At 65.9% G+C, this 57,671-nt stretch carries 52 protein-coding genes (1 of these 52 running past the window's edge); 35 read left to right on the top strand and 17 right to left on the bottom strand.

The annotated features are described in order from the left end of the window. From QO034_RS15915 to QO034_RS15930, 4 genes are all read right to left on the bottom strand, one after another. A partial coding sequence (locus tag QO034_RS15915; RefSeq protein WP_284486590.1) for a formate--tetrahydrofolate ligase occupies positions 1–163 on the bottom strand: 163 nt, incomplete at its 3' end. Between the two features lie 164 nt (positions 164–327). Beyond that, complete coding sequence (locus QO034_RS15920) at positions 328–978, bottom strand: NnrU family protein (RefSeq protein WP_284486517.1); 651 nt, start codon at positions 976–978, stop codon at positions 328–330. A 1-nt stretch (position 979) separates the two neighbouring features. Further along, the gene (locus tag QO034_RS15925) at positions 980–2,170 is read right to left on the bottom strand and encodes an NnrS family protein (RefSeq protein WP_284486518.1); all 1,191 of its coding nucleotides are present in this window, start codon (positions 2,168–2,170) and stop codon (positions 980–982) included. Further along, positions 2,167–2,859, bottom strand: a complete 693-nt coding sequence (locus tag QO034_RS15930; protein WP_284486519.1) for a 5-formyltetrahydrofolate cyclo-ligase — start codon at positions 2,857–2,859, stop codon at positions 2,167–2,169. The genes QO034_RS15925 and QO034_RS15930 overlap by 4 nt, the downstream gene beginning before the upstream one ends. A 276-nt stretch (positions 2,860–3,135) precedes the next feature. On the opposite strand from QO034_RS15930, the gene QO034_RS15935 reads away from it, so the two are divergent. After that, positions 3,136–3,402, top strand: coding sequence for a DUF6522 family protein (locus QO034_RS15935; protein ID WP_284486520.1), 267 nt, complete (start codon positions 3,136–3,138; stop codon positions 3,400–3,402). Between the two features lie 9 nt (positions 3,403–3,411). Here QO034_RS15935 and QO034_RS15940 read toward each other — a convergent pair whose 3' ends face one another. Then, positions 3,412–3,897: a MarR family winged helix-turn-helix transcriptional regulator gene (locus QO034_RS15940; RefSeq protein WP_284486591.1), complete on the bottom strand. Its 486-nt coding sequence runs from the start codon at positions 3,895–3,897 to the stop codon at positions 3,412–3,414. Positions 3,898–4,123: 226 nt separating this feature from the next. Between QO034_RS15940 and ectA the strand changes: the two genes are divergently transcribed. Genes ectA through QO034_RS15960 form a run of 4 tightly spaced genes read left to right on the top strand, consistent with a single transcriptional unit; the run spans position 4,124 to position 7,890 of the window. Next, positions 4,124–4,654 (top strand): diaminobutyrate acetyltransferase, encoded by a 531-nt coding sequence (ectA, locus tag QO034_RS15945; protein WP_284486521.1) that lies wholly within the window; start codon positions 4,124–4,126, stop codon positions 4,652–4,654. A 53-nt stretch (positions 4,655–4,707) separates the two neighbouring features. Beyond that, positions 4,708–5,997 (top strand): diaminobutyrate--2-oxoglutarate transaminase, encoded by a 1,290-nt coding sequence (gene ectB, locus QO034_RS15950; protein ID WP_284486522.1) that lies wholly within the window; start codon positions 4,708–4,710, stop codon positions 5,995–5,997. A 5-nt stretch (positions 5,998–6,002) separates the two neighbouring features. Then, positions 6,003–6,395: an ectoine synthase gene (locus QO034_RS15955; protein WP_284486523.1), complete on the top strand. Its 393-nt coding sequence runs from the start codon at positions 6,003–6,005 to the stop codon at positions 6,393–6,395. Between the two features lie 46 nt (positions 6,396–6,441). Beyond that, complete coding sequence (locus tag QO034_RS15960; protein ID WP_284486524.1) at positions 6,442–7,890, top strand: aspartate kinase; 1,449 nt, start codon at positions 6,442–6,444, stop codon at positions 7,888–7,890. Between the two features lie 65 nt (positions 7,891–7,955). Here the strand turns inward: QO034_RS15960 and QO034_RS15965 are convergent, their stop codons facing one another. The 8 genes from QO034_RS15965 to QO034_RS16000 all read right to left on the bottom strand — a co-directional run bounded on the left by QO034_RS15965 (position 7,956) and on the right by QO034_RS16000 (position 15,866). Next, positions 7,956–9,050: a DUF1513 domain-containing protein gene (locus QO034_RS15965; protein WP_284486525.1), complete on the bottom strand. Its 1,095-nt coding sequence runs from the start codon at positions 9,048–9,050 to the stop codon at positions 7,956–7,958. Position 9,051: 1 nt separating this feature from the next. Further along, a complete protein-coding gene (locus tag QO034_RS15970; RefSeq protein ID WP_284486526.1) occupies positions 9,052–10,035 on the bottom strand; it encodes an imelysin family protein in 984 nt (327 codons plus the stop codon). Beyond that, entirely contained in the window at positions 10,032–11,603 is a 1,572-nt protein-coding gene (locus QO034_RS15975) for a di-heme oxidoreductase family protein (protein WP_284486527.1), read from the bottom strand. The genes QO034_RS15970 and QO034_RS15975 overlap by 4 nt, the downstream gene beginning before the upstream one ends. A 19-nt stretch (positions 11,604–11,622) precedes the next feature. Beyond that, on the bottom strand, positions 11,623–12,108 hold the full coding sequence (gene bfr, locus QO034_RS15980; RefSeq protein WP_284486528.1) for a bacterioferritin: 486 nt from the start codon (positions 12,106–12,108) through the stop codon (positions 11,623–11,625). Next, positions 12,083–12,349 (bottom strand): (2Fe-2S)-binding protein, encoded by a 267-nt coding sequence (locus QO034_RS15985; RefSeq protein WP_284486529.1) that lies wholly within the window; start codon positions 12,347–12,349, stop codon positions 12,083–12,085. The genes bfr and QO034_RS15985 overlap by 26 nt, the downstream gene beginning before the upstream one ends. Before the next feature lie 37 nt (positions 12,350–12,386). Then, positions 12,387–13,646, bottom strand: a complete 1,260-nt coding sequence (locus QO034_RS15990) for an imelysin family protein (protein WP_284486530.1) — start codon at positions 13,644–13,646, stop codon at positions 12,387–12,389. 142 nt (positions 13,647–13,788) lie between these two features. Then, positions 13,789–15,153, bottom strand: coding sequence for an ATP-binding protein (locus QO034_RS15995; protein WP_284486531.1), 1,365 nt, complete (start codon positions 15,151–15,153; stop codon positions 13,789–13,791). Then, positions 15,150–15,866 (bottom strand): response regulator, encoded by a 717-nt coding sequence (locus QO034_RS16000; protein ID WP_284486532.1) that lies wholly within the window; start codon positions 15,864–15,866, stop codon positions 15,150–15,152. Before QO034_RS16000 ends, QO034_RS15995 begins: the two co-directional genes overlap by 4 nt. Before the next feature lie 239 nt (positions 15,867–16,105). Between QO034_RS16000 and QO034_RS16005 the strand changes: the two genes are divergently transcribed. The 5 genes from QO034_RS16005 to QO034_RS16025 all read left to right on the top strand — a co-directional run bounded on the left by QO034_RS16005 (position 16,106) and on the right by QO034_RS16025 (position 19,770). Next, complete coding sequence (locus QO034_RS16005; protein WP_284486533.1) at positions 16,106–16,621, top strand: EF-hand domain-containing protein; 516 nt, start codon at positions 16,106–16,108, stop codon at positions 16,619–16,621. Between the two features lie 89 nt (positions 16,622–16,710). After that, complete coding sequence (locus tag QO034_RS16010) at positions 16,711–17,307, top strand: protein-methionine-sulfoxide reductase heme-binding subunit MsrQ (RefSeq protein ID WP_284486534.1); 597 nt, start codon at positions 16,711–16,713, stop codon at positions 17,305–17,307. Between the two features lie 51 nt (positions 17,308–17,358). After that, entirely contained in the window at positions 17,359–18,255 is an 897-nt protein-coding gene (gene yghX / locus QO034_RS16015) for a YghX family hydrolase (RefSeq protein ID WP_284486535.1), read from the top strand. Between the two features lie 306 nt (positions 18,256–18,561). Next, positions 18,562–19,020 carry a type II 3-dehydroquinate dehydratase gene (locus tag QO034_RS16020; protein WP_284486536.1) on the top strand — a complete coding sequence of 153 codons (459 nt, stop codon included), beginning with the start codon at positions 18,562–18,564 and terminating at the stop codon, positions 19,018–19,020. Positions 19,021–19,062: 42 nt separating this feature from the next. Then, complete coding sequence (locus QO034_RS16025) at positions 19,063–19,770, top strand: hypothetical protein (protein ID WP_284486537.1); 708 nt, start codon at positions 19,063–19,065, stop codon at positions 19,768–19,770. Positions 19,771–19,774: 4 nt separating this feature from the next. Here the strand turns inward: QO034_RS16025 and QO034_RS16030 are convergent, their stop codons facing one another. Beyond that, positions 19,775–20,221 (bottom strand): winged helix-turn-helix transcriptional regulator, encoded by a 447-nt coding sequence (locus QO034_RS16030; RefSeq protein ID WP_284486538.1) that lies wholly within the window; start codon positions 20,219–20,221, stop codon positions 19,775–19,777. 119 nt (positions 20,222–20,340) lie between these two features. On the opposite strand from QO034_RS16030, the gene QO034_RS16035 reads away from it, so the two are divergent. The 3 genes from QO034_RS16035 (at position 20,341) to QO034_RS16045 (ending at position 23,689) form a co-directional block, all read left to right on the top strand. Continuing rightward, positions 20,341–20,853 (top strand): PaaI family thioesterase, encoded by a 513-nt coding sequence (locus QO034_RS16035; RefSeq protein ID WP_284486539.1) that lies wholly within the window; start codon positions 20,341–20,343, stop codon positions 20,851–20,853. A gap of 3 nt (positions 20,854–20,856) precedes the next feature. Continuing rightward, positions 20,857–22,245, top strand: a complete 1,389-nt coding sequence (locus QO034_RS16040) for an MATE family efflux transporter (protein WP_284486540.1) — start codon at positions 20,857–20,859, stop codon at positions 22,243–22,245. 118 nt (positions 22,246–22,363) lie between these two features. Then, entirely contained in the window at positions 22,364–23,689 is a 1,326-nt protein-coding gene (locus tag QO034_RS16045) for an ArgE/DapE family deacylase (RefSeq protein WP_284486541.1), read from the top strand. A 10-nt stretch (positions 23,690–23,699) separates the two neighbouring features. Here QO034_RS16045 and QO034_RS16050 read toward each other — a convergent pair whose 3' ends face one another. Next, positions 23,700–26,024: a penicillin acylase family protein gene (locus QO034_RS16050; RefSeq protein ID WP_284486542.1), complete on the bottom strand. Its 2,325-nt coding sequence runs from the start codon at positions 26,022–26,024 to the stop codon at positions 23,700–23,702. A 15-nt stretch (positions 26,025–26,039) separates the two neighbouring features. Next, positions 26,040–26,852, bottom strand: coding sequence for an IclR family transcriptional regulator (locus tag QO034_RS16055; RefSeq protein WP_284486543.1), 813 nt, complete (start codon positions 26,850–26,852; stop codon positions 26,040–26,042). A gap of 167 nt (positions 26,853–27,019) precedes the next feature. On the opposite strand from QO034_RS16055, the gene QO034_RS16060 reads away from it, so the two are divergent. The 7 genes from QO034_RS16060 to QO034_RS16090 all read left to right on the top strand — a co-directional run bounded on the left by QO034_RS16060 (position 27,020) and on the right by QO034_RS16090 (position 36,179). Continuing rightward, positions 27,020–28,579: a M81 family metallopeptidase gene (locus tag QO034_RS16060; protein WP_284486544.1), complete on the top strand. Its 1,560-nt coding sequence runs from the start codon at positions 27,020–27,022 to the stop codon at positions 28,577–28,579. Between the two features lie 63 nt (positions 28,580–28,642). Then, positions 28,643–30,256, top strand: coding sequence for an ABC transporter substrate-binding protein (locus QO034_RS16065; RefSeq protein WP_284486545.1), 1,614 nt, complete (start codon positions 28,643–28,645; stop codon positions 30,254–30,256). A 120-nt stretch (positions 30,257–30,376) separates the two neighbouring features. Then, positions 30,377–31,321 (top strand): ABC transporter permease, encoded by a 945-nt coding sequence (locus tag QO034_RS16070; RefSeq protein ID WP_284486546.1) that lies wholly within the window; start codon positions 30,377–30,379, stop codon positions 31,319–31,321. Beyond that, on the top strand, positions 31,318–32,208 hold the full coding sequence (locus QO034_RS16075) for an ABC transporter permease (RefSeq protein WP_284486547.1): 891 nt from the start codon (positions 31,318–31,320) through the stop codon (positions 32,206–32,208). The genes QO034_RS16070 and QO034_RS16075 overlap by 4 nt, the downstream gene beginning before the upstream one ends. Beyond that, the gene (locus QO034_RS16080) at positions 32,205–33,836 is read left to right on the top strand and encodes an ABC transporter ATP-binding protein (RefSeq protein ID WP_284486548.1); all 1,632 of its coding nucleotides are present in this window, start codon (positions 32,205–32,207) and stop codon (positions 33,834–33,836) included. Before QO034_RS16075 ends, QO034_RS16080 begins: the two co-directional genes overlap by 4 nt. Positions 33,837–33,871: 35 nt before the next feature. Beyond that, positions 33,872–35,035 (top strand): M20 aminoacylase family protein, encoded by a 1,164-nt coding sequence (locus tag QO034_RS16085; RefSeq protein WP_284486549.1) that lies wholly within the window; start codon positions 33,872–33,874, stop codon positions 35,033–35,035. Positions 35,036–35,045: 10 nt separating this feature from the next. Then, positions 35,046–36,179 (top strand): M20/M25/M40 family metallo-hydrolase, encoded by a 1,134-nt coding sequence (locus tag QO034_RS16090; RefSeq protein ID WP_284486550.1) that lies wholly within the window; start codon positions 35,046–35,048, stop codon positions 36,177–36,179. Positions 36,180–36,239: 60 nt separating this feature from the next. Here the strand turns inward: QO034_RS16090 and cysK are convergent, their stop codons facing one another. After that, positions 36,240–37,322, bottom strand: a complete 1,083-nt coding sequence (cysK, locus tag QO034_RS16095) for a cysteine synthase A (protein WP_284486551.1) — start codon at positions 37,320–37,322, stop codon at positions 36,240–36,242. Positions 37,323–37,560: 238 nt separating this feature from the next. On the opposite strand from cysK, the gene QO034_RS16100 reads away from it, so the two are divergent. From QO034_RS16100 to QO034_RS16170, 15 genes are all read left to right on the top strand, one after another. After that, a complete protein-coding gene (locus QO034_RS16100) occupies positions 37,561–38,286 on the top strand; it encodes a GntR family transcriptional regulator (RefSeq protein ID WP_284486552.1) in 726 nt (241 codons plus the stop codon). 27 nt (positions 38,287–38,313) lie between these two features. Beyond that, positions 38,314–39,723, top strand: a complete 1,410-nt coding sequence (gene ligM / locus QO034_RS16105; protein ID WP_284486553.1) for a vanillate/3-O-methylgallate O-demethylase — start codon at positions 38,314–38,316, stop codon at positions 39,721–39,723. A gap of 116 nt (positions 39,724–39,839) precedes the next feature. Next, positions 39,840–40,817 (top strand): TRAP transporter substrate-binding protein, encoded by a 978-nt coding sequence (locus tag QO034_RS16110; protein WP_284486554.1) that lies wholly within the window; start codon positions 39,840–39,842, stop codon positions 40,815–40,817. Then, positions 40,818–41,327, top strand: a complete 510-nt coding sequence (locus QO034_RS16115) for a TRAP transporter small permease (protein WP_284486555.1) — start codon at positions 40,818–40,820, stop codon at positions 41,325–41,327. Then, positions 41,324–42,628 carry a TRAP transporter large permease gene (locus QO034_RS16120; RefSeq protein ID WP_284486556.1) on the top strand — a complete coding sequence of 435 codons (1,305 nt, stop codon included), beginning with the start codon at positions 41,324–41,326 and terminating at the stop codon, positions 42,626–42,628. The genes QO034_RS16115 and QO034_RS16120 overlap by 4 nt, the downstream gene beginning before the upstream one ends. Positions 42,629–42,972: 344 nt before the next feature. Continuing rightward, a complete protein-coding gene (locus tag QO034_RS16125) occupies positions 42,973–47,532 on the top strand; it encodes an immune inhibitor A domain-containing protein (RefSeq protein WP_284486557.1) in 4,560 nt (1,519 codons plus the stop codon). Between the two features lie 185 nt (positions 47,533–47,717). Continuing rightward, the gene (locus QO034_RS16130; protein WP_284486558.1) at positions 47,718–48,983 is read left to right on the top strand and encodes an ABC transporter substrate-binding protein; all 1,266 of its coding nucleotides are present in this window, start codon (positions 47,718–47,720) and stop codon (positions 48,981–48,983) included. A 101-nt stretch (positions 48,984–49,084) separates the two neighbouring features. After that, a complete protein-coding gene (locus QO034_RS16135) occupies positions 49,085–50,125 on the top strand; it encodes an iron-containing alcohol dehydrogenase (RefSeq protein WP_284486559.1) in 1,041 nt (346 codons plus the stop codon). A 119-nt stretch (positions 50,126–50,244) separates the two neighbouring features. Then, positions 50,245–51,075: an AraC family transcriptional regulator gene (locus QO034_RS16140; protein ID WP_284486560.1), complete on the top strand. Its 831-nt coding sequence runs from the start codon at positions 50,245–50,247 to the stop codon at positions 51,073–51,075. Between the two features lie 134 nt (positions 51,076–51,209). Continuing rightward, positions 51,210–52,220, top strand: a complete 1,011-nt coding sequence (locus QO034_RS16145) for a branched-chain amino acid ABC transporter permease (RefSeq protein ID WP_284486561.1) — start codon at positions 51,210–51,212, stop codon at positions 52,218–52,220. A 3-nt stretch (positions 52,221–52,223) separates the two neighbouring features. Then, positions 52,224–53,273, top strand: a complete 1,050-nt coding sequence (locus QO034_RS16150; protein WP_284486562.1) for a branched-chain amino acid ABC transporter permease — start codon at positions 52,224–52,226, stop codon at positions 53,271–53,273. Further along, positions 53,270–54,067: an ABC transporter ATP-binding protein gene (locus QO034_RS16155; RefSeq protein WP_284486563.1), complete on the top strand. Its 798-nt coding sequence runs from the start codon at positions 53,270–53,272 to the stop codon at positions 54,065–54,067. The genes QO034_RS16150 and QO034_RS16155 overlap by 4 nt, the downstream gene beginning before the upstream one ends. After that, complete coding sequence (locus QO034_RS16160; protein ID WP_284486564.1) at positions 54,060–56,255, top strand: ABC transporter permease; 2,196 nt, start codon at positions 54,060–54,062, stop codon at positions 56,253–56,255. Before QO034_RS16155 ends, QO034_RS16160 begins: the two co-directional genes overlap by 8 nt. Next, the gene (locus QO034_RS16165; protein ID WP_284486565.1) at positions 56,252–57,079 is read left to right on the top strand and encodes a phosphoenolpyruvate hydrolase family protein; all 828 of its coding nucleotides are present in this window, start codon (positions 56,252–56,254) and stop codon (positions 57,077–57,079) included. The genes QO034_RS16160 and QO034_RS16165 overlap by 4 nt, the downstream gene beginning before the upstream one ends. 24 nt (positions 57,080–57,103) lie before the next feature. Next, on the top strand, positions 57,104–57,671 hold the start of the coding sequence (locus tag QO034_RS16170; RefSeq protein WP_284486566.1) for a flotillin family protein. It continues 2,342 nt past the right edge of the window; the window shows 568 of its 2,910 coding nt (coding positions 1–568); it begins with the start codon at positions 57,104–57,106; its stop codon lies off the right edge, out of view.

Genomic DNA, 57,671 nt, shown 5'->3' on the forward strand with positions numbered 1-57,671 from the left:
CCGGGTTGGACGCCGCCCGCGCGATGAAATCCGCCGAAACCTTCGCCTTGTCATGCCCGTAAGGCACCAGATCCGCGTCCGATATCCCAAGCTTCGCCCCGATCGCCTGGATCGGCTCCTTGACCGCTTCACGCGCGATCTCAATATCCGTCTTGAATGCCATGATATAGGTTCCCTCTTGTCTGACATGTCCCATGCCCGGATTTTACGCGGAGCGTCGGGACAACCGTGGCTGTCTTTGAGGATCGCGAGTCACGCCCTCACCTGTTTTTCCTAGGAGTAAAGTATATTTCCTAAAGATCAAGGGTGAAATGCAGGGTCATTGTTTCACCAGACTGCGGGCACACCGATCACGAAAGGATGCAGGGCCACCAGAAGACCCGCGAGGAGAAGTCCCGCCAGCCCGCGCCTGAGGGAGAACGGTCCGGCCAGCCCGCGTCGCGGCAGCAGCGCGCGCCAGGTGTCCCTGCCCATTGTCCCCTGGCGGCGCCGGTCGATGAGACGCATCCCCAGCAGCGCGAAACAGGCGAAGCCGCCGAACATCAGCACATGCGCCAGATCGCCGTTGGGAACCAGGTGGCCCAGAGCCCAAAGCGCCAGCGCCGCCAGAACCGGATGCCGGGTCAGCCCGACGATCCCCGGATTGTCCGGATCGAACCTGTCGTCATGCGCGCCGCCGAAGGAGAACGGGTTGGGCCGGGCCAGCGCCAGAGCGAGAACGAGGCAGGCCAGGATCATCGCCGCGAGGGTCACATGGTTCTGCCAGCCCGCGCGCGGCCAAAGTTCGACGAAGGGCGCGCGCTGCGCGGCGCCGATCAGCCAGATCAGGATCGCGAGGGACAGCACGGAATAGGCGATACCGAATCCCGCGGCGCCGAGCCGCGCCACCAGCCAGGGCTTGACCGGCGGGCGCACGGGAATCGCGTGACTCAGCAGAAAGACCGTCCAGGCGGCGGCGTATTCACCCCATCCGCCCATGTCAGCGCCCCGGCCGTGGCCGGGTCAGGATCGGCCAGTAGATCAGCGCAAACCCGCCGAAGGCCACGATCCAGGCGCCCGCGGCCAGATGCAGCAGCCAGCCCTGCGCCGGAAACAGACCGGCGGCGAAACGGGCCAGAACCGACAGGATCAGGGCCAGATACAGCGTGGCGATTGCGCCGGTGGCCTGCAGCGGACGCCCGGCGTGGCCGAGGCTGGCGCGGGTCATGACCGCAAGCGTCATCAGCCCGACAGCTCCGGCCATCCAGACATGCTGCGCGGCCAGCGAGATCGTCGGCAGAAGAATCCCCGCCGCGACGGCTAGAAATCCCAGGGGGACGAAGGCGTATCCGGCATGCAGCACCCAGACCAGCGCTTCGGAGCGGGTCTGCGTGCCCGCCCAACGGGACAGCCGCCAGGACTGTGCGGCAGCGGCCAGGGCGCAGGCTGCGGCGGTCGCGGCATGATCCGGTCCCGTGACCCAGAGACCGAGCGCCAGCAGTGTCAGAAGCAGCACCGCCGCGTCGGCCTTTCCGGCGGCGGCGGGCAGGCCGTGGTGCGGGCGCTTCATCAGCCAGTTGCGGGTGAAGGCGGGCACGATGCGTCCGCCGATCAGGGCGATCAGCAGCACCGCCACCGCCAGGCCGAGCCGCAGGCCCGCCCCGACCGCCGGATAGCCGCCGCGCGCCGCGTCGAGGTGAAACAGCGCATTGGCCAGGGTCATTCCCAGGACCAGCGCCACGATCATCAGGTTCTTCCAGTTGCGCCCGGCGACGATCTCGCGCAGCAGCAGCGCCATCAGAGCAACGAAGAACGCCAGATCCGCGCCCATGACCAGGGTCCAGGGCAGGGTGGCGGAAACCGCCACGGCCAGCCGTCCCAGCAGCCAGAGTCCGGCCAGTCCCGCCAGCGGCGCTCCGGTCAGCGGCGCGCGCCCGGTCCAGTTCGGCACGGCGGTCAGGAGAAAGCCGGCGAGCACCGCGCCGAGATAGCCGAAGAGGAAGGCATGCGCATGCCAGGACACCGGGTCCAGGGCGGTCGGAAGGATATCGCGGCCGGTCAGCATCAGCACCCAGATCGCCATCGCCAGCGCCGCCCAGATCGCCCCCATCAGAAAGAAAGGGCGGAATCCGAGGCTGAGAAAGGCCGCGACCGGCCTTGGTCCGGTTTGGTTCCGCGCGGTCGCCATCATTTCGTCTCTGGTCGGTGAATCCCGGTTTCGGTGACGATCAGCTGCATCGGAACATCATGCGGCTGCGGATAGATCGTCGCAATGCGCGCGCTCTCCAGCCCGACGCCGATGGCGAGCGGGCGTGGCGACATGGCCGCGAGCGTCCGGTCGAAATACCCGCCGCCATACCCCAGCCGATAGCCGGCCGGGTCCCAGCCGACGACCGGGGACAGGGTGATATCGGGCAGGATGTCCGGGCCTTCGGCAGGCACCGGGATGTTCCAGACTTCGCGCACCATCGGGGTGTCTGGCGTCCAGGCGCGAAAGGTCAGCGGGCTGTCCTTGCGGGCCACCCGCGGCAGGGCCGCCCTGGCCCCGCGCGCCGCAAGCCCTGCCAGCCAGAACCGTAGGTCGAGCTCTGACTTGATCGGCCACCAGGCCGAGATCGTGACTCCGTCGAGGCCGCCCAGCCGCTCGGCCAGCGCGGCATCGAGATGCGCCGCGACCGCTTGTGCCGCGGCCTTGCGTGTCGCGACCGGCAGCGCGGACCGGTCGGACAGAAGCCGCAGCCGTTCCGCCTTGCGCCAGCGCGCCACATCCCGCGCCTGTTCGGGATCGACGGCCAGCGGATCGAAATAGGCCGGATCGATCTCGCGCGCCAGGCAGGCGGGCGAGGCCAGATCCCGCGGGTTTGGGCGATCACCGTTCATCGGGCGCGGCCTGATTCCCGGTGTGCCGGGGCGAGACGGAAAGGGCGGGAGACAGCATGGCAGAAGAATCCGGTTCGGGGCTTGCGCGAAAGATAAACCTGGGTAATAGGTATTGTAAATACCAATTGAGCGGGAGAGCGGGATTGCACCTCACGTCCTGCACCGGTTTCGGCCGGCGCGGCGGTCCACGCGCTCTGGAAAAAGGAGACGTTTCATGGATTTCCGGCTTCACCTCCGTGCCGCCCTCGGCGCGACCCGTTTGCGGGGCTAGGCGGCATGGAAACGGTCACTGTCACACCCGGCGGATTCGAGGTCGATGCGTCCATGCTGGCATCCGCCTTCGGACTGGACGAAGCGTCCGTGCGCGACAAGATGCGCGCGGGCGAGATCACCAGCCTGTGCGAGACAGGCATCGATTCGGATGCGGGCCGGTTCCGGCTGACGTTTCGCCATGGGACGCGCACCTTTCGGTTGACGGTGGATGATGCGGGCCGGGTGATCTCGCGGGCCCGGTTCGACGGGCGGTCGCCGGCGCGGGAATGACGCCCGGCGTCAGGATCTGGTCGCCGGGCGCGCGATATCGCCGAGGTCGAGCACGGGGGAGGCGTCGAGAGCTTCGGCCCCAAGCATGGCGGCCACCCGTTCCAGCGAGGCGACCAGCATGGACTGCTCCCAATCGGACAGGGCTTCGAACCGGCGGGCAAACTGCTGTTGCAGGGCGTCCGGCGCGGCGGCGACCGCGTCCCGTCCCTGACCGGTCATCACGATATGGGTCTGGCGGCGGTCGGTATCCGACTTCTGCCGCGACACCATGCCCTGTCCGACCAGCTTGTCCACCAGCGAGGTGACGGTCGCCTGCGAAATGCCCATCTGCCGCGAGATATCCTTGGCGGTGCAGTCCGCGCGTTCGGACACCACCTGCAACACGCGGAACTGCACCGCCGTCAGGCCGGCGGCCTGGGCCAGTTCCCGGCCGTAGATTTCCGTGGCGCGCAGAATCCTGCGCAATGCGATCAGGCAGGAATCGATGCGGTCCATGACGGTCTTTCGTTGCGTCGACGCCATGATGACATCACCTTTCCGCGCCGGCAAGCCGGCCGAACCAAATGCGTAGATTATCGAAATAAAAACCGGGGGCGTGACGCTCAAAGCTTCATGACTGGATGTTTTATGGCGGTCTTACATATATATTTTCGGTTCCATGTTGATTTCTCCCGATCATGTGTTACTTAGCTTTTCGAAGTTTATAGGAGAAGTTCAGTCCATGCCCCAGCCTGACCGGAAGACTTGTATCCCAGAGTTCGACCTGCGCAGGCCCGGCCCCGAAGATGGGGCCGCGATCTGGGAACTCGTGCGCGACTGCAAGCCGCTCGACGAGAATTCGATGTATTGCAACCTCATTCAGTGCGACCATTTCCGCGACACCTGCGTCCTTGCAGGAAGCCGGGGTGAAGCGGTCGGCTGGGTGTCGGCCTATTTCCTGCCCGACGATCCGACGACCCTGTTCGTCTGGCAGGTCGCGGTATCGGCTGCGGCCCGCGGCACCGGGCTTGGCGTCAGGATGATCGAGCATCTGCTGGGCCGCGCCGAATGCCGGGGGATCGAACAGCTTCAGACGACGATCACGTCGGATAACGACGCGTCCTGGGGCATGTTCCGCAAACTGGCGCGCGCGCGCGGCGGGGCGCTGAGCCATACCGCCCATTTCACCCGCGACGGCCATTTCGATGGCCGGCACGCGACCGAACACATGGTCACGATCGACCTGCCGGAGCGGTTGAAGAAAGCCGCCTGAGCGCGATGCTTCGCCCGTTCCTTTTCCAGACAATTCTGACAACAGGAGTTCCCATGTCGAGCGATACGACATCGCAAACCGCTATTTTCGAACGCCGCGAATCCGAAGCGCGCAGCTATTGCCGCGGGTTCAACCGGGTGTTCGAGACCGCCCGCGGGTCCGAGATCACGGATACCGGCGGCAACACCTTCATCGATTTCCTGGCCGGCTGTTCCTCGCTGAACTACGGTCACAACGACCCGGACATGAAGACCGCCCTGATCGCGCATATGATCGACGACGGGCTGACCCATGGTCTGGACCTGCACACCGACACCAAGGCCGAATTTCTTGACGCGTTCGAAACGCATATCCTGAAACCCCGCGACATGGACCACAAGGTCATGTTCACCGGCCCGACCGGGGCCAACGCCGTCGAGGCGGCGCTGAAACTGGCCCGCAAGGTGACGGGACGCAGCAATATCGTCGCCTTCACCAACGGCTTTCACGGTGTGACCATGGGGGCGCTTGCGGCGACGGGCAACGGGTATCACCGCGGCGGCGCACATGCCGAATTGTCAGGCGTGACGCGGCTGCCCTTTGACGGATACATGGGGCCGGAAACCGACACGGCGGACCTGCTCGAAGCGATGCTGGAGGACCGATCCAGCGGGCTGGACGCTCCGGCCGCGATCATCCTGGAAACCGTGCAGGGCGAAGGCGGGCTGAATGCCGCGCGTCCGGAATGGGTGAAACGGGTGGCCGAACTGGCGAAACGCCACGGCGCGCTGCTGATCATCGACGACATCCAGGCCGGTTGCGGACGCACCGGGACCTTCTTTTCGTTCGAAGAGATGGGCGTCATGCCCGATATCGTCACGATGGCGAAATCCGTGTCCGGTTTCGGCCTGCCGATGGCCCTGATGCTGGTGCGTCCGGAACACGACGTTTTCGGCCCGGCAGAACACAACGGGACGTTTCGCGGCAATACCCATGCCTTCGTGACCGCCCGCGTGGCGATCGAGAAATTCTGGTCCGACGATGCCTTTCAGGGCGAACTTGCCGAAAAGGCGGAAACCCTGAGCCGGGCGATGGCGGATCTCGCGGCGCTGATCCCCGGCGCGCGCCTGAAGGGGCGCGGGCTGATGCAGGGGGTCGATGTCGGGTCCGGCGAGATGGCGGGCGACATCTGCGCGCGCGCCTTCCACAAGGGCCTGATCATCGAGACCTCGGGATCGGACGACCAGGTGGTCAAGGTTCTCGCGCCGCTCACGACACCCGAAAAGACCTTTCGCAAAGGTTTGAACATCCTGCTGGACGCGGCCCGCGATGCCGCCGCCTCCGGCCGACTTGCAGCGGAGTAAGCGACATGATCGTCAGAGACCTCAACGAAATCATCAAGAACGACCCCGACCGCGTCGTCAGCGATGCCAGGTGGTCCTCCATCCGGATGCTGCTGGCGCAGGACAAGATGGGATTTTCCTTTCACGTCACCTTCCTTGAGGCCGGATCGGAGCACACGTTCGAATACAAGAACCACTTCGAAAGCGTCTATTGCATGCAGGGCAAGGGGTCGATCACCGACCTCGCGACCGGCGAAACGCACCGGATCAAGCCGGGCGTCATGTATGCGCTCAACGCCCATGACCGCCACATCCTGCGCGCCGAGGAGGAACTGGTCATGGCCTGCGTGTTCAACCCGCCCGTGACCGGATCCGAGGTGCATCGCGAAGACGGCTCCTATGCGTTGGAAGACGCCTGAGTCTTATGGAACAGAGGCCCGGCGCAGACTGCCGGGGAATGAGATCGTGACCCTTCCAAGACACACTGTCGAAAAGATCGGCGGCACGTCCATGAGCCGTCTGAACGAACTCCGCGACACGCTGTTCATCGGCGCACGCGCGGGCGAGGACCTCTATCGCCGCATTTTCGTGGTGTCCGCCTTCGGCGGCATCACCGACCTGCTGCTGGAGCACAAGAAATCCGGCGCGCCGGGCGTCTATGCGTTGTTCGCCAATGACGACAACGACCACGGCTGGCTCGACGCCCTGACCGGTGTCGGGGCCGCCATGAACGAGGCGCATCGCGCGGTGCTGGCGCATCCGGCAGACCTGACGGCGGCGGATGAATTCGTCCGCGAGCGCATCGAAGGCGCGCGGTCCTGCCTGTTCGACCTGCAAAGGCTGTGCTCCTACGGGCATTTCCGCCTGTCCAGCCACATGCTGGTGATCCGGGAACTGCTCAGCGGGCTGGGGGAGGCGCATTCCGGTTTCGTCACCACGCTGATGTTGCAGCGCGCCGGGCTGGCGGCGCGGTTCATCGACCTCAGCGGCTGGCGCGACGAACGCGAACACACGCTCGCCGAACGCATCGCCGCCGGGCTGGACCAGGTCGACCTGACCTGCGAACTGCCTGTGGTGACGGGGTATGCCCAGTGCAGCGCCGGGCTGATGCGGGAATTCGACCGCGGCTATTCCGAAGTCACCTTCGCCAATATCGCCGCGCAGACCGGCGCCGCCGAAGCGATCATCCACAAGGAATTCCACCTGTCTTCCGCCGATCCAAAGCTGGTGGGCGAAGACGCCGTGCGCAAGCTGGGCCATACCAATTACGACGTGGCCGACCAGCTGTCCAACACCGGGATGGAGGCGATCCACCCGAAGGCGGCCAAGGTGCTGCGCCAGGCGGATATCGTGCTGCGCGTGACCAACGCCTTTGAATCCGACGATCCGGGCACCCTGATCGACGACCGTGAGGCGGAGGTTCCGGGCGTCGAGATCGTCACCGGACTGAATGTCGTGGCGCTGGAACTGTTCGAACAGGACATGGTCGGGGTCAAGGGGTATGACGGGGCCATCCTCGATGCGCTCGGCCGCCACAAGGTGCGGATCGTGTCAAAGACGTCGAACGCCAACACGATCACCCATTATGTCGAGGCGTCGCTGAAGACCGTGCGCCGGGTGGTGCGGGACCTCGAAGGCGTCTATCCGTCCGCCGACATCGGCGCGCGCACCCTGTGCATCGTGTCGGCCATCGGGCGCGACCTGACCGGCACCAGGGCGCTGTCGCGCGGCCTGGAGGCGATGGACGCCGCCGGGCTGTCGGTGATCGCGGCGCATCAGACGCCCCGCAATGTCGATGTGCAGTTCGTTCTGGCCGCAGATGACAAGACCGCTGCCATAACGGCGCTGCATCGGGCCTTGATCCCGCCTCCGCAAGCCGGGACAGGCGCGGCAAAACCGCTGAAAGCCGCCTGATTTTCCCAATCCGGATTCAGGACATGGCCCGCGCCGTCGCGGCGGCGGAACGAACGCTGCGCGGGTCAGGCGGTCGTGGCGCCACGCAGGCCGATCAGGTGGTTGTCCCATGCCCGGTCAAAGGCGGCGAGCGGGCGAAGACGTCCCGACGACAGTTCCATCAGGCCGCCAAGCCCGTCGGTGGTCAGGAATCCGCCGCTGCCGATCCTGCCGATGCCGCAGACATCGGCCCGCGCCAGCAGGTCGATGAAGGCGCCGGAGCGGTCGAAGATCGCGATGCTGCCGCCCTTCGGGCAGGTGATCGCGACCTGTGCGCCATCGCCGCTGAAGGACACGCTGCCGGCGTAGTTCGCCAGGCGCGGGGCCAGCGCGTCGGGCACAGCACACAGGCGCGGCGCGCTTCCGGGCCGATGCAGGCCCAGCAGCGGCGGGCGGATGGCGCGATCGTGTTCCCACTGCATGGCGAAGGCGACCTGCCTGTCCGGATGGGCGGCAATATGGCGTATGGAATTGCCGCGCAGCTCCGGCGGCAGGTCGACACGGTCCAGCAACTCGCCATCGGCGGTCATGTAGCTGAGGTTCGGGCGCATGGTGTCGAGATTGAGTTTCGTGCGCCCGTCGCCGCCCCCTTCGACGATGCCGCCATTCGCGATCACGAGGATGTCGCGGCCGGGAAGACGCAGCAGTTCATGCGGGCCGATTCCGCCGGAGGCAAAGCCGCCGACGCGGTCATAGCCATCGGAGCGCCGCCAGAGCCCGACCCCGCCCAGGCCGGTGACGGAGTCGATTTCCGCGGTGAACAGGGTTCGCCCATCGGCGGAAAAGGCGCCATGGCCGCTGAAATGATGACCGCCGGGAGCGGTCAGGCGCTGAATGACCGTGCCATGGACGCAATCGATCACCAGCGCATGGGTGCCGGGCCGGCGGGCGAAGGTGACGGCCTCGGGACGAACCGGATGACCGGCGCCGGCGTGGCCGCGCGCGGGCAGGGGGATGCGAAACGTCACCTGCCCCCGGGCGGTCAGGCCGAACAGGGCAAAGCCGCCGTCCGGCTCTTTCGCGGCGGCGAGAAATTCGGGCGACCCGGCATCCGCCCAGGTCAGCGAGGGGGCCGCGGCGGCGGCGGCGAGGGATGCGAGGAAACCGCGGCGGGTGGTCATGTCAGTCGCCGTCCGCCGAATTGAAGCCGGCGGAGACGCCGAGCGACGGCCCGATCTCTTCCAGGACGGCGTCGCGCGCGGCGCGCACCGCCTGTTGCACGACCTCGACCCGCAGCCGGCCGGACGGTTCCGCCACCCCGGCCAGCGCCGGGTCGCCGAGCCTTTCGGCCAGCCCGATCGCCCGCGCGAAGGCGGCGTCGGTTTGCGGTGTCGCGGCGTCGGTCAGTTCGCGCGCCAGACCGGACAGCGCCTGAAGCGACAGGATCACGTTGCGCTGGCTGCGCCCGGAACGCCAGCTTTCGGCGCGGGTCGGGCGCGGGCGCTCGAATGTGCCCATCGGGCGGCCGAGCCGCTGGTCCGCGGTGAATTCCAGCCCGGTCGTCAGGGCGGTGAACAGCGCCTGCCGGGCTTCCCGTTCGCCAAGGTAGACCGTGTTGTCCGGCGCTCCGGCGGTTCGCAGGGTCCGGGCATAGCCGCTGCGCCAAGCGTCGTCGATCTGTTCCGCCAAGGCCGCGAGATCGGCGGTCAGGGCGCGCATCAGGGCGCACCCATAGGCACCGGACCCGGCGAAGCGGTCATCATAAAGCAGGTATTCCAGCGCATGAAGTCCGCGCGCCGCCACCGAAAGCTCCGCTGCCCCCTGCGGATCGTCGATGATCCGGTCCTGATCGCCGATCAGCGCCGTCAGCGCCCTGGGCGTTGCGCCGCGTTCATCGGGCCAGAAGGCGACGGCGACGGACCGGCCGTCCTGTTCCACCGGGCCGAAAGTCAGGTGGCTGACGCCAAGCCAGGCATCGAAGGTTTCGTTCCAGGCCGGGCGCAGCGCATCGGAACCGCAGTCGCGGACGGCGGTGTCGCGCAACCCGGCGGCGGTTTCGGAAAAGGCCGCGTAGCCCGGCAGGATGTGATCGTCGATCACCGCATCGACCTGGGCGGCGGCGGGCGCGGCGGTCAGCATGGCGAGAAAAATTGCAAGCCGCTTCATAGGGACTCCAGGTAGCGTATCAGCGCGGCGCGGTCTTCGGGCGGCATGTCCACCACGGCATCGCGCTGCGCCCGGGCTTCGCCGCCATGCCAGAGCACGGCTTCGAGCAGCGAACGGGCGCGCCCGTCGTGCAGGAAATAGCTGTGCCCGGACACGGTTTCGGTCAGCCCGATGCCCCACAGCGGGGGCGTGCGCCATTCCCGCCCGTCGGCCCGGCCCTCGGGCCGGTTGTCGGCCAGGCCCGGCCCCATGTCGTGCAGCAGGAGGTCGGTATAGGGCCAGATCAGCTGAAAGCTCTGCTCGGGCTGATCGGCCAGCCTGCTGGTGACGTATTTCGGCGTGTGGCAGGCGGGGCAGCCGACGCCGTAGAATATCTCCTTGCCGCGCAGAACCTGCGTGTCGCCCACGTCCCGCCGTTCCGGCACCGCGAGGTTGCGCGCGTAGAACGTGACCAGATCCAGCCCTTCGGCGCCGATCTCGGTGTTCTCGGGGGTGCCGCTGCTGCCGTCCGGGGCGGTCCGGCAGGTGGTCTGGAATTCGGTGCAATCGCCCCAGCCGGCCCCGAAGACCGGCGACGAGATCCCGATATCCCCGGCAAAGGCGCTGGCGGATTGTTCGCGGATCGTCGGCGACCCTGCCTTGAGGCCGAAGCGCCCAAGCATCGGGCGCGCGTGTTCGAAGGACCAGACGATCTGCGCCCGGCCGGAAACGCCGTCGCCATCGGCGTCGGCGGGGTCTTCGCGGGCCAGGATGTCCTGCGCGTCGATGGCTTCCAGCAGGCCGAGGCCAATCATCTGCGGCGCGACGCGCGGGCTGAGCATGGCGTCCGGACCCAATGGCCCATAGCCCAGGTCGGCCGCCCGATAGCGGGGTTTCCGGAGCGACGCCGTTTCGCCGCCAGACAGCGGTACCTCGATCTCTTCGTAGGCGATGTCCAGCCGGTATTCGGCATCGTGTCCCTGAATCGCGAAATCCTGCAACTGCCCGCCATAGACCGGGTCCGGCGCCGTCCTTGGCGTTTCATCGCCGAGACTGAGCAGGAAGGCTTCGATTTCGGTCGTTCCGGCGGCCGCCGTGGCGGGAACAGAGATCCTCAGGAACATCGAAACCGCATCGTCATCCGGGCTTTCCGGCGGATGGCCGCGCCCGTCCTTCAGGTGGCAGTTCTGGCAGCCGCGCGCGTTGAACAGCGGCCCGAGCCCGTCCGACACCAGCGTCGAGGAGGGCGATGACACCCAGAGCTTGCGGAAGAGACCGTTGCCGACCTTGAAATCCAATTCGCGTTCGAAAGGCATGTTGGCGGAGGGTTGCGAGAAGGCATCGGTATTGTCGCGCGCCCGCACCGTTGCCGCCCCGCCGGCATTCGCCTCGAACGGCTCGGGCGCGGAAAAATCCGCGGCCGGGGCGGTCACCGCGGCGATGCGGCCGGATTCGGCGGCGGTGCGGGCAACCACTTCCAGATGCGGCCGGGTCAGGTCGACCTTCCCGCCCGCATGTCCCGGCAGCGCAAGACCGGCCAGGCCGAGAGCCGCGATCAGGCCGGCCATGGGTCGCGGATGTCCTGCCATGCCGGTCTCTTGGTGCGTCCTAGTCGGCCTGATCGGCCGAAGAGGCGTTCAGCAGGCCATAGCCGCTTTCGCCCAGGGTGTCGAAAAGTTCGATCTGGGTTTCCAGGAAGTCGATATGACCTTCCTCGTCCGCGATCAGTTCCTCGAACAGGCTCTTGCTGACATAGTCCTCGACCTTGTCGCAATGGTTGCGCGCTTCGATATAGAGATTGCGCGCGTCATGTTCGGCGGCGAGATCGCAGTCGAGCGTTTCGCGCAGGGTCTGGCCAATGCGCAGCGAATCCAGCTTTTGCAGGTTGGGGTGCCCTTCCAGAAAGATGATCCGTTCGATCAGCTTGTCCGCATGGTGCATCTCTTCGATGCTTTCGGCCCGGGATTTCGCGGCGATCTTGCCGAAACCCCAGTCTTCCTGAAGCCGGTAATGCAGCCAGTACTGGCTGACGGCAGTCAGTTCGCTCCGCAACGCACTGTTGAGATATTCAATAACCTTGGTATCGCCCTTCATTGGATTTGTCCTGTGTAGATCGACGGCGCAGGCCGCGCAGTTGCATGGGGACCTTCAGGCTAGGGCTTGACTGCATGGTGTCAAGGAATAGCTGGAGGCATCCGCCGCAATCCGCCCGCTTGCCAAGAGCGCGGTAGATCTTGCCGGGGGTGATGACCGTCTGCTGGTCGGCGGCGCGCATCCATTCGACCGCCGCGCGGATCTCGTGATCGGTGATGGTGTTGCAATGGCAAACGATCATTGCGCCTTCCTCGCGGAGCAGCAGCCGGGACGGCGGATCATTGGAACACCGCGTTCGGGTCGTCGAGACTGTCCGATCCTTCGACCGCGATCCCGCCGAGATCCAGCGCCGCGACGGCGCGTTCGATCGACCGGGTCTGCGTGACCAGCGCCTCCACCGCGCCCATGATCAGCGCTTCGCCTTCGGCGTTGCCGCGGCCCAGCATCATGTCATAGGCCATGCCCTGGTCCGCCGCGTTGCGGATCGCCTCCAGCGCCGCCACGGACGCGTCGAGTTCGGCGCGCAGCCGGGCGTCGGTTTCGGGATCGGCCGCGGCAACCAGGTCCGACAGCGACGGGCCGGACACGACCGTGCCGTCCGGGCGGGTGTAGCGGCCGGCATAGACGTTGCGGATGCCCAGACCGTCGTAGTAATGGCTGGCATGGGTGTTGTCGGAAAAGCAGTCGTGTTCTTCCTCCGGATCGTTCAGCAACACGCCCAGCTTCATCCGTTCCCCCGCCAGTTCGCCGTAGGACAGCGACCCCATGCCGGTGAGAATGGCCGATATGCCCTTTGTCTCGTCGCCCAGCAGCGTTTCCCGCGCCGCTCCGTCACTGGCCCAGGCGCTGGCCATGTAGCCCAGATCCTCTATCAGGAGTCCGGTCGCGACGCGCAGATAGGCGGCCCGCCGGTCGCAATTGCCGTTCGTGCAAGCCTCGCCGGTGGAAAAATCCGTCCACGGGCGGTCGCCGGCGCCGGCGGCGGTTCCGTTCAGGTCCTGGCCCCAGAGCAGGAATTCGATCGCGTGATATCCTGTCGCGACATTGGCCTCGACCCCGTCCGCTTCCTGCAGGACGTCGCGCAATAGGGCCGGGGTGATTTCCGTGGCGTCGATTTTCCGGCCCGACAATGTGAAGACCGGGTTGGCAACGACATTCAGCGCCGCGTAATCATTCGCATCCGTTGCGCCGCCATAGCTCGGGTCCACATAGTCGATCAGGCCCTCGTCCAGCGGCCAGGCGTTCACCCGGCCTTCCCAGTCATCGACGATGGCGTTGCCGAAGCGGAAGACCTCGGTCTGCATATAGGGGACACGGGCGTCGCGCCAGGCCGCGCGGGCGGCGTCCAGCCCCTCCGGAGACGGTTCCTGAAGGAAGGCCGCGACCGCATCCTGAAGGCGGTGGGCGGCTGTCAGACTGTCCGCATAACCGGCTTCCGCGATATCCGCGTAGGTGTCCAGCACCTCGCGCGGCTCGGCGGCCAGGGTCATGGTCGCGGTCAGGATGCAGGATGCGGTCGTGGCGGTCAGCAGGCGCATGGACACTCCGTTTTGGCGGCAAATGGCTCTCTGGCTGGTCGTTTCCGTATTTCTTACTATTATTATCGGAAATAGCAACCCCGAACTTCGCCCCGATCCCACCGGCTGCAACCGGAGCGGCCGTCCCTTGCGTCATTGCCGGTCAGGGGTCCGTCAGGGCCGGCACCGGCAGCGTCACGATGGCGCACAACCCGCCCGTGTCGCGATTCGTCAACGCGATCTGACCGCCATGGGCGCTGACGATGGCCTGGGCGATGGACAGGCCAAGCCCGGCGCCTCCGGTTTCCGGATTGCGGCTGTCCTCGCCCCGGACGAAAGGGTCGAACACCGACTTCAGCCGTTCGGGCGGGATGCCGGGGCCGGAATCCTCGATCCGGATCACCGCCGCGCCGGCCTCGCGGCCCAGCGTTACCGTGGCCTGCCCGCCATAGCGGATCGCGTTGTCGACGAGATTCCCGATGGCCCGTTTCAGGGCGACGGGCCGCGCCGACACCGTGGCCCCGGCGTCGGTCCGCAGCGTCGCGCCGCGATCTTCGCAGAGCGGCCCCAGCAGCGCCGCAAGATCGACCGGCTGCATTTCCTCGGCGTCGCCCGCGCCCTTGGCATAGGCGATCAGCCCGTCAGCCATCACCGTCATCTCGTCCAGGGTGCGGACGATCGGTTCCGCCTCGGCCGCGTCCAGCAGTTCGGCGCGGATCCGCAGCGAGGTGATCGGCGTGCGCAGGTCGTGGCCGACGGCGGCGAGCACCCGCATCCGTTCCGCGTCGAACCGGCCGATCCGGGTCTGCATGTCGTTGAAAGCGGCGGCGGCGGCGCGCATTTCGCGCGCACCGTCTTCGGGAACCCGTGCGCTGCGGTCGCCGCGCCCGGCGGCGGCGGCGGCGGCGGCCAGCTGGCCGAGCGGACGGGTCAGCCGGCGCACGAAAAGGACGCCGACCCCCAGGACCGAAACCAGCGACAGGCCGAGCACCATGAAGAACACCTCTTCCCGGACGCCTGGCGGGGGCCGCCGGTTGCCGCGCGCGACCACGTTCAGCCATTGCGGCGCCCTCGTGGCGGTCTCCGGCCCGGCCAGCAAGACCGAAACCGCGATGGTTTCGCCGCCTTCATGCCGGTCCGGCCGTCCGGTCACACCCCGGACAAAGATGGCCCCCCGCACCGTCCGGCCGGGAAATTCCTCGGACAGCCGTTGCGTCAGCCCGCGCGACCGCGGAGCGGAGGGTATGTCCTTCACGATCGGGGACGATTCGACCGAGACGCGGGAAAAGCGGGTCGAGGCCTCCCTGGCGATCGCCTTTCGGCGGGCCGGATCGGCGGCTTCGATGGCCGGGAGCAGCGACACGATCCGTTCGATCTCGCGGCCTTCGCGGGCGGCCCGGTCGAGCCGGTCGCGTTCAAAGGACAGGAGGCCCAACGCCACGAGATTCGCCGCCACCAGCGCAACGCCAAGCAGCAGCACGAATTGCCCGGCGAGGCTAGACGGCAGGTATCGGCGCAGCCCGGTCACAGCTGTTCCACATCGGCTGCAAGCATGTAGCCGCCGCCCCATTCGGTGACGATCAGGCGCGGGGAGCCGGGGTCTTTCTCGATCTTGCGCCGCAGACGGCTGATCGTGTTGTCGACGGCCCGGTCATAGGCCTTGGCATCGCGCCCCGCGGTCAGGTCCAGAAGCCGCGCCCGGCTCAGCACGGTGCGGGGATGATCCAGCAGCACGCCCAGCAGGCGGCTTTCCCCCGAGGTGAGGCCGACGGTTTCGCCGCTGCCGGAGGACAGGCTGTGCGCCGCCGCGTCGTGTTCCCAGCCGGCGAAGCGGCGGCGTCCGGTCGGCACCGGAAGCTCCGGCGGCGGCACCCGGCGCAGAACCGCGCGGATGCGGGCGAGGAGTTCGCGCGGATTGAACGGCTTGACGATATAGTCGTCGGCGCCAAGTTCCAGCCCAACGATCCGGTCGGTTTCATCCGCCATCGCGGTCAGCAGGATCACCGGCGGCCCGCCCCGCGCGACCAGCGCGCGGCACAGGCTCAGCCCGTCCTCGCCCGGCATCATGATGTCGAGCACGACCAGATGGATCACCGCTTCGTCCAGAATGCGCCGCGCCTCGGCCGCGCCGGTGGCAAGCTGGGTGCGCAGGCCCTGCTTGCGAAGATACTGGCCGAGCGGCTCGCGGATGTCACGGGCGTCATCGACGATCAGGATCTGGAATTCTGTGGTATCGGACACCGGTTGCTCCTGCGGAAAACGGCCTTGCCGCATGTCATCTAATGGTCTGCGTGACCACATGACCAGATGCCGGGCGGCACCGGGTGGAAAAGTTTGTCGCAAATTGTGTCAGCCCCGCGGGTTGCGACAGGTGGCGACAAAACCGGTGTCGCACCGACAAACCTTTCGGGCAAAGGATTGCTACATCCCTGTCATCGGGGCGGGTCGCCCTGCATGATGATAACCGAAAGGAACCTGAAATGACTTCCCGCAAACTGCTGACCACCGCTTTTCTCGCAACCGCTCTCGTCGCCGGCGGCGTCATGATTGCCGGGGCGCAAGAAACGATGAACAAGCCCGATTCGCAGCCGAAATCGGAGCATCGGGCCGATTTCCGCCATGGCGACCGTGGGCATGGCCGCGGCGGCCATGGTGGCCACCACAGGGGCGGCCCGGAAATGTTCCGCACGCTCTTCATGCAGGTTGACGCCGATGGCGACGGATCCGTCACCCAGGTGGAAATCGACACCTTCCGCGCCGCCAAGGTCGGCGAGGCCGACACCTCCGGCGACGGCGCGCTGTCGATCGAGGAATTCGACACGCTTTACCGCGAGTTCACCCGGTCGCGGATGGTGGACGCCTTCCAGGATCTCGACGCCGATGGCGACGGCGTGATCAGCGCCGCCGAGATGGACAGCCGGTTTGGCGACATCGTCGAGCGGATGGACCGCGACGATGACGGCGCGCTGACGCTCAAGCGCGGCCGCCGCGGCTGATGCGCCAGGGCGCGGGCGGCGTTTCGGGGCCGCCCGCGCCTTGCCGGCGATCCCGTCCGGGAGCGCCGTAAACCTGCCGGAGACGGACCATGTTCAAAAGATATCATCCCTATCCCCTCTGGGGACTTCTCAGCCTGTTTCCGGCCTTCTGGGCCTATCAGGCCGCGACCTCCTCGAACGAAAGGATCCTGCACATTCTCGTTCACCCGAGCGGCGAATGGGCGGCCAGGCTCCTGATCCTGACGCTGGCGATCACGCCGCTTGCGATGATCTTCAGGGGCAGCGACGTCACCCGCTGGCTGAAGAAGAACCGCCGCTATTTCGGGGTCGCCGCCTTTGCCTATGCGGCCGTTCACTCGGCGTTCTATCTTGCCGACAAGGCGTCTCTGGACAGGGTGGTATCGGAACTGCCGCGTCTTTACATCTGGACGGGCTGGTTGGCGTTCCTCATCTTCATCCCTCTGGCGGCCACCTCGGCCGACTGGGCGATGCGCCGGCTCGGGCCGCAGTGGAAATCGCTGCAACGCTGGACCTACGCGGCGGCCGTCCTGACGCTGGTGCATTGGGCCAGCCTGCACGACTGGGGCCATCCCCTTGTCGCGGTCCTGCATTTCGCGCCGCTTGCCGCGCTGGAAGGATGGCGCATGTGGTATTGGTGGAACCGGCATCGCCCGGCAACCGCCTGACCTTGTTTCGCGCCCCGGTTTCGGGGCGTCCCACCAGCGGAGGAAGACCAGATGACCCATACGACGCGCAAACGCGCGCGGGATTTCGACCCGAGAATCCTCGAAATCTTTGACGGCTATGTCCACGGCGAGATATCCAAGCGCGACTTCATCACCCAGGCGGGCCGATATGCCGCGGTCGGCGTGACCGGAGCGATGATTCTCGATCAGTTGCAGCCGAATTACGCCTGGGCGCAGCAGGTCGCGCCGGACGACCCCGAGATCGTGACCGGGACGGTCGAATACGAAAGCCCCGATGGCCACGGCACCGTGAAGGGGCTGATGGCGCGGCCCGCCGGGGCCGGGGGCCCGCTGCCCGCAGTGCTCGTCATCCACGAGAACCGCGGGCTGAACCCCTATATCGAGGATGTCGTCCGGCGCGCCGCCAAGGCGGGCTATCTCGCGCTCGGTCCGGACGGGCTCAGTTCGCTGGGCGGGTATCCCGGCAACGACGACCAGGGCCGCGACATGCAGCGGCAGCTCGATCCGTCCAGGCTGATGGAGGATTTCTTCGCCGCCTTCGAGTTCCTGCGCGATCACGAGGACAGCACCGGCCGCGTCGGCTGCGTCGGGTTCTGCTATGGCGGCGCGGTCTGCAACGCGCTGGCGGTGGCCTATCCCGACCTCGCCGCCTCCGTGCCATTCTACGGCCGCCAGCCCCCGGCCGAGGACGTGCCGCAGATCCAGGCGCCGCTGCTGATCCATTACGCGGGACTGGACGAGCGTATCAATGCAGGCTGGGAAGCCTATGGCGCCGCGCTGGAAGCGAATGGCAAGGAATTCAGCGTTCATTTCTATCCGGACGCGAACCATGGGTTCCATAACGACACGACGCCCCGCTACGACGCGGCGGCGGCGACCCTGGCCTGGGACAGGACGCTGGCCTTCTTCGACGCGCATCTGAGGTGAGAGGCGGCTGGCCGGCGCGAGGCCAACGTCCTTCGGCCGATCTCAGGCGGTCTGGATGGGACAAGGGATCGGCCTGGCCTGCCCGCAGGCGATGAACCATTGCCCGTGGCCCGCATATTCATTCCGCGCGCCGGTCGGGGGCGTCTCGGAAATCCTTGACGGAATTCGGATCCGGCAACTATTTCACGAGTTGTGGCGTCGGGAAGGAAGCCAGGGCCGAACGCAGGGGTTTCCCTGCCCGGTGGCCACGTTCCGATCCACCCTTGGCCCCGCCACGCTTGTCCGGCTACATAGGAAAACCGCCCCATGACCAGACCAATCCATGTCCTGAACGGACCGAACCTGAATCGTCTGGGTCTGCGCGAACCGCACATTTACGGCCACACGACCCTGGCGGAGATCGAGACGCTGTGCATGGACGCGGCAGGAGACAGGCCGCTGGTGTTCCGCCAGACCAATTCGGAACGTCAGATGATCGACTGGATTCACGAGGCCATCGACGAGTCCTGCGCATTACTGATCAACCCGGCGGCCTTCACCTTCTATTCGATGGCGGTCATGGACGCGCTCAAGATGTATCCGTTCCCGATGATCGAGTATCATATCTCCAATATCCACAAGCGCGAACCGATGTATCACACGTCGCTGGTGTCGGGCGTCGCGACCGTGGTGATGGCCGGGGCAGGGGCGCGCGGCTATGGCCACGCGGTGCGGCTTCTGTGCGAGATGGTCGCGGATCCGGCGTGGCCGGGACGCAGTCTTTGACCGTCGGGTCCGGCGATGTCCGGACCTCCTGGAGGAACTGACATGGCTCTGCTCAGCGATGCCGCGATGGTGTTGTTCTACGATATCCAGGGCGATGTGGCCGACCACGACGACTGGCACAGCGTCGAACATTTCCACGAGCGCCTGAGCGTTCCCGGTTTCCTGCGCGCCACGCGCTGGGTGTCTACCGGCGGCGGCCCCCGTTACTTCGTGATCTACGACGTCACCGATACCGGGGTCGCGGAGTCGGCCGGCTATCTGGACAGGCTGAACAACCCGACCGCCTGGACGCAAAGGATGATGCCGCGGTTTCGGGGCATGACCCGCGGATTTTGCCGCATAACCGCAAGTTGCGGTTTCGGCTTCGGGTCGGCGGCTGCCGTGCTGCGTTTTGCCCCGGAGGAAGGTGCAGAGGCCCGAATGACGCAATGGCTGTCGCGCAGCGTCCTGCCGGCCATGGCCGCGCGGCGGGGCATGGTCGGCGCGCATCTGCTGCAACCGGGACCCCGGCCGCCGATGACACGGGAACAGTCGCTGCGCGGAGCCGACGACCCCATGCCCTGGCTGGTGTTCACCACCGGCTATGACGCCGCCGCGCTGGACCTCTGCGCGGCGGAACACCTGACGCCCGAACGCTTACGGGACCATGGCGCGGCGGCGGCGATCAGGTCCGGGTCCTATCGCCTGCACTATACCGCCACCGGGGACGAAGCCGCGCGCAACCGCCCGCGGGCGGCCACCGCAGACTGAAGCCTCAGCCGCCCTTCACGCGGACGGTCACGCTGCGATGGGTGATGGGCTTGCCGGTCGCCGCGTCGGTCAGAACCGGGCGCAGTTTCTCGCCGGTTTCGCGCGACAGCAGGGAAATGCCGGATTCGCCTTCCGCGGGCACGTTCTGTTCGGACCAGGCGATCAGGGACACCAGCACCGGATACAGCGCCTTGCCCTTGTCGGTCAGCCGGTATTCGAACCGCGCCGGCCTGTCCTGATACTGTTCGCGGCGCAGGACGTTTTCGGCTTCGAGCTTGCGCAGACGGTCCGCCAGCACATGCCGGGTGATGCCGAGACGGGCCTGGATCTGATCGAATCGCCTGATTCCCAGGAAACAGTCACGCAGCACGAGCATGGTCCAGCGATCGCCGATCACCGAAAGCCCACGGGCGACGGGGCAGTCTTCATGTTTCAGTTCATCCCATTTCATGGGGGCATCATACTCCGGAGTTGACAGGTTCCAAAATAGAACTTAGTGATAGTGCGTTCCATAATAGAACTCAATACATGAAAGCCGTGAGAACGGAAACCGCAGAAGGACCGGAAGCCATGACCAAACACACGCGCAGCTATGATTACATCACCGCGACCTTCGATCCCGCCGCCGCGATGCGGCTGTCCGGGCTGGACTACATGCAGGCGCTGGTGGCGGGCCAGATCGGCGCGCCGCCGTCTATCCTGGCGACCATGGGCATGTCGCCGCCCTGCGAACTGGCTGTTGGCGAAGTGGCGTTCGATTGCGAGCCGGGCGATTTCCTGTTGAACCCGATGGGCTTTGTCCATGGCGGATTCGCGGCGACGGCGCTGGATTCCTCGATGGGCATGGCGGTCCACACCACGCTGGACGCGGGGTGGGGGTTCACCACCGCCGAGCTGAAGATCAACTATACGCGCGCGATCCTGCCCGACGGCGGACCGCTGCGGGCGGAAGGCAGCGTGATCCATCGCGGTCAGCGCATGGCGACCGCCGAAGGCCGGCTGGTCGGGTTGCGCGACGGAAAGCTTTATGCGCACGGATCGACCACCTGCTTCCTGTTCGCCCTTGCCGACGCGAAGGCCTGAGCCATGACCGCGGCCCTTGCCCCAGACCGGATCCGGATGGCCGCGGCGGCCCGCGAGGCCCGGACCCGCCCCATGCTCGAGGGACCGATCGGTCCGACCCTGGCAAGGCTGGCGGCGCCCAACGTGCTCGCCATGGTCGTGCAGGCGCTGATGACCATCGCCGAAGGCGTGTTCGCCGCCCGCCTGGGGGTGCAGGCGCTGGCGGGTCTGGCGCTGGTGTTCCCGCTGGTCATGCTGACGCAGATGCTGGCCGCCGGGGCCATGGGCGGGGCGATCTCATCCTCGGTGGCCCGTGCGCTCGGGGCGAACGATCTGGCACGCACCGGCGGAATAATGCTGGCCGCCTGGATCATCGCCGGGTTGATGGCGCTCGGGTCGTTCCTGTTGATGGGCCTCTGGGCGCGCGGCATCTTCGAACTGCTGGGCGGATCGGGCCCGGCCGCCGAGTCCGCGCTGGCCTATGCCGGCGTCTTCTTTCCCGGCTGCATCGCGATCTGGCTCTGTCATTCGACCCTCAGCATCATTCGCGGCAGCGGCGGCATGATGTTCGCCTCTTCGGTGCTGTTGTGCGTGTCCCTTGTGGCCATCCCCATGGCCGGAGCGATGGCGCTTGGCTGGGGGCGGCTGCCGGCGCTCGGGATGGGCGGTCTGGCGCTTGGCACGGTGGTGGCGCATGGTTTCGGGGCGGTTCTGGCGCTGGCCTATCTGTTGTCGGGCCGGGCGGGGCTTGTCGTGACCCGCGTCCGGCTGCGCGCCCGGATGTTCACAGACATTCTCCATGTCGGTCTTGTGGCGTCGGCCAATTCGGTCCTGACGATCCTGACGATCGTGCTGATGGTCGGCGCGGTGGGCCGCCATGGCCAGGACGCTCTGGCGGGCTACGGGCTTGGCGCCCGGCTGGAATTTCTGATGATTCCCGTCGTCTTCGGCATCGGCGCGGCGATGACCGCGATGGTGGGGGCCAATATCGGCGCGGGCCAGACCCGGCGCGCCCTGGCCGTGGCCTGGACAGGGTCGCTGGCCGCGGCGGGGATTGTCGGCGCGATCGGCCTGATCGTCGCGCTGGCGCCGGACCTGTGGCTGCGGATGTTCCTCGCGCCCGAAGACGCCGCCGCGCTGGCCGCGGGCCGGTCGTACTTCCGCATCGTCGCGCCGTTCTATGGGTTCTTCGCCGTCGGGCTTGCGCTCTACTTTGCCAGCCAGGGCGCGGGCCGGATGATGTGGCCGTTCCTCGGCGGGGTGGTCCGGATGGCGGTCGCTTTCGGTGGCACGCTGTTGCTGACCCAGGTCACCGATCTCGGGGTCCAGGCCGTTTTCACCGCCATCGCCGCCGGGATGTTCATCTACGGCCTGTTCATCCCCGTCTCGCTGATCCTGACAAGGTGGAGATAGCAGCGGCCCCGCCCAATGGTGCAAGATCGGTCGAAAATATCCGCCGCCGATCAGCGATTGACGCCACTTGACGCGCTTTGCAGAGTGCGCGGGCCATACCAGACAAGGAATGTCCCGGATGACCCGCACCGCCAAGGACTCTCTTCACAAACCCAGTTCCCGGACCGTGGAAAAGATCACCGCGGCGGTGCAGGCGGGTTTTGATGATCAGGTCGCGTTTCTGGCCGATTTCGTGCGCATTCCCAGCGTCCGTTTCCAGGAAGGTCCGGCGCAGGACTTCATCGCCGCCGCCCTGCGCGGGCGCGGCTACAAGGTGGACGACTGGACGATCGATCTGTCGGATCTGGAGCATCTGCCGGGATTCGGCCCGATCGACGGGGATTTCTCGCGTGCCCGCAGCGTGGTGGGCAGCTTTTATCCCACCGAAACCAGGGGGCGGTCGCTGATCCTGCAAGGGCATCTGGACGTGGTGCCGCCGGGACCGGCAGAGATGTGGACGGACCCGCCGTTTGAGCCGGTGATCCGGGACGGCTGGATGCACGGGCGCGGCGCGGGCGACATGAAATCCGGCACGGTGGCGGCGCTGTTCGCGCTGGATGCGCTGGGGCGCGCCGGGTTCGAACCCGCCGCGACGGTGCATTTCCAGTCGGTGATCGAAGAGGAAAGCACCGGTCTCGGCGCATTGTCGACCCTTCAGCGGGGGTATCGCGCCGATGTGGCGGTGCTGCCGGAACCGTCGGGATTCCAGATCAACCGCGCCCAGATCGGCGTGCTCTGGTTCCGGCTGCGGGTGCGGGGACGGCCGGTGCATGTGGCCGTGGCGGGCGATGGGTCCAACGCGATCATGGCCAGCTACGACGTGATCCGCGCCTTGCAGGACCTGGAAGCCGACTGGAACGCCCGCGCCGCCGGGCATCCGGAGTATGGAGACGTTCCGCACCCGCTGAATTTCAACGCCGGCAAGATCAGTGGCGGCGACTGGGCGTCGAGCGTGCCGGCCTGGTGCGACGTGGATTGCCGGATGGGCGTGTTGCCGGGGCAGGATCTCGAAACCGCCAAGGCCGAGATCGCGGCCTGCGTGGCGAGGGCTTCGCGCGATCACCCGTTCCTGTCCAACAACCCGCCGGAGGTGATCTGGAACGGCTTTCAGGCCGAAGGCTATGTGCTGGGCGAGGACGCCGATCCGGCGCTCGCGGTCATGCAGAGCGCCTATGAACAGGTGTTCGGTCCGGGCGAAAAACTGCGTGAAAACAAGATGACCGCGCTGACCGATACGCGGTTCTACGGGCTTTACTACGGTGTCCCCGCTTTCTGCATCGGCCCGCGCGCCGAGAATATCCACGGGTTCGACGAACGCGTGGACCTCGCGTCCGTGCGCGATCTGACGGTCGTGCTGGCATTGTTCATCGCCCAGTGGTGCGGGTTGAACCCGAAACCGGCGTGACGGGCCGGTCTCAGGCCGGGTGCAGATCGATTCTGGTTTCGGTCGCCTTGTCCACCGCATCGGCGCTGAAAAGCATCGGCACATAGTCGCCCCTGGCCCAGAGCGGCGCGAGATCGGCATAGTGCGGATTGCCGGGAATTCCCGACTGCCCCGGCGCGTTGATCCAGACGCTGTTGTCCCAGGCTCCGACATCGACGACCATGCGGACCGACGCGCCGTTTCGGACATGGAAATCGCTGGCTTCGTAATGCGCCATCATCACCGTGGTGCTGCTGCCACCCATGTCCAGCGGCCCCACGTCGGCATCCGGCAGAACCCCGCCGAGGGCATGGTCGAAATACCCCTTGTGCAGGTCGCCCCAGCGCCAGGAGTCCGGGTCCGCGCCAAAGCGGGCGACCGCGTCGGCCCATGCGGCGGAGAGGGTTTCGGTCAGGAACGCATCGCGCGCGCCGGGGTCCGCCAGACCGGCCTTGTCGGCCAGCGCCGGGTGTGCGCCTTCGAACAGGCGGACCACGGTCGGCGGGCTGCCGGGGATCAGGACCTTGCGCAGGTCGCTGTCCGGAGCCACGCGGGCCAGCAGGGCCGGCCGCAGGTGGCAGGAAAACCAGAGTTCGAACAGCAGGGCCGGGGCGGACCCGGCATCCGAATTCCCGGTCCAGCCCGCCAGCAGGGCGCGGGCCCCGCCGGGCGCGCTGTCCGGAACCAGCGCCGCCAGCCGTGCCGCCAGAGTTGAAACGGTGTCGGTCTGCAACCCGCAATTCTCGGTGATCCCGACAGCGCCGCCGGCGCCTATGACCTCGGCGATGCGGTCGGCGCGGCCGTCTTCGAACCATTCATGGCCGATGGGCAGGGCGTCGTGATCCCAGGTTTCGGGCACATTCATTTCATTCGCCGAATGCACGAAACCGCAGGCCGGGTTCACGATCGCGGGCAGGTCTTCGGCTGTGACGTAGCCCTGCCACCCGAACCGGCCATCGCCCGGCACCGGCGCCAGTCCGCGCCACCCGTTGCGGCGCGGAATATAGGCCGCCGCTTGCCAGCAGATATCGCCATCGGTATCGGCATAGACCAGGTTGACCGACGGCGCGCCCCAGCTTTTGACGGAGTCGCGGAAATCGCCAAGGGTTTCGCTGCGCATGGATTTCAGGCTGCACATGTAGGGCGCGGTGCCCGGATCGGTGAAAACCGTGCGGATCGACACCGCCACCCGCCGCGCGGGATCTTCGTGCACGACCGGCCCGTAGCGGGTGAAGAACAGCGGCAGGACCTGGTCGGGGGCGCCCTTGACGGCAAAGGTTTCATCCACCCGGATCATTTCTTCCCAGCCGCCGTCGTGGCGGTAGTCCTGCGGATTGCCCGGCCGGGTCTCGTGCACCATCACGTCTTCCTGGTCGGCGCAGAAGATGGTGAGGCTGAACGCCGCCTTGCCGTTATGCCCGATCACCACGCCGGGCGACGACGGTTCGCCCGCCCCGATAACGTCCATCTGCGGCGCGCTCAGGTGCACCATGTAGCGCAGCGATGGCGCGGCGTGCAGGCGATGCGGATCGCTGGCCATGATCGCGCGGCCGGTTTCCGTCAGGCCGGGCGCGATGGCCCAGTTGTTGGAGCCTTCCATCGACGGCGGCAGCGGCTGCACCGTCTTGCGCCCGTCGACCGTGGCCCAGCGTGGGGCATCGTCAAGCGTCGCGGCGAGCCGTTCGGGCGAGAAGGTGACCGGCGCGGTCGCGAGCTGGAACACGTCCAGCGCGGTATCGGGAAGATCGATAGGACTGTTCGCCTGCCATTCCGTATCGGGCACGGGTGGCGACAGCGGGCCGCGCAGCAGGTCGACATCCGGGTCCGCAAGCGCCTGCACCCGCGCGCGGGCCAGTTCGGAGCCGGCATTGCGGGTCAGGCAGTGGGTACGGATTCGCACCACGTCCTCCGGGCGCCAATGGGCGGGCTCGGTGCCAAGTGCCGTGAATTCCGGCGGCAGGGGCAGGCGGCCCGCCCTGACCAGGTCGATCCCGGCGTTGATCCCTTCGGCAAAGGCGGTGCAGATCATTTCGGAATCCGCGCCATAGGCCGCCCATTCCGGCGCCATGTCGCCGCGATAGAGAAACAGCCGCGCCGCGCGATCCTGCATCAGGTAGCCGGGACCGAAATCGGCGGCCAGAAGCCCGAGGCCGCGCTTGCGCCAGAGATCGATCTGCCACAGCCGGTCCCGCGCCGCGTTCAGACCCTGCACGAAAAACGCGTCGCGGGTGCTTTCGGCGCGGATATGCGCCATGCCCCAGGTGTCCACGGAAATGCTGGCGGGGGCCGCAAGGCCCGGAACGTCAAGGCGGGTCATCGTCTGGGCTTCCTCTCAATACTGGCTGATGGCGCGGGCGGCTTCCTGGCCCAGCGGCACGATGCGGGCGGCGTAGTCTTCCGGCGTCCAATCCGCGAGCGAGGCGGCGATGTGGACGGCGGCGACGGGACGCCCATCGGTATCGAGCACCGGAAATCCGGCGGCGATCTCGCCGATCAGAATCTGGTTCAGGGCGAGCGAATACCCGTTCGCGCGGGTTTCCGCCACCTTGTCCAGAATCGCCTCGGGATCGGTGATCGTATGCGGCGTGAACGGCGTGCGGTCCGAACGTTCCAGGATGCCGCGCACGGTGTCTTCCGGCAGCTTGGACAGGATCGCCCATCCGCCAGAGGTGCAGAAGGTCGGAACGCTGTGACCCACGAGCGAGCTGTTCAGGGTCTGGTGCTTGGTTTGCAGGCGCACGGCATAGACCACGCGCAGATCGTCGAAAAGCGACAGGTCGATGCGTTCCCGGACGGATCTGCGCAATTCCTGCAACACCGGCGTCGCCCGGCGCACGAGCGGATCGAGGCGCAACGCATCCAGCGTGTGATCGAGAATGCGGATGCCCGGCAGAAATCCATGCGCGTCCGCGTCGCGGCGGATATACCCCAGGGCGCGCAAGGTGTGGACCATGCGCTGCGCCGCGCTGCGGTCGACGCCCGCCCGCTGCGCGATATCCGACAGGGTCAGCGGCCCGTCCGCATAGTGAAACGCCGACAGGACCTGCATCGCCCGTTCGACCGATTGGACGAAAAGCGAATCCCCGCGCTGTTGCCGCGTCCGTTCCCGCAGACCGGGTTCGGCCCGTGTCGTGTTTCTGAACATTGGCGTCTCCAACGAAGGAAGCAACATGGTTGACTTGCCACAAAGCGTGACTTTAAAATTTTTCTACGATGCAGTTATATTGCATGACAATACAATTGCGATGCAACGGGGAATGCCCGGCCGCTGATCCGGTCAGCGGGGGGCAAGGACCAGACAGGGACCGATTGATGACATTCCGGGTCGCGTTTGCCGGCTTTCTGCACGAAACCAACACGTTTGCACCGACCCGCGCGCGGTTGCAGGACTTCATCCAGGGCGGGGGCTACATGCCGATGGCGCGCGGCCCCGAGATGATCGAACGGGCCAAGGGCATCAATCTGGGAATCGGCGGGGCGCTGGACTTCGGCGAAACGCAGGGCTGGGACATGGTGCCGGTGCTCTGGGCCGGGGCGATTCCGTCGGCTCATGTGACGCGGGATGCCTATGAAAGCATCACGGACGAGATAATTGCAGGCATTGCCGCCGCCGGAGACCTGGACGGCGTGTTCCTGGACCTGCATGGCGCGATGGTGGCCGACCATCTGGACGACGGCGAGGGCGCGCTGCTGACGCGGGTGCGGGCCGCGGTCGGGCCCGACGTGCGCATTGCCGCCGCGCTCGACCTGCACGGCAACATCACCGCCGAAATGGTCGAGGCCGCCGACGTGCTCGTTGGGTTCCGCACCTATCCGCATGTCGACATGGCCGATACCGGCACCCGCGCCGCGGAACAGCTGGCCCGGCTGATGCAGCGCGGCGCGCCCTTCGCCAAGGCGTTCCGCAGATTGCCATTTCTGGTGCCGATCGCGTGGCAAAGCACCCGGACGGACCCTGCGCGCGGCATCTACGACCTGGTGGGAAGCCTGGAATCCGGCGCGGTCAGCAGCACGTCGTTCTTCTTCGGCTTTCCGGCCGCGGATTTTCCCGGCTGCGGCCCGACGGTGATCTGCTATGGCGACACCGCGGCGGCGGATGCGGCCGCCGACGCCATCGAACAGGCGGTCCTAGCCGCCGAACCGGCCTTTGCCGGCAGGACCTTCGGGCCGGACGAGGGCGTGCAGGAGGCGATGCGAATCGCGCAAAGCGCCACGCGCCCGGTGGTTCTGGCGGATACCCAGGACAATCCCGGCGCGGGCGGGGATTCCAACACCACCGGAATGCTGCGCGCGCTGGTGCGCAATTCGGCCCGGCGCGCAGCCCTCGGCAACATGGTCGACCCGACGGCCGCGGCCGCGGCCCATGCGGCGGGCGCCGGTGCGGAGATCGAGATCGATCTCGGCGGGTTTTCCGCCGTGCCCGGCGACACACCCTATCGCGCGCGTTTCGTCGTCGAAAGCCTGTCGGACGGCAAGCTGGTCGCGTCGGGTCCTTTCTATGGCGGCGCGCCGCTGGACCTGGGCCCGTCGGCCTGCCTGCGGATCGGTGACGTGCGTGTCGTCGTGACCACCCACAAGGCGCAGATGGCGGACCAGGAGATGTATCGTTTCGTCGGCATCGAACCGACCGAACAGGCGATACTTGTCAACAAGAGTTCCGTGCATTTCCGCGCCGATTTCGATCCGATCGCGGAAACCATACTGACCTGCGTCGCGCCTGGCCCGATGCCGGTCAGCCCGGCCAGCCTGCCGTTCAGAAACCTGGAACCCGGCATCCGGCTGGAACCGCTGGGACGCGCCTTTGCGCCACCGGACGGATCGGCAACACCGCGGGACCGCCACGACCACGAGAGAGCCACGATCCATTCATAACCCGCGCCGCAGAACAGGGCGAAAAGCCCGGCGCATCCACTTCGCAACCAACGGGAGACCATAATGAGCCTGTCCAACTTGAAACCAAAGCCGAACAGCGTGCGGCGCGCCCTGCGCGGCACCCTGTTCAGCGCCACGCTGGCGGGTCTGGCCGCCGTCGCCGGCCCGCTCAGCGCGCAGACGCTGGTCGCGGTGAAACATTCGGCGCTGCGGGTGCTGGACCCGATCATGACCACGGCCTACATGAGCCGCAACCACGGCTACATGGTGTTTGACACGCTTTATGCGCTGGACAGCGACCTGGTGCCGCAGCCGCAGATGGTCGAAAGCCACACGGTGTCCGACGACGGCCTGACCTACCGGTTCACCCTGCGCGAAGGTCTGAAATTCCATGACGGCGCGCCGGTGACGGGCGAAGACGTCGCCGCGTCGATCGCACGCTGGGGCGAACGCGACGGCATGGGGCAGGTCCTCATGAGCTTTGTGGAAAGCATGGGCCAGGACGGGGACAACGTCTTTGTCATGACGCTCAAGAAACCCTATGGTCTGGTGATCGACAGTCTCGCCAAACCGTCGTCCAACGTGCCGTTCATCATGCCCAAGCGGCTGGCCGAAACGCCGTCGACCGAACCGATCCCGGAACAGATCGGCTCCGGCCCGTTCACATGGGTGGCCGACGAATTCCAGCCCGGCGTGAAAGCCGTCTACGCCAAGTTCGAGGATTACGTGCCGCGCGACGAGCCGCCAAGCTGGGCTTCGGGCGGCAAGGTGGTCAAGGTCGATCGCGTCGAATGGGTGGTGATGCCCGACGACCAGACCGCGCTCAACGCCCTGCTGGCGGGCGAGATCGACTATTGGGAAAGCCCGCCCTCCGATCTGCTGCCGATCCTCGCCGCGAATGACGAAATGGTGGTGCGCAACCTCAACAAGCTGGGATACCAGACCATCATGCGGCCCAATGCGCTGCACCCGCCGATGGACAATCCGCTGATCCGCAAGGCGGCGATCGCCTCGGTTTACCAGAAAGACGTTCTGGACGCGCTGGTCGGCAATCCCGAACTTTACAAGCTTTGCGGCGCGATGTTCGTCTGCGACACGCCGCTGGCTTCCGATGTCGGCTCTGAAACCCTGACCGAAGGCAACGGCAAGGACTTGGCCAGGGAACTGCTGAAGGAAGCCGGCTATGACGGCACGCCCATCGTCATCATGCACCCGACAGACGTGGGCACCCTGCGCACCCAGCCGGTCGTCGTGGCGCAGGCCATGCGCGATGTCGGGTTCGAGGTCGATCTGCAGGCGATGGACTGGCAGACGCTGGTCGGACGCCGGGCCAGCCAGGCGCCGATCGGAGAGGGCGGCTGGAACATGTTCATGACCAACTGGGTCGGTGCGGACGTGTTCAACCCGCTGGTCAACAATATGGTCAACGGCAAGGGCCCCGAAGGCGGCTGGTTCGGCTGGCCGGACGTTCCGAAGCTCGAGGAACTGCGCATGGCCTACGCCACCTCGCCGTCGCTCGACGAACAGAAGAAACTGGCAGAGGAGATCCAGAAAGTCGCCTATGAAGAAGGCGTCTATGCACCCATCGGGCAGTATTTCGTGCCGACGGCATGGTCCGCCGCCCTCGAAGGCGTTCTGGACGGTCCCGCGCCGTTCTTCTGGAACATCTCGAAGTAATCGAACGCCCGTCCGGCCCCGCGCTTCCTCGCGCGGGACCGGATCTCTGACGACGCAAGGCCGCCCCGGTCAGGAGGAGGCGCGGCGCACGGGCAGTCGGAAAACCTGAAAGGATCCTTCATGTTTGGTTACATCCTGCAACGCCTGCTGGCAGCCATACCTGTCATGGGTTTCGTCGCCCTTTTTGTTTTCCTGCTGCTGCGGCTCACGCCGGGCGATCCGGCGGCGATCATCGCCGGCGATACCGCGACCCCCGAACAGCTCGAAGCGATCCGGGATTCGCTGGGGTTGAACGATCCGTTCTTCGTCCAGTTCTTCAACTGGATCGGACAGCTGCTCCAAGGCGATTTCGGCACTTCGATCCTGTCGGGCAAGCCGGTGATCGAACTGATCCAGGCCCGGATGGAGCCGACGATCAGCCTGGCGCTGACCACCATCATCCTGTCGGTCGTCATTGCCGTGCCGCTTGGCGTCATCGCCGCCTGGAAGCACGGCACGCTGATCGACCGTTTCGTCATGCTTCTGTCGGTCGTCGGATTTTCCGTGCCGGTCTTCGTGATCGGCTATCTCATGATCTCTCTCTTTTCGATGCAGCTGAACTGGTTCCCGGTTCAGGGGTTCCGGCCCATCGGCGACGGGCTGGGGCCGTTCCTGCAACGGATCGCGCTGCCCACTTTCACGCTGACGCTCCTGTATATCGCGCTGATCGCGCGGATCACCCGCACGTCGATGCTGGAAATCCTCGGCGACGATTACATCCGCACCGCCCGCGCCAAGGGGCTGCCGGAAAGCCGGGTGCTGATGCGCCACGCGCTGCGCAACTGTTCGGTGCCGATCATCACGGTGATCGGCATCGGATTTGCCCTGATCATCTCGGGCGTGGTGGTGACGGAAAGCGTGTTCAACCTGCCGGGGCTGGGGCGCCTGACCGTGGATGCGGTGCTGGCGCGCGATTACCCGGTGATCCAGGCGGTGATCCTGCTGGCGTCGCTGATTTACGTGGTGATCAACCTGCTGATCGACATCGCCTATGTGCTGCTTGACCCAAGGATCCGTTACTCATGACCGGTCAGACCACAACAGTCGCCCCGCGCGAGACGATTTCGCCCTTTGCCAAGGTGCGCGACATCGTGCTTTCAAGCCCCATCGTCATGGTGGCCACGGCCCTGCTGGCGATCATCGTACTGGCGGCGATCTTCGCGCCATGGATCGTGCCGCATGATCCGGTGCGCCTGACGCCGTCAGTCCGGTTGAAGCCGCCTAACGAAGAATACTGGCTGGGCACCGATGCGTTTGGCAGGGACCTGTTTTCGCGCATCATCACCGGCGGGCGGATTTCGCTGGTCATCGGGGTCGGCGCGGCGATTGCGGCTGTGGCGGCGGGCCTGCTTCTGGGACTTCTGGCGGGGTACATCCGCTGGATGGATGCGCTTTTGATGCGCATGGTCGACGGGCTGATGGCGATTCCCAACGTGCTGCTGGCCATTGCCATCGTGTCGCTCTGGGGCGCGAGCCTCTGGACGGTGCTCTTCGCGATCACAATTCCCGAAGTCCCGCGCGTCGTGCGCCTTGTCCGCTCCGTGGTCCTGTCGGCGCGGGAAGAACCCTATGTGGAAGCCGCCATCGCCGCCGGATCGTCCACCTGGCTGATCATGCGCCGCCACCTGGTTCCCAACACCGTCGCGCCGCTGATCATTCAGGGCACCTATATCTGCGCCTCCGCGATCCTGACCGAGGCGATCCTGTCGTTCCTCGGCGCCGGGATAAATCCGGAAACCCCGTCCTGGGGCAACATCATGGCCGAGGGCCGGATCTATTTCCAGATCAACCCCGGAATCGTGCTTTGGCCCGGACTCGTGGTGTCGGTGGCGATCCTTTCCATCAACCTTCTCGGGGATGCGGTGCGCGACGCGCTCGATCCCCGCATGGCGCAACGGGGAATCGACCGATGAGTGACAGGGTTCTGGACATCAGCAACCTGCGCATCGCGCTGAACGGCAACGAGGATAGCCAGGTCGTCAAAGGGCTGAACCTGAAGATCGAGCCGGGCCAGACGATGTGCCTCGTCGGCGAAAGCGGGTCGGGCAAATCCCTGACCGCGCTCGCCACCATGGGTCTCTTGCCCAAGGTGCTGTCGCCCATCGCCGGTTCCATCGTCCTGAAGGGCGAAGACATGCTGACCGCGACGCCCGCGCGCATGCGCACCCTGCGCGCAACGGCCATGTCGATGATCTTCCAGGAACCGATGACCGCCCTGAACCCGGTCGCCCGTGTCGGTCAGCAGATCGAGGAAGTGCTCGAATTCCACAGCGACCTGTCGCAATCCGAACGCCGCCGGCGGGTGCTCGAAATGATGGAGGCGGTGCATCTGCCGGACATCGAGAAACTCTACAAGAGCTATCCGCACCAACTGTCGGGCGGGCAGCGCCAGCGCATCATGATCGCCATGGCGCTGATCATGCGGCCGCAGCTTCTGATCGCGGACGAACCGACCACCGCGCTGGATGTGACCACGCAGGCGCAAATCCTGAAGCTGATCCGGGAGTTGCGCGAAGAGCAAGGCACGGCGGTTCTGTTCATCACCCACGACATGGGCGTGGTTTCGGAAATCGCCGATGACGTGACCGTGCTGAAGCTGGGCGAGGTGATGGAAACCCAGAGTGTCGACAATCTCTTGCGGCATCCGCAGACCGACTATACCCGCGATCTGTTGCGGTCCGTTCCCAGTCAGGTTCCCCGGCCGGCGCGATCCGTGGCGACGGATGAAATCGTCCTGGACACGGACAAACTCTGCAAGACCTATGGCGGCGGCGGCCTGTTCTTCCGCGCCCGCGAGGTGATGGCGGCGCAGGATGTGAGCCTTTCGCTGCTGAAGGGCCGCACCCTCGGCATCGTCGGCGAAAGCGGCTCTGGAAAGTCCACCGTCGCGCGCTGCATCATGCGGCTGATCGACCCGACGTCGGGCAGCATCAAGGTGGGCGGCAAGGATATTGCGACGCTCAGCCAGAAGGATCTGAAACCGCAGCGCAAGAACATCCAGATCGTGTTCCAGGACCCGATGAGGTCGCTGAACCCGCGGATCGAAGTCGGGGAATCGATCATCGAGGGACCGCTGAATTTCGGAGTGCCCAGAAACAAGGCCATGACCCGCGCCCGCGAATTGCTGGAACTGGTGGGCCTGCCCGCCAGCGCGGTGGACCGCTTTCCGCACCAGTTCTCGGGCGGACAACGGCAGCGGATCGCCATCGCCCGCGCCCTGGCGATGGACCCGGACGTGCTGGTGGCCGACGAAGCGGTCTCCGCGCTCGACGTTTCGGTGCAGGCGCAGGTTCTCGACCTGCTGGCCGAATTGCAGGCCCGGTTCGGACTCGGGATCCTGTTCATCACCCACGATCTTGGCGTGGCGGCGCAGATCTGTGACGACGTCGTGGTGATGCAGTATGGCCGCGTGGTCGAATACGGACCCGCCGGGCAGGTGCTTGGCGCGCCGCAGCAGGACTACACCAAGGCGCTGATCGCGGCGGCGCCGGGCCGCCATTGGGATTTCGCGAATTTCCGCCCCTTTGCCGAAGCGCCCTGAATATCGATCACGCCAAACAATCAAGGACATAGCACATGCCCATTCTTCCCGTCATCGCGGACAGCACGGATGAACTGACCGCCATCTTCAAGGATTTGCACGCCCATCCGGAAATCGGTTTCCAGGAACGCCGGACCGCCGCGATCGTGGCCGACAAGCTCAGGGAATACGGGGTCGACGAGGTGGAAACCGGGATCGCCGAAACCGGTGTCGTCGGCCTGATCAGGGGCAAACGTGACGGCAGCCGCCGGATCGGGCTGCGCGCGGACATGGACGCGCTGCCGATTCACGAGGAAACCAACCTGTCCTACTCCTCGACCCATCCGGGCGTCATGCATGCCTGCGGTCACGACAGCCACACGACGATGCTGCTGGGCGCCGCGAAACATCTGGCCCAGACCCGTGATTTCGCCGGGACGGCGGTGCTGATCTTTCAGCCCGCCGAAGAAGGGCTGGGCGGCGCGCGCGGAATGCTGAAATCGGGCCTGTTCGACCGTTTCCCCTGCGACGAGGTCTACGGCATGCACAATTCGCCCAGCGGAGAGCCCGGCAAGGTCGGCATCTGCAAGGGCGCCGCGATGGCGGGAGCGTCCTTCTTCGACATCACCGTCAAGGGCAAGGGCAGCCATGCCGCCATGCCGCAGCAATCGCGCGATCCGCTGGTGATCGCGTCGCTGCTTGTCGGCGGTCTGCAAACCATCCTGTCGCGCAACGTCCCGCCGCTGGACGCCTGCGTCCTGTCCGTCACCCAGCTGCACGCCGGGTCCGCGTATAACGTGGTGCCCGACACGGCAGAGCTGGCCGGAACCATCCGCTATTTCAAGGACGAGGTGCGGGACCTCGCCGAATCCCGGATGCGCGAATTGTGCGATGGATACGCCAAGGCCTATGGCGTCAGTATCAGCATCGATCTGCGCAACATCTTCGACGTGCTTTACAACAACGCCGACCTGTCGGACGCCTATATGGACGCGGCCGCCGATATCGTCGGGCCGGAAAACATCTCGCGCACAGATGAACCCGCCACCGGTTCCGAGGATTTCGCCGACATGCTGAAAGTGGTTCCGGGCGCCTATTGCCGTGTCGGGCATTCCGGCACTACCGGCCTGCACAATCCGAGCTTCTTCCTCGATCCGGACATCCTGCCCGTCGGCGCGTCGATCATGGCCCGCATCGTCGAACGCCGCCTGGCGTCCTGAGGAGACTGACATGAACCCCCTGGACCTGCCATTTGACACCGATGAGATGCTCGCCGGGCTGAAACCCTGGATCGAATGCGAAAGCCCGACCCATGACGCGGCGGCCGTGAACCGGATGATGGATCTGGCCGCCTATGATCTGGCGGCAGAAGCCGCGATCGAACGGATTCCCGGCCGGCTCGGCTTTGGCGGATGTCTGCGCGCCCGCTTTCCGCACCCGGACCAGGGCAAGGTTCCCGGCATCCTGATCGCCGGGCACATGGATACGGTGCACCCTGTCGGCACGCTGGACGTGCTGCCGTTCAAGGTCGATGGCGACATCTGCTATGGCCCCGGCATCATGGACATGAAGGGCGGCAATTTCGCCAGCGTCGAGGCGCTTCGGCAACTGATCCGCGCCGGACTTCGGACGCCACTGCCGGTGACGGTCCTGTTCACGCCGGATGAAGAGGTCGGCACCCCGTCCACCCGCGAACTGATCGAAGCCGAAGCCGCGCGCAACAAATACGTGCTCGTGCCGGAACCCGCCGCCGAGGACGGCGGCGCGACCATCGGGCGCTACGCCATCGCGCGGTTCAACCTGCGCACGGTCGGCAAGCCCAGCCATGCCGGCGCGCGGCTGGCGGATGGCCGTTCCGCCATCGCCGCCATGGCGCGCAAGATCATCGAGATCGAGGAGATGACCGGCCCGGACTGCACCTTCAGCGTCGGTGTCATCCATGCCGGGCAATGGGTGAACTGCGTCTCCTCTCTCTGCGAGGCCGAGGCGCTCAGCATGGCCAAGAAACAGGAAGACCTGGACGACGGGATCGCCCGGATGCTGGCCCTTCAGGGCGAGGTGAACGGGGTCGAGTTCCAGGTGTCCCGCGGCGTCACCCGGCCGGTCTGGAAACCGGACCAGCCCGGCACCATGGCCATGTTCGAGATCGCGAAAGAGATCGCCGCGGACCTCGGTTTCGACCTGAAGGGCCGCAGCCAGGGCGGCGGGTCGGATGGCAATTTCACCGGCGCGATGGGCATCCCGACGCTGGATTCCCTTGGCGTGCGGGGGCAGGGGCTGCACACGCTGAACGAACATATCCAGGTATCGAGCCTTGTGGAGCGCGGGCGCATGATGGCGGCGCTGCTGATGCGGCTGACCTGACGACGGGGCAGGGGCCGGCCCGGTCGCAAGGCCGGACCGCGGACGGTCATGGCCGCCCTGTCAGCCCATCCGGTAGCCCGGCGTCGATTGCGAAATCGCGGTTTCCTCGTCATCCATGTCCTCGGCGATGCTTTCGAACAGCGGCGTCGTGAGATAACGCTCGCCGGTATCGGGCAACATGCACAGGATGACCGATCCCGGTTCCGCCTTTTCCGCGACCGTCATCGCCACGGCGAAGCTCGCACCGCCGGAAATGCCGGTCAGTATGCCTTCCTTGCGGGCCAGTTCACGCGCCCACTTGACGCCGTCCTGCCCGGCCACCGGGATCAGATCGTCATGATATCCCCCATCGAGCGCCTCCTGGAGAACCGCCGGAATGAAATCCGGGGTCCAGCCCTGGATCGGGTGCGGCTCGAACGCCGGGTGGCTCACCGCCGGCGCGTTGTCGCGGTCGCGCTCCTGCGCGTGACCGCTGCCGACAAGCTGCGCATTGGCCGGTTCGGACAGGATGATCCTGGTCTCCGGCCGTTCCTTGCGCAGGACCCGTCCGATCCCGGCGACCGTCCCGCCTGTGCCGTAGCCGGTCACCACGTAATCCAGCCGCGTGCCGTCGAAATCGGCGAGGATCTCGCGCGCGGTGGTGTTTTCATGGATCTCGGCATTGGCCTCGGTCTCGAACTGGCGCGCCAGGAACCAGCCGTGTTCCTCGGCCAGCTCCACCGCCTTCCTGTACATGCCGAAACCCTTTTCGGCGCGCGGCGTCAGCACCACCTTCGCCCCGAGCATCCGCATCAGGCGCCGGCGTTCGACGGAAAAGCTTTCCGCCATCGTCACCACCAGGGGATAGCCTTTCTGGGCGCAGACCATCGCGAGACCGATCCCGGTGTTGCCGCTGGTGGCTTCGACCACGGTCTGGCCGGGTTTCAGCGTCCCGGCGCGTTCCGCCGCCTCGATGATGTTGACCGCGAGCCGGTCCTTGACCGATCCCGCCGGGTTGAACGCCTCGAACTTGACATAGATCGTCACGCCCTCCGGCGCGAGGTTGTTGACGCGGATCGTCGGCGTATTGCCGATCGTCTCCAGGACGCTGTCAAAAAGTTGCCCGCGTCCCCTGGTGGTCCTGACCGTTTTCGCAGTCGTCATCGGCTGTTCCTTTCGTCGCTCTCTGGGCGGAGTATGAACATGGATCCGCCGGCCGGCAATCCGCTCCTTGGCGCCGCCTTGCGCCGGCCTTTGCGGGAGTACCGCTGCCGGCCGGGTGGACCCGGTTTCTGTATACACAATTCGAAAAAATACCGGATACCCGCGCAGTGACGAAGGATATTGACAGATTTTGTATACCGTATACGGTTGAAAGGTCATCATTGGCGTGGGGGAGGCGGTGGGACAACAGGAACGGAACGCCCAATTCGTCCGTGCGCTGATCGAGCTGAGATCGCTGGTTCTGAACGGCACGTTCGTCGGCGGGGACCGAGTCACCGAAACGACGCTGGCCGAACGGCTCGGTCTGTCGCGCACGCCTTTGCGGCAGGCGATGGATCGGCTGGTGGACGAGGGCCTGCTGGAACGGATCCGGACCGGCGGAGTCCGTGTCGTGCAGTTCAGCATGGACGATATCAAGGATGCGATCGAACTTCGCGGGGTTCTCGAAGGCACCGCCGCGCGCCTTGCCGCGGAAAGAGGCGTCGCGCCGGATCTCGCGGAAAGAATGCAGACCGTGCTGTCGGCGCTGGACGATGCGGTGGCGGGGGATCTTGATTTCGACGCCTACGTGGACCTGAACGGGCAGTTTCACGACCTGTTGGCGCGGCTGCCCGCCTCGCCCCTGGTCGAACGCGAGATGGGCCGCGCGAACCGAATGCCCGCCGCGTCGCCCACGGCCTTTCTGCAAGGGCAGGAATTGATACCCGATTTTCGCGACAGCCTGCGCCGGGCGCAGCGCCAGCACCGGTCGATCTTCGACGCCATCCGAAACCGCGAAGGCGCGCGCGCCGAAGCCCTGGCCCGCGAACATGCCCGGCTGGCCCGCGCCAATCTGGAATACGTGATGCAACTGGGGCCGGACCTGGCGGCGAAAGTGCCCGGCCTGGCCCTGGTGGCGGAATGACAGTTTTACAGAGGAGAGAAGCCGACCATGCCCAGTCTCAGCGACGTGATGAAGGAATGGAAGACCCCGGTGGAGATGTTGCGAAACTCCAGGGCGGGGATGTATGTCTATCCGGTGGTGACGCCCGAGTTCCGCAACTGGCGGAGCGAACAGGCGGCCTGGCGCGACAGCGCGGTGCTGTTCGACCAGACGCACCACATGGACGAACTGATCGTCGAAGGCCCGCAGGCGACGGAGTTTCTCAGCCATCACGGCATCAACAGCTTTGCGAATTTCGACCTGAACCGGGCGAAACATTTCGTGCCCGTCACGCCGAACGGCCACGTGATCGGCGACCACATCATCTTTCGCGAGCGGGACGACAAGTACATTCTGGTCGGACGGGCGCCGACCTCCAACTGGCTGATGTTCGCGGCCGCTTGGGGCCGTTGGAACGTGCGTCTGCGCTATGATCCGCGCAGCCCTTCGCGCCCCGAAGGGGAACGCGTGCTGCGCGAGCATTACCGCTTTCAGATCCAGGGGCCCGAGGCCTACAGGATTTTCGAGAAAATGAACGGCGGGCCGATCCCGGACATCCTGTTCTTCCACGTGGACAAGATCAATGTCGGGTCAAAGAAAGTGCAGGCGCTGCGTCACGGCATGTCCGGCGCGCCGGGCCTGGAGATCTGGGGGCCCTACAGGGACAAGGACTATATCCAGTCGGTCGTCCTGGAATCGGCCAGGGAGGCGGGCGTGGACATCGTGCAATGCGGCAGCCGGGCCTATTCGACCAATACGCTGGAATCCGGCTGGATACCCTCGCCGCTGCCCGGCATCTATTCCGGCGACGGAATGCTGGCCGACTACCGCGACTGGCTGGGCGCGGACATGTACGAGGCGGCGGGCGCGATCGGCGGCAGTTTCGTCTCCGACGATATCGAGGATTACTACGTCAACCCGTTCGAACTGGGGTATGATTTCTACATCGGCTGGAAAAAGGACGATTTCGTCGGCAAGGCCGCGCTCGAAAAGATGAAAGCCGAAGGGGTCAGGCGCAAGAAGGTCACGTTCGAATGGAACCGTGACGACGTGCTGAAGGTCATCGCGAGCGCCTTTGACGGCGGTACCCCTTACAAATGGATCGATTTCCCGCAGCCGAACTACGCATCCTCCAGCGCCGACATGATCTGTGACGAGACCGGCAAGATGGTCGGCATGTCCATGTTCAACGGCTACAGCTGGAACGAACGCAGCGTCCTGAGCCTTGGCGTCGTCGCCACGGAGGTCAAGATCGGCGACGTGCTGACTTTGAAATGGGGCGAACCGGACGTCACGGCCAAGACCAGCAAGGAGCCGCACAAGCAGGCCGATATCCGCGTGCGCGTGTCGCCCACGCCCTATTCCAGGGAAGCCCGCGAGAACTACGCGGAAAGCTGGCGGAACAAGGCGTCGGACTAGGTATTCCGATGTTCCGGCGGACAGGATGAATACGCCATGGCCAGCGCGAAGGTTGTCGCGTTGGCCATGGTCAGGCGCGTGCAAGGCGCATGCTTCATGAAAAAGGGAGGATCCAAATGAAAATGACCCATCTGTTCACGGGGGCCATCCTGGCGGGCGCCATGGCCGCTCCGGTCGTGGCCCAGGAACTGAAATTCGCCAATTTCACGCCGCCGTTTCACACGATCAACGCCAGCGTGATCGAAAAACTGAACGCCGATCTCGCGGCGGCGACCGGCGGCGCGGTCACGGTGCGCGGCTATCATGGCGGCGAACTGGGCGCGGGTCCGGTCGAACAATATGTCCGCGTCGTGCAGGGCGTGGCGGATCTGGGATGGGGCCTTCCCGGCTACACCTCGTCGCAGTTCGAAAAGACGATGATCGTCGAACTGCCCGACGCGATCCCGCTCGGATCGAGCGGCTACGAGGCGCTCTGGAAGGCTTTTGACGACCACCTGGCCTCCGAATTCCCCGGCACCGTGGCGATCGCGCTCTGGACGTCGGAACCCAACATCTTCATCATGAAGGATGCCGAAATCCGGACGCCCGCCGACCTGGCCGGCCTCAAGGTGCGGGTCGCCGGGGCCACCGCCGCGCAGGTTGCCGAGGCGCTGGGGGCGACGCCGGTGCAGATGCCGATCAACCAGGTCTACAATGCCTTGCAGACCGGCCTGATCGACGGTGTGATAACCGGCGCATCGACCCTGTCGGACTTCAAGCTGGACGAGGTGGCCAATTCCTACACTCTTGGCGCCAACCTGGGCCGGCTGGCGTTCTACACGGTCATGAACCAGGGCGCGTTCGACAGCCTGACCGAAGATCAGCAGACTGCTCTGCTCGGGCTGCGCGCCGCGGTCTCGGAATCGGCAGAAACCTCCTGGAACGCCACCGCCGACGCGGCGCTTCAGGCGGCACGGGACTCCGGTGACAACACGGTAATCGATCTTTCCGAAACAGAGGCGCAGGCGTTCGCGGAGGCGGTTGCCGAGGTGGTCGACGGCTATGTCTCCGATGTCGGCGGCGAAGCTGCGCTGGCGGCGATGCGGGGCGAATAGGTGCTTGCGACCCTGCGGAAGCTGGCGGACGGGCTGACCGGCCTGTCCGCCGCGCTTGGCGTGATCGGCCTGCTGGTGGAAATTGTCGTGATCCTGGTCGACGTGATCGGGCGCGCATTCGGCCATCCGCTGTTCGGTTCGCAGGATCTGGTCACGATGACCATGGTCATTCTCGTGTTCGGCGGGATGGCCCTGTGCGACCGGCAGGGCGGCCACATCTCGGTCGACCTGCTGGAACGGAACTTTCCCCGGATCGTCAATCGCGCCATTGACATCGGCTCTGCCCTGCTGGGCGCGGTGATCTTCGTGTTCATCGCCTGGGCGATCTGGGAAAGCGCGAAACTGTCCCGGATGCTGAACCTGTCGACCAATCTGCTTCAGCTGCCCAAGGCATGGTTCCAATGGGCGCTCAGCGCGCTCGCGCTGGTCACGGCCTTCGGCATGGCGCTGCGCGCGGCGGAACTGGCGCTGTCCGGACGCGATGTGCGGCACGAAAGAACCGGCCCATGAGCGCGGGCGCCTTCGGGGTCGCGGGCATCGCCATCCTTCTGGCCCTGCTGATGCTGCGGGTGCCGGTGGCTTTCGCGATGTTCCTTGTCGGGTTCATCGGGATCTGGATCCTCAATGGCTGGAACGCGGCCATGGGGCTTCTCGGGTCAGAGACATTCACCCTGGCGTCCAACCCGGAACTGGTCATCATCCCGCTCTTCATCCTGATGGGCAACGTGGCGAGCCACACCGGCATGAGCCGGCAACTCTACGATGCGGCCTATGCCCTCATCGGCCAGATCAGGGGCGGCCTGGCCAGCGCCACGGTGATCGGCTGCGGCGGCTTCGCGGCCCTGTCCGGATCGTCCGTGGCCTCCGCTCTCACCATGGGCAAGGTCAGCCTCGCAGAGATGGAGCGTTTCGAATACGATCCGCGCCTGTCCACCGGCGTCGTCGCGGCGGGCGGCACGCTGGGCATCCTGATCCCGCCATCGACCGGCTTCGTGATCTACGCGATCCTGACCGAGCAAAGCATCGGGCGCCTGTTCCTCGCGGGGGTTCTGCCGGGCCTGCTGCTCTTGGCGGCATTCGTCCTGACGATCACCCTGATGTGTTGGCTCAGACCCGCCTTCGGCCCCGCCGGACCATCCACGACCATGGCGCAGAAACGCCGCGCGATGCTGGGCGCGGCGCCGATCCTGACCGTGATCATGCTGACGATCGGCGGTATCTACGCCGGTTTCTTTTCACCCACCGAGGCCGCGGGCGTCGGCGCGGGATTCGTGATCATCTATGGCATCGCGATCGGGAAATTGGGGCCGCGCGCGTTCTGGGCGGCCTGCAAGGACAGCATCGTGACGACCGCCACGGTGATGCTCATCCTGATCGCGGCCCATATGATCAACCCTTTCCTCGCCCTCAGCCACGTGCCGTCCTTCGTGGGCGAATTTCTGGCCGCGCTCGACCTGGGGGTCACAGGAACGCTGATCGCTATCCTTTTCGTCTACATGGTGCTGGGCTGTTTCCTCGAAGGTTTCGCCATGCTCGTGCTGACGCTGCCGATCTTCTTTCCGGTCATCGTGGAACTGGGTATCGACCCGATCTGGTTCGGCGTTCTCGTGGTGCTCACGCTGGAAATGGGCCTGATTTCGCCGCCCGTGGGGATCAATGTCTTCATCGTGAAATCCGTTGCGCCGGGCGTCGAGCTCGGGCAGATCTTCCGCGGCGTCCTGCCGTTCTGGCTCGCGATGATCGTGACATTGGCGACCCTCATCGCATTTCCGCAGATCAGCCTGATCCTGCCGGACACGATGTTCAACTGACGTCCGTTGACGATACGCGATGCGGCCAAGACTACATCGCAAGGCGGTTCCGCAAGTCCCACAACCGGCTTCGCGTCCTGAGGGCTGATATCTGACCCTCCACGGCCAGTGCCCCGAACGAAACTGCAATCGCGCGGAGAATCTGGTAGACTGGATGCAAGCCGTTGTGGCGCCGCGACAAGCATGGCCTGCGATCCCGCAGAACGACAGCGGCGGAATGGGCGCCCTGCGGGGGACCCGGCAGAGGACGGTCGATCCGGGCGGATGAAACCTTTCACACGAGGCGCGCGCCGGATCAGATCCCGCAGTCGGGCCGTCAGGATTTCAGTAAAAGGACATTCATCATGGCCGAAGACACCAGGAAAACCCTTTACACAACGCAACCGGGCTACAGGAGCATCGTGACAAAGCCGCGCAAGCCCGTGCCGGACGATGGATCACGGCAGCCCCGCCGTCCGGAGAAGGACGAAAAACCCACCCCGAACACCGAGCCGCTGGCCCTGTTCGGTCCGGATGATGAGTTCGTGGCAGTAGCGAGGAGCAATGTCGTCGATGTCTACCGGTTCGACACGTTCGGTGATGACCGCGCCAGGCCGGTGGCCCGCGCCAAGCTGGGACAATTGGCGGAACGCCTGATCGCCGGGGGCCGGCGAGAACCCTTCTCCATCTATGCGCTCGATGCCAAAGGGCGGATCCATCGCTGCGATTTCAGAGGCGACGGCGGTGATCTCGACCGCGGGGCGCGGTTCGAGCGCCTGGCGCCGGAGATCAAGGCGCCGATCCGGCAGGTGGTGGCGCTGCGCAAGCGGTTGATCCTGATGACCGGTACGGAGGGCAAACTGGCGCTCTGGGGGCTGGACCGCCGGTCGCGGCAGATCGCCAAGCTGGGACGTCTGGCGCTTGATCTCGACCTGACGGCCCTGGACGCGGACCGGCACGATATCCTTCTTGGCTGGTCCAAGGGCGAGGTGCGGTTGGTGCTGCTCGGCGAAGACAGCGTAACAAACGCGCCCGAGGTCCATGCCTTCGAGGTCGAGCGGGTGACGGCGGCAACCGTGCTGAACGGCACCCACCTGGTGCTGGCCATGAAGGGTGGTCAGGTGCAGAAGCTCGATCTGCGCGCCAGCGCGATACCCGAGGTTGCGGCGCGGGTCGCCGATCCGCTGGCGCGGCTGTGCTATGCCCTGCGGACTCTTCTGAAGCGATGCGGTTGCGATTGCGACTGCGGTCGGCCGGATGGCGGCGGGTCCGACGGAGACGGCGGCGGAGGCCCGGGCGATGACGAACCCTGCGATGATCGGCACCGGGCGAAACTGGGCTTTACCGTCTACCGTCTGGCGCGCGTAGGCACGCACGTTGTCGCCACCGCCCGCAGCGGCACCCGGATGGCCGTGCTGGATGCCCGGATGAACGTGCTCGCCGAACGCCGGCTCGACCGGGGCGGGGCCGACCTGGATACCGGCCGGACCCACAGCCAGAACATGCTGATCCGGATGCCGCGTACCGGACGTGTCGAGGTTCTGGAGCTGACTGATTTCGTCGCCAGTCTGAAACCCGCCCTGCCGGACGGGTTCTCGCTGGTGCCGATGCCCAAGCCCAAGACGGTGACCTATTGGGGCCACACGGACGCGCCGGCACAGGCCAACCCGGTGATCAAGGTCTGCCTGTTCCCGGTGGTCGACAACGGCCAGACCTATGGCGACGCCAACATGACCAAGCTGATGGCGCAGATCGAGGCCAAGGCGTTCGACCGTATCAACGATTACTACGATGAATGCAGCTTCGGCGAGGCGGAGTATCAGTTCACCACCTTCGGTTACGATATCGGCGGGGCACGCAAACCGCTGGTGTTACCGCAGCCGGTGGCGGATTACTGGTGGGACCCGTACCGGGGCGGCGGGCTCAGGGCGGTGATGCCGGCGGACTGGAGTGATCCGGTTGTCTTCGACGGCACCGAAATGCTGCGGATCAAGACCCATCCACGCGCCGGGGCCGAGAATGAATATGACATTCCCTTCGCGGCGATGTGGACCGACCGGAGTTTCGCCAGCTACCCCGTGACGATTGATTTCGACGGCACCGAGACCGCAGAACTCGAGGTGCAGACCCAGACCGGGGACAGCCATACCCTCACGCTGAATTTCGGCGCACTGAACCTGACGCTGAACCAGGCCGATGATCACGCGGCCTTCCTGGATGCGCTCGCCGCCCATGTCACCGCGGCGATCCGCGCCGCCGAAGGGGCTTTGCCCGGCGACCCGGTGCTGATCCAGGACGTGGTCTATCGGCGCGAGCGCACGTCAACCAACGCAACCGAGTTCGGGCGGTTGCAGGGCCAGTTCCGCGCCCAAGCGATGGGTGGTGCGTCCCAGAAGGGCCGGATCGCGGTCACGAGTGCAACCGGAGCGACGCTGACGGCAATCGGGCTGACACCATCGGGCGATACCCCCGGCGTCATGGACAGCACCGGTCGGGTATCGGATTACATCTCCGAATGCCTGCGGGCCGCGCAGGTCGATGCCGGTGAAGGGATCGGGGGCACGGCGGCCTATTTCGAAACTACCGTCGGCGCCGACTTTGACGGGGCGGCGCAGGAAATCGACGTGACGGTCAGTTTCACTGTCAATTTCGGCGGGCAGCAGGCCGAGATGGAGGTGCAATCCTCTTCCGGCCTGTCCGGCACCGGCTGGAACAATGCCCAGCCCGATCCTGGCTCGGAGTGTCATCCGAACGACAGCAATGCGCTGCGCCATGCCATCGATCTTGCGGACGACACGTTCACCGCCGCCTGTCAGCATATCCGCGACTCGGGCGCATGGAACCGGGCCGTGGTGGCGGCGATGTTCTCCGGCTTTGACGTGATGATGATCACCCATATCGGCGCGCCCCATGCCGGCATCCCGGCGGGTGACGCCTGGAACTGCGACGACCCCACGGGCTTCGGATCAAAGCGCATGTACAAGCGCACCCATCACGCCACCGACAAGGCGCCCCCGGGAGGCGAGGATCCGGTGCAGTTCGGCGCCAGCGCGATCACCGGGCAGAATTTCACCAATATCGCCTCGGCCGACATGAACGCCGCCACCGGTGTGATGGCGCACGAGTTGGGACACGCGTTGGGATTGCCGGATCTCTATTCGGCAAACGGCTATCGCGACGACGTGCTCTACGTCGATCGCTATGCGATGATGGCGGGCGGCAACAGCAATTTTCATCATTTCTGCGGCTGGTCGAAATGGTCGCTGGGCTGGATACCCGACGATCCGGATGGAAACGTGAACCGGACGGTGTTCGTCGACCTGCCGGTGCCGGACGATACGCTGATCACGGATGCCTGGCTGGTCCCTGTCGAGTTCTGGGACAACGCGATGCGCCAGGACGTGCGCGATACGGTGGGCGGCAGCGTCGAGATCGGCCAGCTGATGAAACTGAACCTGGGTTCGGATGGCGGGGTCACCGCGTTCCTGGAACTCCGCGCACGAGGCGACAATTTCAGCCAGAGCCTCAGCCCGCAGCCGACGATCTATGCCACCAACGGGCTGGACCCGGACAGCGACCGCGAATGGGCGGTGAACGGTCTTTACCGGCGCAGCGCCCACCGGCTGAACGAAGGCACCGAGTTGCGCAACGTCGGCGATGTCTGGGATTTCGCAAGCGGGCCAGAATTCCCGATCAAGGGAACCATCGCGCGCGTCATGGAACAGGTGACGGTGCGCGGTTCGATCCCGGTCTGGCGGGTGCGCGTCGAACGCGAGCAGGCGGAATATATCGACCTGCATTTCCAGGATCACGTGCCCAGTTGGAAAAGCCCGGACATCTGGGTGGACTGGGCCGGGGACAATGCCGATCCCTCGGTGCCGCGGGAATACCCGGTGGGAATGCCCACCGACCAGGGCGAAACCGTGCGCTTTCCCAGCAGCGGGACAGAGCGGCATTATGTGGTCGCGCGGGTGCACAATGCCGGCAATTCCCGCGCCGAGAACGTCAAGGTGCGCTGGTTTGTCTGCGATCCGCCCGGCGCCGGGGATGACGGCCGCTGGATCGATCGCGGCACCAGGACCATTCCGGTGGTGCAGGACGGGGATAACGAACTGGCGGTGTTCAACTGGGACGTGGATTCCTCGATCAACGAACACCAATGCATGCGCATGGAGATCATCGACTGGGAGATCCCCGACGAGATCGATCCGGCGACGGGCGACACGGTGGCCCTGTCCTCGGATGACGTGAAGCTGCAGAACAATGTGGCGCAGCAGAACGTGTTCGATTTCGAAGCCTATTCCGGCTCGCCCTTTGACGCGATCACCTTTCCGATGCAGGTGCACAATGATCGGAACCAGACCGAGATCGCGGCATTGGTGCCCGAAGGGCTGCGAGACGGCATGAAGCTGACGATCAGCCCGCGGGAATGGGCGATTCCCAAGGACGAGGCACGGGTCTTCACCTGCACCCTGGAACTGGATCACACCGTGATCCGGCCCGGCTGCGACAATGACAGCGGGTTCCTGCTGACCGCCTGGCGCCGCGGGGGCGAGGCGGACGCCCGCTGGGGCAGCTGTTTCTACCACGTCCGCCCGCGGTTCAAGACGCGGATCGAACTGCTCCAGGGCTATTGGGTGCACGGAAGGCTGGCGCTGAACGGGTTGATGCAGCCGCTCACCGACACGGCGCTCGATCTGACCGAGGACATGCCCTTGCTGGCGCGCATCCGGCTCCAGATCGACGGGCCCGGCGGACAGGTTCTCTGGCGAGCCGCGCAGATCGCGGCGGATGGCAGCTTCGCGTTGGATATCACGCAGGAACAGGGCAAGACCGTGATCGCCCAGGCGTGGTTCGATCGCACCGACCGGCTGGGATCGTCCGTGTCGAACGAACTCACGCTGAAACAGGCCTTCATCGAATGACCGGCGTTCCGCGGCACTTCCCGTCGGGAAAAATCAGACAGTGGGGTATGACGCCCAACGTCCGGGCGTCCTGCTGTGTCGCGGATCGTCCTACACTCCTGCAGTCGGCGACGCGCCCCGGCATGCAGGCGTTTGGGGCGATGGATCGGAGGACGATCGCCTGCGACTGATTTGGGAGGACTCACATGAAGAAGGCATTGATTGCCTCGGTTTCCGTTGGAGCGCTCTTGCTTCCGGCAGCGGCCATGGCTCAGGATGACACGGTCAAGCTCGGCATTCTCGTGGCGCTGGAAGGCGCCTTCGCCGAGGGCGGCGCAGATGGCGTGCGCAACGTCGAACTCGCGATCCAGCAGGCCGGCGGAATGGCCGGCGGCAAGAAGATCGAGACGGTCGTCGCACCGACCGACACGACGCCCGACACCACCGTTCGGCAGGCGCGCAAACTGATCGAACAGGATGGGGTCGACATCATCCTCGGACCGCTTTCGGGCTCCGAAGGCATCGCGATGCGCGACTATGCGAAGACGATCCCGGACAAGACGGTCATCAACGGGATCTCCGGCGCGCTCGAGACGACCTGGGTGGATCCGGCGGAGAACTTCTTCCGCTTCAACCTCGACGGCGCGCAGTGGGGCGCCGGGCTCGGCACCTATGTGGTGAAAGAGAAGGGCTGGAACCGGGTCGCAACCGTCGCGGCCGACTATTCCTTCGGCTACACCAACTTCCTGGGCTTCGCGGTCGACTTCTGTCGCGCGGGCGGCGAGATCGTGGAACGCTTCTGGGTTCCGCTCGGCTCGTCCGACTTCGGCGGCGTGATCGCGGCACTGCCGGATGACGTGGACGCCATCTATCTGGGAGTCGGCGGCACGGATGCGATCAACTTCCTGAACCAGTACAATCAGGCCGGTGCCGAGACCAACCTGATCGGCGGGACGATCATGGCCGACCAGACGGTTCTGACCTCGCGCGGGCGGGCGAAGGACGCGCTGATCGGAACCCCGACCTCGGGTGCGCTGGCGGAAGACAACCCCGATCCGGCCTGGCGGGAATATGTCGCCGCCTATCAGGAGGCCTTCCCGGAAGGCGAGCGTTTCCCGTCGCCGTCGCTTTTCGGCGTCGGTTACTACGTGGCCGCGCTGGCGGCGATCGATGCGCTGAACGAGATCGACGGCGATCTGTCCGGCGGACAGGCGAAATTCCGCGAAGCCCTCGCCGATGATCCGCTCGACACGCCGCTCGGCCCCGTATCGCTGAACGAGAACCGTCAGGCGACCGGCACGGTCTTCATCAACGAGGTGCAGGACGACGGGCAGGGCGGGCTGAAGAACGTGATGGTCGGCAAGGCCGAGAACGTGAACCAGACGCTGGGCATGACGGTGGAGGAGTTCACCGCAATGGGTCTGCCATCGCGTGACACGCCGGACTGCGCGGCTCTTGCCAGCGGCGGCTGAGATTGCCGCAGGAACGGGCGGGGCCCGGCGGCGGGCCCCGCGCAGGTTCCGGAGGGATCGTGCGCGTTCTCCGGGCCACGGGGTTTGACGCCGGGTGACACGTGTCTCTCATCTGCTATCTCACCAGGGTTCACTTCGCCGATCGCGTCCTTGAGGACGCTCTCGCCGAGGAACTGTCGCGCCACGGGATCGCGCGCGCTCTTATCGTGACCGATGAAGAGGAGGCGGACAGCGACGGGCTCGATCGCGTTGTCTGCACGCTGCCGCCGGACGTCGATCATACCATCTTCATTGCAGGGCGGGGCGGCGGTGCCGGGGCGGACCGGCTTCGCGTGGCCGAGCTTCTGGCGGATGCCGGCTGCGACGGCATCCTCGGGTTCGGAGGGATGGCCGCGCTGGACCTCGCGCGGCTGGTGAGCGGCGCTTTGCTGCCGCTTGTCACGATCCCCACGCGGACGGAGACGATCGGGATCGGTCCGCTCGGACGGGATGCGTTCGGGCAGGTGGGCCAGCATGCGCGCCTGCCATCCGCGATCCTCTGCGACGCGACGCTGACCACCGGCGCTGGCCCCCTGGCGACCGCGGCGGGCGGCATGGATGCGCTGATTCACTGCCTGGAGTGTTTCTTGAGCACGGCGTTCAATCCGCCGGCCGACGGGATCGCGCTCGACGGGCTGCGGCGGGTCGCGGCGCACCTCGAAGCCGCCGTGCAGGACGGCGCGGACCTGTCCGCGAGACGGGAACTGCTGGCCGCGGCGCTGAACGCGGGCCTTGCCTCGGAAAAGGGATTCGGTGGAATCGAGGCGGCGTCGCACGGGCTGGAAGCGGTCAGCCGGTCGCGCCACGGCGTTCTGCATGGCGCGCTGCTGTCGGAGATACTGAATTTCAATTCGCCGGCGGTCTCCGACAGGTTCCACCTGATCCGCATGGCGCTGGAACTGCCCGCGCGGGCCGATCCCGCCGAGCGGCTGTCGGTCCTCGCCGAGCGCATCGGCTTGCCGCTGAGACTGTCGGAGATCGGGATAGGGCCGGACGTGCTGCCCTGCGCCGCCCGCAGGGCGGCGGAGAGTCCGGCCAACCGGACAAATCCGCGCCATGCGACCGCCCTTGACTACGAAAGGATGATGCGTGCGATCCTGTAGTTCTTTCGCGTTTTGTTTGCCGAAACGCAGATTCCGGATAGCATCGGCAGGCGGAAAGCGCTCGGAGACAGCGCGGCGTGCCACAAGGACCAGGGACAAAAAGTACTGGGGAGGAGAAAATGAGTGACTCACTGGCCGTGTTTCACGGGCATTTCGGTCGTGTCTGCCTTTACAACATGGATCGCGGCATGGTTCCGCACGGTCATCGCGAAGGCCATCTGATCTTCCATGTCCAGGGTCCGTCGGGCGCCGTCGTGGTGAACGGACAACCCTGGCCACTTGCCGCCGGCCAGGCCGTCGCGGTCAGCCCCTGGCAAGCACATCACTACCTGCCTATTCAAACGTCCGAGCCGACTCTTGCCCTGGTTCTCTACATCCGTCCGGCCTGGTTTCTCGAAGCGTCGCGCCGCGCGTCGGCCTCGATCTGCTTCGGTCGGGTCGGGATCGAGGTCACCGAACACCTGGAACGGCTGGTCTTCGGGACCGCACAGGCCATGCTCGACGAGGATCGCGAGGAGGTGATGCTGGAAGACAGGCTCTGCGACCTGACGCAGTTCGCCTTCGACCAGTCCTGGCAATGGACGCCGCGCGGTGCCGATTTCACCGGCCCGGATCTGCCGCGACGCGATTTCCGGATCAGAAAGGCGCTCAGGTATCTTCAGGAAAGTATCGGAGAGGCCATCGAACTGGACCGTGTGGCGCGCGAGGTCGGCCTGTCGCGGCCGCATTTCTACAAGCTCTTCCGGGCCCAGATCGGGCTTACGCCGAACCTGTACCTCAACGCACTCAGGATGGAGCGCGCAATCGACATGCTGGCGACCTCCAAGGAAGCGGTCGCGAATATCGGGTTCGACCTCGGCTTCTCAAGCCAGGCGAGTTTCTCGCGGTTCTTCATCAGCAACGGGGTCGTGCCGCCATCGGCCTATCGGCGCTCGGTCCACGTCGCTTGAGAGGCCCGCGCGCCGGGGCAAGGTCCTGATTTTTTGACCGTGCGGCGCAGGATCAGACGCTCGGGTATCTGTTCCGCCGGTATCGGGCGCTAGTCTCGGCAGACCCTTGTCAGGGGAAGTTACGGACAGGACACATGCAGAGTTTCATTCAACGCCATCCCGCATGGTCTCTTTTGATCGCGCTTGCCGCGGCGGTCCTGCTGTGGCTGATATTCGCGCCCTGGTCCGCGGGGCTGGAAGAGATGCTTGGCCGGAAACGGGTGTTTCTGAACGCGGTCTTCGGCGGCATCACGCTTGGGGCCCTCTATTTCCTCGTCGCCTCGGGCTTCACCCTGATCTTCGGGCTCATGCGCAACGTCAACCTCGCGCATGGCTCGCTGTATCTGCTGGGCGGCTATCTGGGCTTCGAGATATCGGAGCGGACCGGGTCGTGGCTGCTGGCCTTCCCGGTCGTCTTCATCGTCGTGGGACTCCTCGGCATCGTGCTTCAGAACCAGGTGTTCCGCCGGATGGAGGGAGAGGAGTTGCGGCAGACCATGGTGACGATCGGTCTGTCCGTGGTCATCGCCGATCTGCTGCTCTGGGCCTGGGGCGGGCAGTCCTACACGATCTATTCGCCCGACTGGCTGTCCGGCCCGATGTCGCTGCCGGTGATCTCCAGCGTCAACGACGAGGGCGAGATCCGCTATCTCAGGTATCCCGCCGTGCGGATGGCGATCCTGTTTGCCGCCATCGTCATCGGAATCGGCATGTGGCTGGTGCTGAACAAGACACGGCTGGGGATGCTGGTGCGCGCGGGCGTCGACGACCGCGAGATGCTGGCCGCTTCGGGCGTGCGCATCCAGTATGTCTTTCTCGCGGTCTTCGCCTTCGGCGCGGGGCTGGCGGGCATCGCGGGGATCGTGGGCGGGACCTTCCAGTCGCTGTCGCCGGGCGAGGACACGCGGTTTCTGCTGGCCAGCCTCGTCGTCGTGATCGTGGGCGGCATGGGATCGATCCCCGGCGCGGCCATCGGGGCGCTCATCATCGGGCTCTCCGAACAGCTGGGCCTTGTCTACGCGCCGACCTATTCGGTGGTGTTCACCTTCCTCATCATGGCTGCCGTGCTCGCCTTCCGGCCGCAGGGCCTGTTGGGACAGGGGTAGGCGATGGCGCTGGTGGAACAGGGAAAGACGGTCGCTCAACCCTGGTGGTTCGAACGGATTACCGCGCCCTGGTGGGTGCTTGCGGCGGTGCTGCTGACCATGCCGGTCTGGGTGAACGATTTCATCCTGTTCCAGGTCATGGGCTGGACCTTCATCCTCGGCATGATCGCGCTCTCCATGATGTTCCTTGCCGGATACGGCGGCATGGTCAGCCTGATCCAGATGTCGGTCGCGGCCATGGGCGGCTACATGGTCGCGATATTCGGCACCTCGGGTATGGGCGAGATCAGCATGGGGCTGTCCTGGTGGCTCTACATTCCCATCGCCATCGTGATCGCCGCCATCTTCGGCACCATCGTCGGCGCATTGGCGGTGAGGACCGAGGGAATCTACACCATCATGATCACCCTCGCGATCGCGGCTGCGTTCTTCTATTTCACACGGCAGAACTACACGATCTTCAACGGATATTCCGGGTTCAACCTGGTCGTGCCGCCGATGCTGTTCGGTGTCGACTGGCGGCAGCCGATGCCGTTCTACTACCTGTCGCTGGGATGTGCGGTGCTCTGCTATCTGGCGGTTGTCTATGTCGCGCGCGCGCCTTTCGGCCTGGCCCTGCAGGGGGTTCGGGACAATCCCCGGCGGATGGCGGCGCTCGGCTTCAATGTCACGGCGCACCGGGTCGCGGCCTATACATTCGCGAGCGTGATCGCGGCCATCGGAGGGATCCTCCTCGTCTGGCAGAACGCGCAGATCGCGCCGGGGACGGCGGGCATTCCGGCGGTGATCGACATTCTGGTGATCGCGGTTGTCGGCGGCATTTCGCGGCCGATCGGGCCGTTTATCGGGGCGCTGATCTACGTGCTGCTGAGGACCTTCTCGCCGGATGTGCTGATGGCCTTCGGCCTGTCGGGAGAGCGGTTCAAGCTACTGATCGGACTAGGTTTTCTGACGGTTGTCTTCTTTTCTCCGGATGGCGTTCTGGGTCTCTGGGACCGCTGGCAGGCGCGGCGGGCGCGGAGCCGCGACCCGTTGACCGGAGGCGAGACATGACTCTCGTCGAGGATACCCGCGCCGCTGACCGTCTGGGGTCGGTCAGTTCCGGGAACGCCCTGGAACTGAGGGGCGTGACCAAGATGTTCGGCGCGCTGTCGGCAATCTCGGACGTCACGCTGACGGTGCAGTCGGGCGAGCGGCGGGCGGTGCTCGGATCGAACGGGGCGGGGAAAACGACGCTTTTCAACTGCGTCACCGGGGACTTCCTGCCGACCAGCGGCACCATCCGGCTGTTTGGCGAGGACGTGACGCGCTTCCCCGCCTATGAGCGCATCCGGCGGGGACTCAGGCGGACCTACCAGATCAGTCTTCTCTTCAACGGGCTGACGGTGGCGGACAATGTCTATCTGGCGTGCCGGGGGGTGTCCCGCGGGCGGTTCTCGTTCCTCAGACCGCGCGAAGACGACGCGCTTCTGACCCGCGCGGACGAGCTTGTCGAGGCGGTGCACCTGACCGAGTGGCGCGACACGGCGGTCGCCAACCTGAGCTACGGCCAGCAACGCCAGCTGGAAATCGCGCTGGCGTTGGCGGGCGCGCCGCGCTTCATCCTTTTCGACGAGCCGGCGGCGGGCCTTTCGCCCGCGGAGCGCGCCGAACTGGTCGCGATCCTGAGGGGGCTGCCGGGGCATATCGGCTATATCATCATCGAGCACGACATGGACGTGGCGCTCCGCGTGGCCGAGAGCGTGACGATGATGCACAACGGCCGGATCTTCAAGGAGGGCACGCCCGAGGAGATCGAGAACGACCAGGAGGTGCAGGAACTGTACCTGGGAGACGGCCATGGATGAGCGCCGGAACACCCGCCGCGCCGCGCTCGAAGTCCGGGGCCTGAACGTCTATTACGGCGCGAGCCATGCGCTTCAGGGCGTCGATCTTCGGCTTGAGACCGGGGTGCTGTCGGTTGTCGGACGCAACGGCATGGGCAAGACGACGCTGTGCAAGACGATCATGGGGCTGGTGCCCGCCGCCTCCGGCTCGGTGAGTTTCGCAGGCCAGCCGCTGGTGGGGCGCCCGGCCGCCGAGATCGCGCGGATGGGGATCGGCTATGTCCCGCAGGGGCGGCGGCTCTGGCGGTCGCTGACCGTCGATGAACATCTGAAGATGGTCGAGAAAAAGGGCGGGGCCTGGAGTTCGGAGCGCATCTATTCGACCTTCCCGCGCCTGGCCGAACGCAAGCGGAACGGCGGCGCGCAACTCTCCGGCGGCGAACAGCAGATGCTTGCCATCGCGCGGGCGCTGATGGGCAATCCGAAACTGCTCGTCATGGACGAGCCGACCGAGGGTCTTGCGCCGGTGATCGTCGCCCAGGTCGAAGAGATGCTGCTGACGCTCGCCGCGGAGGGCGAGATGGACGTGCTCGTGATCGAGCAGAATATCGGTGTCGCCTGCGCGGTGGCCGATCGAGTCGCGATCATGGTCAACGGGCGGATCAACCGGATGGTGCCGGCCCGCGAACTGGCCGCCGACCGCGACCTTCAGCAGCGGCTTCTGGGGGTCGGGCGGCACGCGTATGAAGATACGCCGGAACCGGCGGTGGGGACCGGGGGTGGCGAGGCCGGCGCGGCGGGCCGGCCGAAGGGGCCGCAGCCGACAAAGGTCTACCTGTCGAACCCGAAGCCGCCGACCCGCTGGTCGCAACCCGTTCCGGTGCCGCAGATCGAGCGCGCGGCGCGCGTCCTCACCACGGGCGCACCGATCGCGAGCGGGGTGGAAGCGGAGCTGCGCCCGCTCGCCGCGCCGGGAGAGCAGGTGGTCCTGGTGGCGGGGACGCTCGACACCAAGGGCGAGGAACTGCGCTACATGCGCGATCTGATCCGTTCGGCGGGGCTGCCGGTGCGGATGGTGGACCTGTCGACCAGCGGCGCCCATTCGGGGGCGGAAATCCCGGCCCACCAGATCGCGGCGTTCCATCCGCGCGGCGCCGCGGGCGTTTTCACCGGCGACCGGGGTCAGTCGGTCGCCGGCATGACACAGGCGTTCGCGCGCTGGATGGCGCGGCAGGACGGCGTGATGGGCGTGCTGTCCGCGGGAGGATCGGGTGGGACGGCGATCGTGTCCCCGGCGATGCGGGCGCTGCCGGTCGGCGTGCCGAAAATCATCGTGTCCACCGTCGCCTCGGGCGAGGTGTCCCAATATGTCGGGCCTTCCGACATCACGATGATGCACTCGGTTGCCGACGTGCAGGGTCTGAACGTGATCACCGAGGAGGTGCTGGCCAACGCGGCCAACGCGCTGGTGGGCATGGTGAAGGCGCGCCAGGCGTCCCCCGCGCGGCGGGCGGTGAAACCGGCCGTCGGGCTGACCATGTTCGGCGTCACGACGCCCGCCATCCGCCAGATCTCCGAGGCGCTGGAGGAGGATTTCGACTGCCTTGTGTTTCACGCCACGGGGATCGGCGGACAGGCGATGGAGACGCTGATCGACGACGGCAAGATCGTGGGCGTGATCGACCTGACCACGACCGAAATCTGCGACATGATGATGGGCGGCGTCTTTCCGGCGACCGAGGACCGGTTCGGCGCGGTGATCCGGCGAAAGATGCCCTATGTCGGCTCGGTCGGCGCGCTCGACATGGTGAATTTCGGGGCGCCCGACACAGTGCCGGAAAAGTACCGGGGACGGACCTTTTATGAGCACAATCCGCAGGTGACGCTGATGCGCACGACGGCGGAGGAATGCACGCGCATGGGCCGCTGGATCGGCGGGCGGCTGAACGAGATGGAAGCGCCGGTGCGCTTCTTCCTGCCCGAGGGCGGGGTCTCGGCGCTGGATTCGCCGGGCCAGCCCTTCGACGACCCGCAGGCGCGCCATGCGCTGTTCACCGCGCTTGAGGACACGGTGCGCCAGACAGCATCGCGTAAGCTGATCCGCCGGCCCGAGAACATCAACGATCCCGCATTCGCGTCCGCCGTGGTCTCGGCCTTTCGCGAGTTCCACGGGGATCGGCCCACCAGACGCAAGGAGGCGCAGCGATGATGGATCGCAAGAGCATATTGGCGCGGTTCCGCGACATGGCGCAAAGGGGCGAGCCCATCGTCGGCGGCGGCGCGGGGACGGGGCTTTCGGCCAAGTGCGAGGAGGCGGGCGGGATCGACCTGATCGTGATCTACAACTCGGGCCGCTACCGGATGGCCGGGCGGGGGAGCCTTGCCGGCCTGATGCCCTATGGCGACGCGAACGCCATCGTGGTCGAGATGGCCTCCGAGGTGCTGCCGGTTGCGCGCAATACCCCGGTTCTGGCGGGCGTCTGCGCGACGGACCCGTTCCGGCTGATGGACAGGTTCCTTGACGAACTGAAGCGGATCGGTTTCGCCGGTGTACAGAATTTCCCGACCGTGGGGCTGATCGACGGGACGTTTCGCGCCGACCTCGAAGAGACGGGGATGGGATACGGGCTGGAAGTCGACATGATCCGGCTGGCCCGCGAGAAGGACCTGCTGACGACGCCCTACGTCTTTGACGAAGGCTCGGCGGCGGCGATGGCCGGGGCGGGGGCCGATATCATCGTCTGCCACTTGGGCCTGACGACCGGTGGCTCCATCGGGGCCGAGACGGCGCTGACGCTCAAGGACTGTCCGGCGCTGGTCGATGCGTGGGCCGAAGCGGCGCTGAAGGTCAAGCCGGACGCTCTGATCCTTGTTCATGGCGGCCCGGTCGCGATGCCGGAAGACGCCGAATTCATTCTCAAGAACACGTCGCATTGCCACGGCTTCTACGGCGCTTCCTCGATGGAGCGCCTGCCGACCGAGGTCGCGCTGACGGAACAAACCCGCGCTTTCAAGGCCATCAAGGGCCGCTGAAGCGCGTCGCGGAGAGGGTATGACATGAGTGGCCAAATCATCGGACAGCTGATCCTGTGGCTCATTGTGGCGGTGGTGGCTATCGCCATCATCTACTGGGTGATGCAATGGCTCTACCGGCGCTCGACCAAGGAGATCGCCTTCGTCCGGACCGGGTTTCTGGGCGAGAAGGTGGTGATCGACGGCGGCGCCTTCGTCTGGCCGATCATCCACGACATCACGCCGGTCAACATGAACACGCTGCCGCTGGCGGTGGCGCGGACCCGCGAGCAGGCGCTGATCACCAAGGACCGGATGCGCGTCGACGTGGAGGCGGAGTTCTACGTCAGGGTCCGGTCGGACAAGACCTCGGTTTCCATGGCCGCGTCGACGCTGGGCCGCAGGACGCTGGAATCCGAACGGCTACACGGGCTGCTCGCCGGCAAGTTCGAAAGCGCGCTGCGCGCCGTCGCCGCCGAAATGGCGATGAGCGAGATGCACGAGAACCGCGGCGCCTATGTCGCGCGGGTCAAGGAGCAGGCGCAGGAGGATCTGGAGAAGAACGGGCTGGAACTGGAAAGCGTCGCGATCATCGACATCGACCAGACGGCGC

This window comes from Sedimentitalea xiamensis, from assembly GCF_030164465.1.
Lineage (GTDB): Bacteria > Pseudomonadota > Alphaproteobacteria > Rhodobacterales > Rhodobacteraceae > Sedimentitalea > Sedimentitalea xiamensis.

Coding starts and splice junctions, on each gene's coding strand:
- QO034_RS15920 (WP_284486517.1), bottom strand. CDS start 978: ATGGGCGGATGGGGTGAATACGCCGCCGCCTGGACGGTCTTTCTGCTG.
- QO034_RS15925 (WP_284486518.1), bottom strand. CDS start 2,170: ATGATGGCGACCGCGCGGAACCAAACCGGACCAAGGCCGGTCGCGGCC.
- QO034_RS15930 (WP_284486519.1), bottom strand. CDS start 2,859: ATGAACGGTGATCGCCCAAACCCGCGGGATCTGGCCTCGCCCGCCTGC.
- QO034_RS15935 (WP_284486520.1), top strand. CDS start 3,136: ATGGAAACGGTCACTGTCACACCCGGCGGATTCGAGGTCGATGCGTCC.
- QO034_RS15940 (WP_284486591.1), bottom strand. CDS start 3,897: ATGGACCGCATCGATTCCTGCCTGATCGCATTGCGCAGGATTCTGCGC.
- ectA (WP_284486521.1), top strand. CDS start 4,124: ATGCCCCAGCCTGACCGGAAGACTTGTATCCCAGAGTTCGACCTGCGC.
- ectB (WP_284486522.1), top strand. CDS start 4,708: ATGTCGAGCGATACGACATCGCAAACCGCTATTTTCGAACGCCGCGAA.
- QO034_RS15955 (WP_284486523.1), top strand. CDS start 6,003: ATGATCGTCAGAGACCTCAACGAAATCATCAAGAACGACCCCGACCGC.
- QO034_RS15965 (WP_284486525.1), bottom strand. CDS start 9,050: ATGACCACCCGCCGCGGTTTCCTCGCATCCCTCGCCGCCGCCGCCGCG.
- QO034_RS15970 (WP_284486526.1), bottom strand. CDS start 10,035: ATGAAGCGGCTTGCAATTTTTCTCGCCATGCTGACCGCCGCGCCCGCC.
- QO034_RS15975 (WP_284486527.1), bottom strand. CDS start 11,603: ATGGCAGGACATCCGCGACCCATGGCCGGCCTGATCGCGGCTCTCGGC.
- bfr (WP_284486528.1), bottom strand. CDS start 12,108: ATGAAGGGCGATACCAAGGTTATTGAATATCTCAACAGTGCGTTGCGG.
- QO034_RS15985 (WP_284486529.1), bottom strand. CDS start 12,349: ATGATCGTTTGCCATTGCAACACCATCACCGATCACGAGATCCGCGCG.
- QO034_RS15990 (WP_284486530.1), bottom strand. CDS start 13,646: ATGCGCCTGCTGACCGCCACGACCGCATCCTGCATCCTGACCGCGACC.
- QO034_RS16005 (WP_284486533.1), top strand. CDS start 16,106: ATGACTTCCCGCAAACTGCTGACCACCGCTTTTCTCGCAACCGCTCTC.
- QO034_RS16010 (WP_284486534.1), top strand. CDS start 16,711: ATGTTCAAAAGATATCATCCCTATCCCCTCTGGGGACTTCTCAGCCTG.
- yghX (WP_284486535.1), top strand. CDS start 17,359: ATGACCCATACGACGCGCAAACGCGCGCGGGATTTCGACCCGAGAATC.
- QO034_RS16020 (WP_284486536.1), top strand. CDS start 18,562: ATGACCAGACCAATCCATGTCCTGAACGGACCGAACCTGAATCGTCTG.
- QO034_RS16025 (WP_284486537.1), top strand. CDS start 19,063: ATGGCTCTGCTCAGCGATGCCGCGATGGTGTTGTTCTACGATATCCAG.
- QO034_RS16030 (WP_284486538.1), bottom strand. CDS start 20,221: ATGAAATGGGATGAACTGAAACATGAAGACTGCCCCGTCGCCCGTGGG.
- QO034_RS16035 (WP_284486539.1), top strand. CDS start 20,341: ATGACCAAACACACGCGCAGCTATGATTACATCACCGCGACCTTCGAT.
- QO034_RS16040 (WP_284486540.1), top strand. CDS start 20,857: ATGACCGCGGCCCTTGCCCCAGACCGGATCCGGATGGCCGCGGCGGCC.
- QO034_RS16045 (WP_284486541.1), top strand. CDS start 22,364: ATGACCCGCACCGCCAAGGACTCTCTTCACAAACCCAGTTCCCGGACC.
- QO034_RS16050 (WP_284486542.1), bottom strand. CDS start 26,024: ATGACCCGCCTTGACGTTCCGGGCCTTGCGGCCCCCGCCAGCATTTCC.
- QO034_RS16055 (WP_284486543.1), bottom strand. CDS start 26,852: ATGTTCAGAAACACGACACGGGCCGAACCCGGTCTGCGGGAACGGACG.
- QO034_RS16060 (WP_284486544.1), top strand. CDS start 27,020: ATGACATTCCGGGTCGCGTTTGCCGGCTTTCTGCACGAAACCAACACG.
- QO034_RS16065 (WP_284486545.1), top strand. CDS start 28,643: ATGAGCCTGTCCAACTTGAAACCAAAGCCGAACAGCGTGCGGCGCGCC.
- QO034_RS16070 (WP_284486546.1), top strand. CDS start 30,377: ATGTTTGGTTACATCCTGCAACGCCTGCTGGCAGCCATACCTGTCATG.
- QO034_RS16075 (WP_284486547.1), top strand. CDS start 31,318: ATGACCGGTCAGACCACAACAGTCGCCCCGCGCGAGACGATTTCGCCC.
- QO034_RS16080 (WP_284486548.1), top strand. CDS start 32,205: ATGAGTGACAGGGTTCTGGACATCAGCAACCTGCGCATCGCGCTGAAC.
- QO034_RS16085 (WP_284486549.1), top strand. CDS start 33,872: ATGCCCATTCTTCCCGTCATCGCGGACAGCACGGATGAACTGACCGCC.
- QO034_RS16090 (WP_284486550.1), top strand. CDS start 35,046: ATGAACCCCCTGGACCTGCCATTTGACACCGATGAGATGCTCGCCGGG.
- cysK (WP_284486551.1), bottom strand. CDS start 37,322: ATGACGACTGCGAAAACGGTCAGGACCACCAGGGGACGCGGGCAACTT.
- ligM (WP_284486553.1), top strand. CDS start 38,314: ATGCCCAGTCTCAGCGACGTGATGAAGGAATGGAAGACCCCGGTGGAG.
- QO034_RS16110 (WP_284486554.1), top strand. CDS start 39,840: ATGAAAATGACCCATCTGTTCACGGGGGCCATCCTGGCGGGCGCCATG.
- QO034_RS16120 (WP_284486556.1), top strand. CDS start 41,324: ATGAGCGCGGGCGCCTTCGGGGTCGCGGGCATCGCCATCCTTCTGGCC.
- QO034_RS16125 (WP_284486557.1), top strand. CDS start 42,973: ATGGCCGAAGACACCAGGAAAACCCTTTACACAACGCAACCGGGCTAC.
- QO034_RS16130 (WP_284486558.1), top strand. CDS start 47,718: ATGAAGAAGGCATTGATTGCCTCGGTTTCCGTTGGAGCGCTCTTGCTT.
- QO034_RS16140 (WP_284486560.1), top strand. CDS start 50,245: ATGAGTGACTCACTGGCCGTGTTTCACGGGCATTTCGGTCGTGTCTGC.
- QO034_RS16145 (WP_284486561.1), top strand. CDS start 51,210: ATGCAGAGTTTCATTCAACGCCATCCCGCATGGTCTCTTTTGATCGCG.
- QO034_RS16150 (WP_284486562.1), top strand. CDS start 52,224: ATGGCGCTGGTGGAACAGGGAAAGACGGTCGCTCAACCCTGGTGGTTC.
- QO034_RS16155 (WP_284486563.1), top strand. CDS start 53,270: ATGACTCTCGTCGAGGATACCCGCGCCGCTGACCGTCTGGGGTCGGTC.
- QO034_RS16160 (WP_284486564.1), top strand. CDS start 54,060: ATGGATGAGCGCCGGAACACCCGCCGCGCCGCGCTCGAAGTCCGGGGC.
- QO034_RS16165 (WP_284486565.1), top strand. CDS start 56,252: ATGATGGATCGCAAGAGCATATTGGCGCGGTTCCGCGACATGGCGCAA.